Below are 57,671 nucleotides of genomic sequence, written 5' to 3'. Positions count from 1 at the left end.
CTCGATTCCTGCGGGGCAATCGATCAGCACGTAATCAAAATCCTTTTTCAATTCGTCGACGATGTCTTTGGCCTGATTTTCAGTCAACGCGGTCTTATCCGTGTTTTGTGCGGCTGGCAATAGGTACAGCAGGTCATCAAACCGCTTATCTTTAACTAAGGCTTGCGCAAGTTTAGCCCGACCTTCCACCACATCAACAATGTCAAAGATGATCCGGTTATCAAGCCCTAACACAACGTCCAGGTTTCTCAGGCCAATATCCAGATCTACTAAACAGACGCGCTTCCCCATCAATGCGAGGGCGGTCCCAATATTGGCACTGGAAGTTGTCTTGCCGACACCTCCTTTACCAGAGGTGATTACAATTGATTTTCCCATCTTCAGTTAGCCTCCCATTTGGTGATAAATCCTTGGATTAATCGTTTTTAGATCACTTAATTGACCATATTCCAATACGTGTAAGTCGTTAACGTATGCAACGGTCTGACTGCCTTGTGCCGGCTGGTCAGTCTCCACAATGCTGATTTGCTCACCAATGCGGACTTGCTGTGCGTGCTGCAGATCACCGATCACGACTTTGCCTTCACTGCTGGGATAACCGGCCTGCAAGATGCCTAGACAGGTTCCCATGATGTAGATATTGCCCGTCGTCAACAGACGGCCACCCTCATTGATCACACCCAGATATAAGACGTCGCCCTTTAATTCAAGGGTCTGACCATTACGGATCGTCTGGGTCGCCAAATGAACGTTGTCCTGTTCTTTGATGTGAATGGCATCGTCAATCGTAATCACATCCGGAATCACCTTATGAATCTGGAAATGATCATAATCACTAAAAATCTTTTCCAACGCTTGATTCTGTTCAGCCGTCAATAAACGATGGTTGCTGATCACATCAAAACTGATTGATTTAGTGGCATTGGCATCCGCAGCTAAGTTATCAAGGAGTTCCCTAAGTGTCTCCTCGATGGCTTTAAAACTAGCGGCTTGATCCAACACAAGTTGATAACCATTCTGATTACCACGTAACACTACAGCTTGCATACTCCCGACCCCTTTTTAATTCCGCAAACGATTGAATAACCATTGAACTGGAAAATATAGTATGACGTAAGCCGCTAAATTATAGGCCAGCGTCGGTGCTAATGAATCGACCAGCATATCCGCAAATGACGCGCTCGTCATATGAACGACCAAATTACCGAAGTAACTGAGCGTGCAGATGACGGTGATGTCGATAAAATAAACCAGCAAACCACTCAAAAAGTTAATTGGAAAGGCTTTATAACACGCCCTGGTCAAGGCAACCACGATTGGAAAAACAAACACGAAGATGCCCCAGATGCCCGTGTAATAAACATCGAAGAAGCCACCCGCAATGGCTGCCCAAACGGTTAATGGAATCTGAAGCTCATCTTCAAAGAAGACTGATAGCACTAACCACAGCACCACTAGGTAGCTGCTCATAGCATATGGCGCGCTAAATAGCTGCCGCGGAAAGGCTGCGCCTAAAATTCCGTCTAAGTAAAAAAACAATAACAACCCAATTGGAAAGCCGTAACGTAATTTAGTTACTCGTAACATATTTGCCTCCTTAATTGGTTGTTTGAGCCTGTCTAACTGCGACAGTGACGACACTCAGCTCAGAAATATTGGTTGCCGGTTTGATTGAGATCTTGGAAGCTAGACCGTAATTATCAGTCCCGGTGCTGGCAACTTTACCAACAAACAATCCAGCAGGCATCACGCCACCTAAACCGCTAGTGGCCACTTTATCGCCCTTTTGAATCTTAGTCTTGGAAGTCACGTTACCCATTTCAATCAAGTTCTTGTCATGGTTGTAACCGGAAAGGATCCCGTTAACCGTCTTACCGCTCTTAGTAGTGATCGTCACCGCAAACCGGTTGGCGGATTCACTGCTGTTTGAGAGCAGTTCGACTTTACTGTTCGTCCGGTTGACTTCAGAAACTCGGCCAACGATTCCAGAACCTGACAGTACTGGCATATTCTTCTTAACGCCAGCTGCTTCCCCCTTGTCAATGATCACCTGGTTCTGCCATGCAGAAGGTGTCCGGGCGATAACGTTGGCGGTGACCGGTGAATAATCGGTCAGGGAATGATTTAACTTCAGTTCTTTTTTCAATTTTTGGTTTTCTTGATTAACTGCTTGATCATGAACTTTAGTCTGTGCCAGTTCTTGGACCTGACCCTTTAAACGCTGGTTTTCCTGATAAGTGTTCATTAAATCAGAAAAGCCCGTCACTGATCCTTTAAGGCCACTAACAGGCCAAGCAACGACACGGTTAACTAAGCCCACCACATCGTTACCAAATTGTTGAACCAAAGGCGGTGTTGAGCGCTTGTTGCGGATCGCAACGGAAACACTCATTAACCCAAAACTGACAATTAGACAAACAATCACAATCACTAATCGTCGGTTTGAAAAGAATTTATTCATGATCGTCCTCCAGTGATTGGAGAGTGAGCCAACTCACTTGACCCGTTCTCTGTTAACATTAACACATTAAAAAGTGCGGCATTTTCCGAATACCCATAATTAAATAATTCCGTATGTTCTGAAGTTGAACATACGGAATTATTTGCTTACACGGCTGGAGGTGTCCCTAATTGATCAATGCCAAACGTGGTATTGATCAATTATCAAGAACCAATGCCTCACTCCCGAATGCTATTTCTTTTTCATAACGTCGATGCTCTTAAGTGATTCACCAGTCCCAATTGCAACACAGTCCAGTGGATCGTTAGCAATGAATACAGGTACCTTAGTCGCATCAGCAATAACGTCTGGTAAGTTATGCAGTAATGCACCGCCACCAGTTAACACGATCCCATGGTCGATCACATCAGCCGCAATTTCGGGAGATGTTTCTTCCAGGGTCTCTTTAACAGCAGTAATGATTTCTTCAACTGATTCGTGAATGGCTGCCGCAATATCAACTGCCGAGACGTCAATCGTCTTAGGCAGGCCCGTAATTAAATCACGGCCACGGATCGAAGAAACATCATCCGCGCTAACGGCAGTCTTGGAAGCAGAACCAATATCCCACTTCAGCTGTTCAGCAGTTCGTTCACCGATCAGCAGGTTAAAGTGTTGACGAACGTAAGCTACGATAGCTTCATCAAGCTTGTCACCGGCCATTCGAATCGAACGGGATGAAACGATACCGCCCAGTGAAATCGTGGCAACATCAGTGGTCCCACCACCAATATCGACGACCATGCTACCGGTTGGATCCATTACGGGAAGGCCAGCACCAATGGCAGCGGCAAATGGTTCTTCAAGTACGTAGGCGTCACGAGCACCAGCGACACGGGTGGCGTCAATGACGGCCCGCTTTTCAACTTCTGTCGCACCGCTAGGCACACAAACCATGACGTAAGGCTTGCCGTTTGAGCTGCCCAACGTCTTTTGAATATAGTATTTCATCATTGCAACGGTTGTATCATAATCGGCGATGACGCCGTCTTTCATTGGCCGAATGGCAACAATACTTGCCGGTGTCCGCCCGATCATCGCTCTTGCATCTTCACCGACAGAGACGATCTCGCCGGTTTTCGAATTCTTGGCGACAACTGATGGTTCACGCAATACGATACCCTTACCGTCTACGTAAACGATCGTGTTGGCCGTCCCAAGATCGATACCAATGTTTTTAGTTCCTAATCCGAACAATCTGTTTCATCCCTTCATTTAGCCACAATCATTCGTTTGATTGTTTGTTAATTTGCTAGGTGTTATTATACCATATCTCAAAAATTTAATAACTACTCGCCGACTAAAAGCATACCCAATTATAGACCGGTCTGGCAAGTATTAATTTATTATTTAATGGAAAATAAATATTACATCTTTTACGACGCTTTAAAGAAGGCCCGCACGTCGGAAATAAAGTACAGCGAACCGGTAATCAAAAACAGGTCGTCAGCAGACATCCGCTGCGAGATCGCCCCAATTGCCAGCTGCCAGTTGTCGATGACTTCGATCCGGTCATCGTCTTGATACTGGGCAGCTAATTTTTCTGGATCAGTGACCGCCCGCGTACCTGGCCCCTGAAAAGTGGTCAGTATAACGTGCAGATTAGGCACCGTCCGCAGCGTTGCCAGCATCTTATCATGCTGCTTATCCGCCAGTATACCCATGAGTACGTAGATCTCAGTTTGGCTGAAGCGCTGCTTTAATAGCGCGGTCAGCTCTTCAAACGCCGGTTCATTATGAGCACCGTCGATGACGATCAGCGGCTCTTGGTTGATGGGCTCAAAGCGGCCGGCCCAGACGGTCTTCGCTAATGACTGCGCGATGTCTGACTGGTTGATCAGCTGATGGGTCTGTTCCTGGTACAAAATAAAGGCGGTCAGCGCGCAGCTGGCGTTATCAACTTGATAGTCGCCCAGCATGCTGATCTTTAAGCCCTTAAAATGATTGTCTTTAAAGCGGTAATCAAACTTTTCCTGCCAGCCGGCTGCCGGCTTGATCGTCGTTACGGCTTCATGGCCTAACCGGTACAGCTGACTGTGATTGACCTTAGCCGTTTGAATCATGACCTGCATGGCTGAATCCGGTAGCCGGCCAGCCACGACTGGAACATTGGGCTTAATGATGCCGGCCTTTTGTGCCGCAATCTCAGGCAAGGTATTACCGAGCAGTTTCATATGGTCAAACCCAATGGTGGTGATCACCGAAACGGCTGGGGTGAATACGTTAGTCGAATCTAATAGACCGCCAATCCCGACTTCGACCACCGCCACGTCAACTTGGGTCTTAAAGTATAAGAACATCATGGCCGTGATAATTTCAAATTCAGTCGGGCCACCCTCTGGATAGTGGGCGTCCAGATCCGCCACGACTGGCTGAACCCGGTTCACTAAGTCCACCAGATCATCATCCGAAATGGGCTTACCATCCACCGAAATGCGTTCGTTAAAGCGGACTAAAAACGGCGACGTAAAGGTCCCCACCGTGTAGCCTTGCGACATCAAGAGGTCGCGCAAATAGGCAACCGTTGAGCCCTTGCCATTGGTACCAGCCACGTGAATGGCTGATAAATCTTTTTGGGGATCCCCCAGCAGCGCCATAAATTTGCGCATCCGGTTCAAATGGTCACTTTTTTCGCTCTTCTTAAACTTGGTTCGTCCATGGATAAAACTTAACGCTTCATCATAATTCTCCACCATGACTATTTCTCCACTCTTCTCAATTTAAAAAGGACGGAATCAACGTTGATCCCGCCCTTCTTGATTCTAAATTGTATTATAACATGCGCAACAATTACTGTTCAGCTTTCAAGGCAGCCAAACGATCCTGAGTTGCTTTGAGCTTGGATTCATTGTCAGCTTGTTTTTGACGTTCGCCTTCGACCACATCATCAGGTGCGTTAGCCACGAAGCGTTCGTTGCTTAATTTCTTCTTAGCACGGTCAACTTCGGCTTGGAACTTCTTGATTTCTTTATCCAAACGAGCGGCTTCATCGTTTAGGTCAACCAGTTCAGCCAGTGGAACATAGACTTCGGCATCGGTAATAATCCCAGTCATGGCTAATTTTGGTGCCGCAACGTCCGCACCGATGGTCAATTCCTTAGGGTGCACGAAGCGGTCAATGTAGTCACGGTTGGTTTCAAACACGTGGGTCAGTTCCTTGTTGTCCGTCTTGATCAGCACGTCAATTTCAGAAGACATTGGTGCGTTGGCTTGAGCCCGGATGTTCCGAACGGCCTTGATCAGTTCAATCAAGTTACCCATTTGTGATTCAGCCTGCTGATTATCAAAATCAGCGTGAACCACTGGGTACTTAGCTGTAACTAATGACTTGCCATCATGCGGCATGGTGAGCCAAATTTTTTCGGTTACAAATGGCATGATTGGGTGCAATAGACGCAGCGTCTGATCCAAAACGTAAGCCAAAATGTTGCGAGTATTGGCCTTAGCCTTTTCGTCATCACCGGTCAAGATTTCCTTACTCATTTCGATGTACCAGTCACAGAAATCATCCCAGATGAATTCGTAAAGCGCCCGGCCAGCTTCACCAAAGTTGAACTTATCGAACTGTTCAGTGACTTGGGCCACCGTCTTGTTCAACCGGCTTAAGATCCAGCGGTCAGCCAGATCCCATTCGGATTCATCAGGCAGTTTAGGCTTGGTCATGTCGCCCAGATTCATGATGACGTAACGGCTAGCGTTCCAGATCTTGTTGATAAAGTTCCAGGCAGCGTCCATCTTGGTGTAAGTAAATCGCATGTCTTGACCCGGCGTTGAACCATTAGATAGGAACCAACGTAAAGCATCGGCACCGTACTTATCAATGACATCCATTGGATCGATTCCGTTACCTAATGACTTACTCATCTTGCGGCCCTGTTCATCACGGATCAAGCCATGCAGCAACACGTGTTTGAAGGGCCGGCGACCGGTAAATTCAAGGGACTGGAAGATCATCCGTGAAACCCAGAAGAAGATAATGTCGTAACCCGTTACCAGCGTGTTGGTTGGGAAGTAACGCTTGTAATCAGGGGCATCCGTATCCGGCCAGCCCATGGTTGAAAACGGCCATAAGGCACTTGAAAACCAGGTATCCAGAACATCTTTATCCTGTTCCCAGTTTTCAATGTCCTTTGGTGGCTGTTCAGCAACGTAGGTTTCACCGGTCTTCTTGTTGTACCAAGCAGGAATTTGATGGCCCCACCAGAGCTGACGTGAGATGACCCAATCGTGAATGTTATCCATCCACTGTGAGAAGGTGTGCTCAAAGCGTCCTGGCACGAAGTCAACCCGGTCATCGGTTTCTTGGTTCTTCAAAGCCTGTTCTGCCAGTGGCTTCATCTTAACGAACCACTGCGTTGAGAGCCGGGCTTCAACTTGAACCCCAGTCCGTTCTGAGTGACCAACGGAGTGGACGATGGGTTCGATGGACAGCATCAGATCTTGATCTTGCAGATCCTTAACCATGGCCTTACGAGCTGCAAACCGGTCCAAGCCTTCATACTTGCCAGCCTTTTCGTTCATGGTGGCATCTTCGTTCATGGTGTTGATCCGTTCCAGATTATGACGGTTACCGACTAAGAAGTCATTCGGGTCATGAGCTGGGGTGATCTTAACGGCACCAGTCCCAAAGTTAGGGTCAGCATGCTGATCGGTAATGATTGGAATTTCACGGTTAGCCAGTGGCAAAATAACTTTCTTGCCAACGACGTCCTTGTAACGTTCATCACTGGCGTTAACGGCAATCGCAGTATCACCCATCATGGTTTCTGGACGCGTGGTGGCAATTTCGATGTAGTCTTTGCCGTTTAACTTGGTCTTACCATCCGCAAACTTGTACTTAACGTGGTAAAAGGCACCCTTATCATCCTTATGGATAACTTCAATATCAGACAAGGCAGTCCGTGCTTGCGGATCCCAGTTGATGATGTATTCACCACGGTAGATGAGGCCCTTGTTATAGAGTGAAACGAAGACCTTTTTAACCGCGTCAGAAAGGCCCTTGTCCAGAGTAAATCGTTCACGGGAATAGTCCAGTGACAAGCCCATCTTGGCCCATTGTGCCTTGATGGTGTTGGCGTATTCGTCCTTCCATTCCCAGACTTTATCCACGAACTTCTTACGGCCGAGGTCGTAGCGGCTGATGCCCTGTTCACGCAGCTTAGCTTCAACTTTAGCTTGCGTGGCGATTCCAGCGTGGTCCATGCCGGGTAACCAGAGTGTATCGTAGCCCTGCATCCGTTTTTGGCGAATGATCATGTCTTGCAAGGTTGTATCCCAGGCATGCCCTAAATGCAATTTACCGGTAACATTTGGCGGCGGAATAACGATTGAATACGGTTTAGCTTTCTTATCTCCACTGGGTTTAAATAACCCTTCTGACAGCCACTCGTCGTACCGGCCGGCTTCAACGGCTTGCGGATCGTACTTGGGTGGCATTTCTGTCGACTTATCTGTCATGTGATCTCTTCCTTTCGTGATTGACTGTTATGTAAGAAAAAAGCACTTCATCCTATAAAAATAGGACGAAGTGCTTTTCGCGGTACCACCTAAATTGGGCTTTTAAACCCCTCTTAATAACAATCGTTAACGGATGTCACTCCGGTCAGGCCTACTGTGCGTTCAGTCTGACAGCTCGCAAGCTACGTTCGAACATTGAATCGAAAGACCTTTCAGCCAAGGGTCTTCTCTCTGCGCGATACCAAGTGTTCTACTCTCTTGCTCATTGCTTATACTCGATATGATAGCCATTTTTAGGCTAATCGTCAACTCTAGATGTTAATTTTTCTAGGGCATTTAGCGCTGTCACATAATCTGGCTCATTTGCCACGTCGGCCACAATTTCCTCGTAGGTGATCTTACCCGTTGCGTCAGTGATGATCACTGAACGGGTCAAAACGCCCATGTTAGGCAGATACAGATTAGTTGCGTAGCCAAATGACAATTCTTCATCGGACAAAACTTGCAGGTTAATGACCCCTTCGGCACCGCACCAGTTCTTCTGCTGCTGGATGGTGTTGTTGGAAATGGTCACAAAGGTTGCATCGGGATAGTGGTCAGCTTGCTGATTAAACTTGTGGGTCTGGGTGCTGCAGACGGGTGTTTGCAGATCAGGCACGATAGAAAGCACGAGTGGCTTGCCAATTAATTGCGCCATCTTAACCTTTTCACCATTTTGATTGAACAACTTAAACTTAGGTAACTGGTCCCCAACTTGAGGTGGGTTACCTTCTAATTCAACTTCTTCACCGTTAAATTTAACCTTCATCAATTTATAAACACTCCTTTTGGGTGCAACTATAGGTTAAATTTACTGCGGAAGGGGAAAAGAGTCAAGGCAAAACCAAGGTGCGAAAGCAGGCGGTTAGAGACTGGAGCCTAGTGGGGAAGTCGCAGAAATCCCGGGCCTGGATTTGTGTGGCTTTCCCGCTAGGTGCAAGTCTCTGCCTGCTGGAGCCCGATTAAGCTAGATAAAATGAATGCTCAGCATTTTTACTACCTCCTGTTACATCCCGCGTTCTGCCTGCTTAAATCCATAAAACGATATAATCGAAAACTCAAAAAGAGCCATGCACCCAACCGGCACACAGCTCCATCAATCAACTTCTAAATTTCTCTTTAATTTATTCTCTTAAAGTAATTCCGCAAACACGTCTTCTTGCTGGTTCATAAAGTTCTCACCAGGCCGGATCACGGTTACTTTGATGCCATCAAGTGCTTCTTGCATCAAGCCGTCCACATCAATCAGTTTTTCAAAGTTACGGGTTTTTTCAAGGTCAGGCCGCGTCTTTGGTGCTGGCGGTGTGAAGATCGTGCAGCAGTCTTCAAATGGCATGATTGATAAATCATACGTATCGATCTGCTCAGCGATCTTAATGATCTCGGTCTTGTCCATTGAAACTAATGGCCGCAGCACTGGTAAGGTGGTCACGTCATTAATGGCCATCATGGATTCAAGGGTCTGCGAGGCCACTTGACCCAGTGATTCGCCAGTGAAGACGCCCTTGTCGCCACGGGAAACGGTAATGGCTGCAGCAATTCGCAGCATCATCCGTCGCTGAATGGTCATTAAATAACCCTCTGGTACCTTTTCTTTGATGGTTTCTTGAACCTTAGTAAACGGTACCTGAATAAAGTTGATGCTGCCAGCGTAACCGGCAATCTTGGAGGTCAGCTGTTTAGCTTTACCCAGCGCTTGTTCACTGGTATATGGCGGACTAAAGAAGTGCACCATGTCCAGTTTAACGCCCCGCTTCATGCCCATGTAAGCTGCTACTGGTGAATCGATCCCACCAGAAAGCATCATCGTGGCCTTACCACCAGTGCCAACGGGCAAGCCGCCAGCACCAGGGATGGTTTCGCTACTAAGAAAAATACCGTTCATCCGAACTTCCACTCGCAGCGTAATATCGGGCTGTTTCATTTTAACTTTAATACCCGGAACATTGCGCAAGATGTGGCCACCCAGCTTGTCGTTGATCTGGTTGGTGTCGTATTCGAATTGATGGTCCTGGCGACGGGTGTTGATCTTAAACGTCATGCCAGGCTTGAATTGGGCCTGAATCATTTCCAGAGCGGTATCTTTAACGGCTTCGAAATCCTTTTCCACCTTAATTACCGGTGAAAAGTTTTCGATACCAAAGACGCCCTTTAACCGTTCGATGACGGCATCTGAATCATTCCCGTTCAAGGCAACGTGCAACCGGTCATACTGCGCACGGACATCTAAGCCTTCAAAGTCATGCAGGCTGTGACGAACGTTTCGACCTAATTGGCGAATAAAATCTTTTTTATTCTTCCCCTTGGTCGAAAGTTCCCCGTAACGCACCATAATTTCTGAATATTGCATATGGGTCTCCTTTTCGATTAAATCTTAAGCTGATAATAGTTTGAACTTGTCATAAAGCTTATCAAACACTTTGTTGAATTCGTCTGCTTCGGCCAACGTGTTGTGGTCGTCCAAAGAGATTCGAATGGCGCTGGTAGAAATGTCTTCTGGAACGTGCATTGCACTCAAAGTGCTGGAAGGAACGTGCTTTTTAGAACTGCAGGCACTCGTCGTTGAGATGTAGATGCCCTGTTCTTCAAAAGCGTGAACAATGGTCTCGCCACGAACCCCTTGAATCGCAAAGCAGAGAATGTGCGGTGCGAAACCAGCATTATCCTCAGAAAAAGTAGTGACTAACGGAAATTTTTTGACGTGATCAAAGATCCGCTGCTTAATGGCAGCTTCATTAGCCACTTTTTGTTTTTCATCCGTTAGCAGTAACCGCAAAGCTTTCGCCATGGCAGCAATTGCTGGCAAGTTCTCAGTACCGCCACGTAAAGCGCGTTCTTGGCCGCCACCATCAATCAATGGGGCAATCTTGCGGCCACGACGAGCATAGATAAAGCCAATCCCTCGTGGTGCGTGGAATTTGTGGCCAGAGAAGGTCACGAAGTCCACCCGGTCATTCATGATCAGATCTTGAATACCCTTGCCAATCCCTTGGACGGCATCAATGTGAAAATGAATTTTGGGATAGTCTTTCAGTACTTCGGCCGCTTCTTTGAGGGGCTGAATCGTGCCAATCTCGTTGTTTACGGCCATGATCGACACTAAGATCGTGGTTGGCCGAATGGCAGCTTTCAGATCATCAATGGAGATCCGGCCGTGCTTATCAACAGGTAAGTAGGTCACTTCAAAGCCTAATTTTTTAAGCTGTTCCATTGAGTTATGAATGGCGGGATGTTCAACTGCGGTAGTGATCAAATGGTTCCCAAACTGCCGCTTTTCAATGGCGGTTCCCTTCAGGACCCAGTTGTCGCCTTCGCTGCCGCCGCTGGTGAACAGTACTTCGCTTTGAGATGCACCGATTAAATCGGCGATCTGTTTGCGGGATTGTTCCAGTAAGTTGAAAGCTTCTTCACCGAACTGATGTAAACTAGAAGGATTGCCCCAAACTTTGTCGCTGACTTTATCGTAAGTCGAAACAACTTCGGGATCCGCTTTGGTTGTTGCACTGTTATCAAAATAAATCATGTATACTCTGCCTCTTTGCGTTTTAGATTGGTTCGACTCCAATCATTGGATAGACTGGGGTTGATTATATAGGATATGAGGAGGTGACGCAAGTCAAAGGTGCGAAAGCGGGCGTTAAGGGAGCGGAGTGTAAGCTGACTATGGCAAAAATCCCGAACTTGGATTTATGCCATAGTTGGCTTACATGCAGCTCTCTGCCCGCTGGAGCCCGATTAGGCTATATAAACGAAACGGAAAAGGACCCGCAAAATAAAAAAGCACCGCCATTCCAAAATGGCAGCACCCTATCTCATTCAATTAACAACCCTATTTTTCTTCCGGTTCCTCATCAGCGTGCTGTTCATCCGCTGATTTTTTACTCTTATAGTACCGGTCTTCTAACCGCTTATACGATCCCGGTTCGACCTGATCTAACACGGTCGCAATCGTCTCCAGGCTCTTCGGATAGTCGTAGTCCTCGTCAAACAGGCGCTGGGCCTCCTGACTGGCTTTAGCGACTTCGTCATGGGTCATGCGGTAACGGTTGGCATACTGGATCAGCTGTTCAGCCAGTTGCGCGCTGTCGATCAGATCATTGGTCTTTTCAGTTAGACTGTCAAGATCAGACTGGATCATGATCAGCTGTTTAGTAATGTCTTCCATGTTGATCTGCACCTGATCCATGTCATCAGCCAATTTATCAATTTCATCACTGACAACTTGATAATAGTCTAAATAGGCCTTTGACGCCCCAGGCAAGTTTAAGTTTTCAACTTCGCGACGCGTGCTGTGAAGCTGAAATTCAAATTGCTGTAAGTTTTGATTCGCCTGTTCTTCTTCTTTCGCCAATCCAGCAACGGAATCATTGATCTCCTGCTGCTGTTTTTCAATCTGTGTCAAATCGTGCGTCTGCCGCGTTTGGTGAGCGTCTACTTCCGTGTAGACCGCCTCATTACTGTGGATGTTTTCCACGTCTTTTTGATAGGTGGTCTCAATGTTGCGCAGCTGTTCGGCAAATTCACGGGTAGTCTCTAGTTCATGGTGATCTAACGTGTAGTTAGTATTTAAGCGTTCCAGCTCACGCATCAGTAACGTATTTTGGTTTTTAGCATGGTTAATGAATTTGGACAGATAATCCAAGTTCTTCGTGACCTTGGTCTTGGCGACCATTTCCTTTTGCATCAGATCATAGAAGTGGTCGATCTTAGTGGACAACGACGTATCCGCCTGTTTGACTGCGGTCACGTCCAACTTAGCCAATAGCGTCTTGCTCCGGTTGATCTCAGCCGGTAGCGCGGCAATCTGGTCTTTCAGATCAGTCACGGGGAAGCGGTAGCCCTCCGCTGACAATTCGTTTTCACCCTGGGTCAATTCCTTGACCTGGGTTGGAAATTCGGTCTCCAAGTTAGCCACTAACGGTGGGATGGCCTTCAGCATTTCGTCTAAATGATCCGTATCCGACTGCAGCTGTTCCAATAACTTAGCCGCTTCTTCGTGGTCGCCCTTGCTGGTCACTTCGCGGAAATGATCGTTATCGTCTTCCAGTTGACCTAACTGGGTCTCTAATCCATCGATGGCATCGCCGTACATAAAGTTTTTCGCCAATAAGGTTTTGCGTAACGACTGGTACTTAGCTTCCAGCGTCTTGACCGCCTGCTTATGCTGGGCGTCGATCTTCTTTAGTTCCGCGATCCGGTCTTCGATTTTCTGAATGGCCTGTTCGGCAACCTCCAGTGACGCCGTGGCCTTTTTAGCTTCACTTTGAGCATTTAATACCCGGTACTGTTTAGCATTATTGATTGCTTCATTAACTTGTTGTTCAAGTCGTGGTAACCGATTTTCCTTCAGATCGCCAAAGTCCGCGGCCAGCTGTGTCACTTCTTCCAGCGTCTTACCCGTCAAGCTCATGGCGCGAACTTGGTCAACTGAAGTCCCCAATTCATCAATTGTCAGTGCTTCTCGTTTTTGATTGATCCCTTTTAATCGTCTGATCAGATATTGCTGGTAGATTAAGATACCCGCATATATGACAATTGCCAGGATAATAACACCTATTAGTATCCTAAACATCTAATCCCCATCCTTCGTCACCAAAATACATCTTTATGTATATTAGATAGATTATGATTGCATTTTCATCAATTAGCCCTTAAAATCTATACCAGCTTAAATTATAGCATACCTTGTGAAAAGGCTTCACTCGAATTTAAACATTCGTAAACTAAAACGTGAGAGGTAATCAAAATGTCAGAAACCAATACCACCGTTTCAATGATGAATCAGCAGTTGGACGCACTTCTATATAATGAAACTAATTTAATCGCCAACCTATCCAATGCATCGGCTTTATTGAACCAAAGTATGACTGACTTAAACTGGGCGGGCTTTTATCTCTACCAGCCCAAAGATGATGAACTGTTACTGGGACCCTTCCAGGGCAACGTGGCCTGCGTGCACATTCAAAATGGCGCCGGGGTCACCGGGACCGCTTTGAAGACGCAGCAATCTCAACTAGTCGAAGACGTCCACCAATTTCCTGGTCACATCGCCTGTGATTCCGCCAGCAACAGTGAAGTTGTGGTGCCACTTACTAAAAACGGCGTGAAGATTGGTGTCATGGATCTGGACTCCCCTAAAGTTGGCCGCTTTACCAAAAAAGATCAGGCTGAACTGGAACAATTCGCCGCGATTCTGCTGAAACATATTGACATTCAGTAAGTATCCGCGATATACTGGCTATTGTGTAAAATAATGCAGCGGTGAGCGGTAAGCTCGTCAACAGATCACTGCCAAAAGGTGGTTCAGTTAGTAACCTGCGGCTGCACAGGGCGAAAGCTGCAAAGGGATCTGCACGAATATCAAACTCACGTCAAATTATTTTACTCCAACTAAAATTTTTGGAGGAACTATCTATGTCACGTTATACTGGCCCAAGCTGGCGTATCTCACGTCGTCTTGGCGTATCACTTTCAGGTACTGGTAAAGAATTAGCACGTCGTCCATTCGCACCCGGCGAACACGGTCAAGGCCGTCGTTCAAAGTTGTCCGAATATGGGACTCAATTACGTGAAAAGCAAAAGCTGCGTTTCACTTACGGCATGACTGAACGTCAATTCCACAACTTATTCGTTCGCGCAGGTAAGATTCGCGAAGGTAAAGTCGGTGTTAACTTCATGATCTTGCTCGAACGTCGTTTAGACAACGTGGTTTACCGTTTAGGTTTGGCTACTACTCGTCGCCAAGCTCGTCAATTGGTTAACCATGGTCACATCACTGTTGATGGCAAGCGTTTGGACATCCCTTCATACGAAGTTAAGCCTGGTCAAGTGATCAGCGTTCGTGAGAAGTCAAAGGATATGCAAATCATCAAGGATGCCGTTGAAGCCGTTGTTGGTCGTCCTCAATACGTTGAGTTCGATGCTGACAAGCTTGAAGGTAAACTTGTTCGCTTACCAGAACGTGAAGAACTCGATGCAGATCTTGACGAATCTCTTATCGTTGAATACTACAACCGTTAATAAGCGTTGTTTAGCTAAAGAAAAGCAATTTGCACGTTATGTGCAGATTGCTTTTTTTGTGAGAGCGGAACAAAAGGCGTTTTGCCCCAGAGTATAAGTTAGAAATAGTGTGATTTTCAGTTGTCTTTTGACTGAAAATTGCGCTATTTTTAGCTTATACGGCCGGGGCTTGCCGTTTTGTTGCGCGTTTATGCTCGATAAAAGTGGTGCTAAAAATTTGTCATGGTTCTCACTGAATTAATTGTTCAAAGAACGGCCTTAACTCAGCCACCGTGGCTAACAGTGTTTGCTGCTGGTCAAGCGCCGTAAAAAGTGCGTCCCCTCGCAGCCACTGCCGACCCACTAAAAAGTCGGCCTGCTTCACTTGCTGGTAGTGCGTTAACTGATCAGCCAGACTGGTTGCCGAAATCGCACTGGAGACCTTCGCCATGTGGTTGGGACTGATCTCATAATCAGCACTGAGGTGAGCCAGTTCCGGCAGCATCCCCGTTAACCGCTGAATCATTTCCGGTCGCTCCCGGTTCTCAGCTAAACTCGCCAGCCAGATAAACAGCCGATCGTCCCAAAAACCGATCATGATATGCGGTGCCATTTTATAGCCCCGCCTATTTGCGCTAAAGGCCACCCAGGTATTCATCGGCGGGTTCTTATGCCGGCGTAAATGCTTGGCCACGTGCGCGTAGATTGGTGTTTGAAAACCTAGCGTCTCAATTACTAAGGGTGCCAGGCCCTCAAACTTCGGATCGATCTCCGTGCGAATACCGACCATCCGCCCCGCTAACGTGTCATCGTCAAAGACTTGAAAATCAGCATCATTAAACACGATTTTTCCCCCGTTCTTCCTGCTTACTGTCCATACAGTCATGTTACAATAGTCTTACTCTTAAAGAAAGTGGGTGTTACGCAATGCCAGACAAGGACCAAATGACGTCTCACTTGGATAACGCCATGTATGGGCCACCCAAATTACACCCAGATGAACAGCGCACTTATCTGGGCACGTTTCGTGAACGGGTTGACTTACTGATGTCCATCAAACAGCTACAGCATGCCGAGTACCAAACCGAATTTCAGACTGAACTCAAGGCGCATCCAGACTACCAGGTGATCTTTAACGGTCACACGGGAATGGAAGCCTTAAAGCCATACATTCAAATTGCCGGTCAATTGCAGCGGGCGTTCACCATCGTCCAAGACGATTTCTACGGTGGTAAGCCCACCGATTCGGGACTGGTGGTGATCTCCAAGACCGCCATCAACCAGTATCCCATCAAGGTGGAAGACCGGGCTGACAAGCAGCCTGCACCAACGCAGCCAACAGCCAAAGAACAGCCCACGTTCTGGACGAAGATGAAACACCACCTTGGCCTTTAAATTATTGAAAGAAGTCAAACTATGCCACAACCTTTAGCTTATCGCATGCGACCACAGCGACTTGAAGACGTGGTCGGACAGCAACATCTGGTTGGCCCGGGGAAGATTATTTCTCGGATGGTCAAAGCTAAGATGCTGTCGTCAATGATTCTCTACGGTCCCCCGGGCACCGGTAAAACCAGTATCGCCAGTGCGATTGCCGGCTCCACTAAGTACGCATTTCGCAAACTCAACGCCGCTACGGATACTAAAAAGGATCTGCAGATCGTCGCTGAGGAAGCCAAGATGAGCGGTACCGTGATCCTATTACTAGACGAAATCCACCGGCTGGATAAGGTCAAACAGGATTTTCTGCTCCCCCACTTGGAAAACGGCCGGATCGTGCTTATCGGCGCCACTACCGAAAATCCCTATATTAGCGTGACCCCGGCGATTCGCAGCCGGACCCAGATTTTCGAAGTCAAACCGCTGATGCCAGACGATATCCGCACGGCAATTGACCGGGCACTAGCCGATAAGGAAAACGGCCTGGGTAACCAGCAGATCGAGTTAGGCCCAACAGCGAAGAATTTGTTAGCTACCGCCACTAACGGTGACCTCAGAAGTGCCCTGAACGGCCTAGAACTCGCGGCTAAGTCCACGGACGCAACCGATGGGACCATTCACCTCACCTTGCCGATCATCGAAGAGTGCCTGCAAAAAAAGGCCTTTAGCCATGATAAGGACGGTGATGCCCACTACGACGTCATCTCCGCCTTTCAAAAGTCGATTCGTGGCAGTGACACGGACGCGGCCCTGCACTATCTCGCTCGGCTGGTAACGGCTGGGGACTTGCCCACCATTGCCCGGCGGTTAACGGTAATTGCCTACGAAGATATCGGGCTAGCTAATCCGCCGGCAGCGGCCCGGGTGGTTGAAGCCGTCACCGCGGCACAGCGGCTGGGCTTCCCAGAAGCTCGGATCCCGCTGGCGGATGCGGTCATCGAACTGTGCCTGTCACCGAAGTCCAACTCCGGTATCATGGCCATTGATGCCGCCATGGCCGATATCAAATCGGGCAACTACGGCGACGTGCCGGCAAACTTAAAGGACGCTCACTATAAGGGCGCTGCGGATCTCGGTCACGGGATCGATTACAAGTACCCCCACAGCTTTAAAAACGACTGGGTCAAACAGCAATACCTGCCGGATAAAATTAAAAACGTGCAGTACTATGAGCCAAAAACTAACGGCAAGTTTGAAACCGCTCTGGCACAGCAATACGACCGCCTGCGAGCAGCCCAGCACGCAAAATAATCAGTTACGCAGGAGTCAAAATAGCAAAATCGTCAAAAATATGCTAATATATAAGTGAGTTCTAGGGTGTGCGCGTTGTCCACATACGTGTTTGCCGAACAACTAATGTTACATTGGGACATGGGTTAACTCTGCCGGATTTGCAGGCCTTTTACACTTGGTAGCTTGAACGCAGATATACCCGTCCCACCTGCTTATCAGCGGGCCAAAACCTATCGGACAAATTAACGGCACTATTAGATCTTCAAAGTGGCAACACTTTGGGGCTGGCTTGCACTATGTGAGTCAGCTTTTTTATTTCTCGCAAACAACTAACATCCATGGAGGATTTCTCTTGCTAATCAATATTTTAATGATCGTCTACATCTTGCTCACCTTCTTCATTGGCGGGTTCTTTCTCAAACATACTCACCGGGCATTTTTAGTCTTTCATCCGGAACAAAATCCTAATTTGTCAGGCATTGTCAAGTTTGGCGGCTGGTCGTTGATTGTGGTCGGCGTACTGGCAGCCATCGCCACCATCATGCAAAACGACGTGTTTATTTCCATGACATTATTGATCGGTGTCCTGGACATTTTAGCCATCCAATTGATGCTGGTCAGCTTCTTGCCGAAGTTTAAATGAAAACGGTTTACATTTTACTGTTTATTTACCTCAAAATAACGTAAAATAGAGTTAATCAGTAAAGAGAGGTGAGTCATCATGTTACAACAATATAAGCATATTTTAGTTCCAGTTGATGGTTCTTACGAAGCCGAATTAGCTTTTGAAAAAGCGGTCGCGGTTGCCAAGCGGAATGGTTCTGACCTGCACCTAGTTCACGTTGTGGACACCCGTGCATTCCAAAACATCTCCAGCTTCGACACCACCATGGTTGAAGAAGTTACCGATACTGCCAAGAAGACCTTGGACAAGTATATTCAACAAGCAAAAGATGCTGGCGTAAGCAGCGTTGACTACTCGATTGAATATGGTGCCCCGAAGACCATCATCGCCCGTGACATGCCTAAGAAATTAGACATTGACCTGATCATGATCGGTGCCACTGGTTTAAACGCCGTGGAACGTCTCTTGATCGGTTCAGTCACCGAATACGTTACCCGAACTGCCGTCAGCGATGTCTTAGTTGTTCGGACCGACCTTGAAAATAAGCCAGCTAAACAACCTTCAAAGCGTGTTAAACCTTAATTAATAACCATTAACTAAACCGGGTCCACTCAATAATGAGCGGACCCGGTTTTTGTGTCTATAAGTTACAAAACGAGGTCACCTATTACTAGATGACCTCGTTTTGTAACACTTGTCGTATAACTCGTTTAACGGTTATTGATCGTCAGACTTGCGACGTTTCTTACCTAAACCAAATACACTGAGCAGGCTGAGCAATCCTAATCCGATTGTCGCCATTACGCTTGATTGTGATTCATTGGTTTGTGGCAATTGTCCTTTATTAGCACTTTGGTTTTGACCTTGGTTATTACCATTAACCTGAGTCTGACCTTGGCTTTGAGCAGCGGCTTGTTGCTGACTTTGAGCAACAGTTTGCTGAGCAGCAGCTTGTTGACCCTGAACAGCGGCTTGACTGCTACCGTTGGCAGTGGTTACTGCATAAGCATCAGCTGTACCTTGCCCTGCAGCGGACTTGCCTGAAACTGCTTCACCAGCATTCAAGGCTGTTGTCTCGCCATTGTTTGACGGATTACTCTTACCCTGCGTTGATACTGGACTAGAATCGACATTCTTTTTCTTAGGTTTGACCGCTACACCTGGTTGCGAACCAGTTGACTCGCCTTTAGTTGTCTTACCAGGTTGCGCGATAACAGCTGCGCCAGGTTGGGTACCGTTTGATTTAATGTCGCTGCCAGGTCCAGCTGTTGGTTGCGTTGTATTTGTTGGATTAGCTGGCCCAACTGGCTGACCGGTATCGTGTTGCGTATCAGTACTTGTTGGCGACTTAACATTGACAACAATTGGGTTCTTAGAATCTTGATTAGCTGCAATCGTGCCCTTATCGTCGTTAGCCGTAACTGGTACAAACCCATTTGGAACCTTGTTGGTAACATCGAAATTGCTACCAGGATTACCGACAACTGTCGTAGTACCAACCACTCGACCATCTGGTGTTGTGAAGTTAATCGTGTATTGATTTGCACTAGGTTCATCAGGATTGGTCTTGGCTCGTGATTGCTGTGGAGCACCAACCTGACCAGCTGGCCAAGTAACATTGAACGTTAATGGCTTGGTTGGATCTTGCCCCTTAGGAATTGTAACTTCAATAGTCTTTTGACCTGGAGTTAAGACAAATCCATTAGGAACTTTCTTGGTCAAATCGAAACTACTGCCAGGATTACCATCTACTGTAGTACTACCAGCAACTGTACCAATTGGGGTCATATAGTTGACCGTGTATTCATTAGCGGTTGGAACGTCTGTATTAACTTGTTCCTTGCTAACTGGTTGAGGTGTTGTTAATTGAACAGTGTATGTTGGCACTTCACCATAGTCAGTAAATGTCTTGGTAGCCGTATCTAATCCATGTTTACCTTTGTTACTGTCTTTAGTTACAGTATAACCTTGGTTTAATAGAGCTTGCTGTTCTTTAAAGACCGGTGTGTAATCTACGGCTCCATCGGAAACACCGCTTAATGTTACTGTTCCATTTTCACCGCCTATAGCCTTCCCATCTTGATCAACGAAGTTAACCTGGATGCTTTGTGGATTAGCTGTATATGTGACATAACCTTTATCACCAGTTTTTGCACTTGGTCCATCAAGCGTGATTGTGCCGTTAGCATTAACGGTAGCAGGAACCGTTGTCTTATCAGGTGTGTAGCCAGTTACTGTTGGCACATTGACGTTAATATGATCACCCGTTTTACCGGTCACAGTCCCCGGAGCTGGCGTCTGGTTGCCTTTATTGGAAGGAATCGTAAGTGTGTCCGGAGCAGTAACAGATTTACCAGTATACGTTATGGTAATTGGAGCAGCATCTTTCGGCTTATCACCTGAAACCATTGGCCAGTCTTCAGGAATGGTGCCAGTTTGTGAAGCGGTATAGCCTTGGAGAGTTGGAATGTCAACCTTAGCGTAGCCACCATAAGGCGTGTAAACATTTTCACCTGTTACTTCGCTACGTTCAACCATGTACGTAATAGTTTGTACATCAGAAGTTGGCATTGTTAGCCCCGGAGCAAGCGTGGTGCCCGATGCTAACTGATACTTAATCGTCCGTGTAGTCTTTGTTGCGCCCACGATGTCATAATGATCCTGAATATGAATTGTAATTGGTGTATTGCCACTAGCTTCAAAGAAATAACTGCCAGTCGGTTCCTGATTAGGTGATAAATCGTAATTAGCTGGTACCGTTAAAGTATACGGTGTGCTGTTGTCAGTCGTACCACTAATCGTAGTAGTGCCGATCACTTTTCCAGTTCCATCTACATAATTAATAGTGGTAGTTTGCACATTCGGAGTGTAATTCAAGTCAATGGTTTGATCCGTTGGCTTTGTGCCAGTTGTTGGGGTTGGCACCGTAACCGTGTTGGTCGCTGGTGTATAGCCGTCGACTTTCGGACTGTTAACCGTCAAATCACTGGCTGGCGTGTACGTTGTCTTACCCGTAACCTGATCTGTATCGGTGTTCCAAGTAACTGTTACCGGCTTAGTTGCCGCCGTTGGTAGCCCTGTTTGATTGATGGTTGCCGTCGTTGTCATAGTTCCTTTATCGTGATGATCAGAAACTGTCACTGTAATTGGCGTATTATCTTTAGCCTTAAAGGTATAGTTACCAGTCGTGGCCTGCCCCGTTGGCAGATCGTACTTATTTGGTGCCGTTAAAGTATACGGTGTGCTGCTGCCAGTCTTACCAGTGATTGTCGCTGTCCCAACCACTTTACCGGAACCATCAACGTAGTTAATGGTATTGGTTTGCGTAGCTGGAGTGTATGCCAAGTTAATGGTTTGATCCGTTGGCTTCGTGCCATCTGTTGGCGTTGACACCGTAACCGTGTTGGTTGCTGGCGTATAGCCCTCAACTGTTGGACTATCTACAGTCAAATCACTGGCTGGCGTGTACGTTGTCTTACCCGTAACCTGATCTGTATCGGTGTTCCAAGTAACTGTTACCGGCGTAGTTGCCGCCGTTGGCAACCCAGTTTGATTGATAGTTGCCGTCGTCGTCATAGTTCCCATATCGTGATGATCAGAAACCGTCACTGTAATTGGCGTATTACCATTTGCTTTAAAGGTATAATTACCAGTTGTTGCCTGACCCGTTAGTAGGTCGTACTTATTAGGTGCCGTTAAAGTATACGGTGTGGTGCTGCCAGTCGTACCACTGATTGTCGCGGTACCAACCGCGTTTCCAGTTTCATCTACATAGTTAATGGTTACTGACTGTGGATTAGCAGTATACGTAATCGTAACTGCAGTTGGATCTGTTGGCTTAGTTTGAGTTGACGTGTTGGTTATTGATGTAGCATTACCATTAACAGTAACAGTATAACCTGCCACTGGCATAGGATCGATTTCATCATAGTTACCACTTGGTGTATACGTAGTCGCTTTAGTTACTTGATCGTAAACTGATGTCCAAGTAACTTTTTGAGTTTGACCACTTGGTAAAGCTGGTGCTGTGGGATCCCCTGCATTTTGAACAACGTTAATTGTACGAGTCGTAGTTACAGGTGCAGCATTCACTTTTTTGTGCTTCAACTTAACTGTATAATTCGTTGCCTGACCAATACCAAAAGTAGTTGGCAGATTTGGATTACCGTCTAGTTCATAACCATTTGGAATACTGTACGTAACTGATTGACCATTAGTACCACTAAGAGGTCCATCCGTTCCAACTGTTGCACCATCATTGTCAGTATCAGTATACGTAATTGTAATCTTGCTTGGCTCAGCCGTATAAGTTACGGTAGCGTCATTCAAAGTTTCTTTTGTAGGATCAAAGTTAGCAGGTACAGCACCTTCATTGGTAACAGCACCCGTGAATCCGTCAAATTTAGTTGGTGTAATTGATGCAATTGGTGTTTCTGGAACATAACTTACAGTATATTTACTTGGATCAGTTTCACCAGCTTTATCAGGAGTAGCCGTTACAGTAAACGTAATTGTCCGCGTGCTATCTGCTGGCAATGTCTTTCCTGCTGGCAATGTTGACCCAGTAGCTAACTGGTTCTTAATATTTTGAACAACTGGAATTGTGATGTTCATAGCATCTTTAATTTCTTGAGTAGTACCCTTATCAGCAGCCGCTTTCGTAACCGCTGTTTGCAACGCTTGCTCAGCAGTTGTTGTCGATGCTGGTAATGTAACAGTAGCAGCACCAAGCGCATTCAAAATTGCCTGTGCCTGAGCATTAGTCGCTGTTCGATCATTACCGACTTTATCATTGGCCGCAGTAAGAGCCGCAGTTAAGTTAGTCATCGCCGTATTCAAAGCAGCCAAATCGTCAGGTGTCTTCGTCTTAGCAATTTGTGCATCAAGATCCGCTTTCAACGGAGCGACAGTTGGTTCCAAAGAATAGGGATACGTCGCAGCGTTGACGGCTTGCGCTAAGTCCTTCATATAGAAAACCACTGCCGCGTTGTTGTCGTCCCCGTCGGCATTAGGATCATATGAGTTACTTCCCTGAGCATCTGTTAAAACAGTATTAACGGTCTTTAAAGCATCAGTAACCGCCTTTTTATTGGCAGTTTGGGCGGCATCTTCCGGTGTTGGTAACGTGGCATCGATCCCACTTACCGCACCAACCGCTGCTGCTGCCGTATCCCGTCCATTAGCCGCGTTATTTAACGACGTGATCAAAGCACTGACTTGGGCGGCCTGATCAGAAGTTAAAGTGGTTCCCAGGGCCCCGCCACCAATTGCGTTCATCGCATCATATAAAGTCGGATTAGCGCCTAAACCATCATTTTGCGGACCGACATAGGGTTCGGAAACGTAGGGGTCAGTCTGAGTCATTCCGGATGCTAAATCAGCTAAGGTCCGGCTGATCGGGGCAAGCGCATTTTGCAGCTCAGCAGTGCCCTGGGAAGCAGCACCCGTCGCATTAGCCTTTTGACTATCGGCTGTATACGAGTTTAAAAAGGTCTTAACGGCCTGTAATTGAGTTTCATAAAGGGTCATTTCTTGTTTAAAACTATTGCCGGTACTGGTATTCTGACCTTGATAACTTTCCGGATTGGCACCAATCGGTTCATCTTGGGATTTAACTAAGTCGGCATTGACCTGACCATCTTTAAAACTGGCCAGCGAGTTCATATAGGCCTGCGCGGTAGCCATTGCCGTTTTACGGCTATTAAGCGTAGCATTTGCAGATTGCTTGACACGGTTCAGAGCACTATTAAAAGCGGTCATATCAATTTTACCAGCGGGGGCGTTATTAACCGTATTAACTAAACTGCTGGGTTGAGTAATCAGCCATCCTTTTGTCAATGGGATAATGTTTTTATCCAGAAATTGAACTTGGCCCTGGTCATCGTGATAACCAAAGTGCGCGCCTGAGTAATACACAACTTTAATATCGCCTGCCGCTAATTTTGGATTAGCCGCAATGGCAGCTGTCAATGAGTTGTATAACTGCGGGTCAGTCCCGACTTGAACGGTATAGACGCCCTTAGGATCACTTGGGTCAGCGAAAGCGGCCTTCAGGTCCGCATCCGTCGTCCCCAGCTTACTGGTATCAATGGTGTCACCCACATTGCCGCTGTAAAACGGTTTGTCAGTACCCTTTTGAGCTGCGTTTTGAGCGGGAGTATCACCGTAATAATACGTCGAGGTATTCACGTTCACACTGATTTGGTCAGCAGCTACCGTAATTTCAACTGGACCTTTGATCCCACTGGCAGCAATTGCTGCTTGAGCAGCCTTTAAGTCGGCGTTAACTGGCAAAGCATAGACTGTGGTGCCAGCCGCATCAACTGAGATCTTAGTGCCAGCTGGTAATTTGACTTGCTGTGCCTGGTCAGGTGCTGAGACTACTTGACTAGTTTTTTGATTATTAGGTGTTGAAGCCTTTTGAGTTGTATCTGTTGTATCTGTTGTTTTTGAATTTACTTGAGTTGCAGTCGTAGTAGCCACAACCTTTGGATCAGTTGCTGTTACAGCAGTCTTTGGTGCTGACTTTTGGGTACTGTCAGCAGTCGTAACCGGCTGATTGCCAGTTGCTGGCGCTGTCTTTACCGGTGCCTTTTGACTGTCAGTCCTAGTTGGTTGCTGAGTCGCACTTGGCTTAACAGCAGTCGTTACTTTGTCCCCTGTAGTGGCTGCTGGTGTCTGCTGTGCGTTGTTTTGCTTCGTAGCAGCATTCTTCGTGTCAGTCTGAGTCTGATTATTTTCCTTCTCACCCGCATTAGCCTTGACTGTATCAGTCGTTGGCACCGTCTTTGTAGTAGGTGCCGTCTTCAACGTAGCCGCGCTACTAGTCGCTGCGGTGTTCGCCGTCGTGACTTGTGTCGTCGTTGGTGTATCGGTTGCCGTTGCATCCGCCGTATCAGCTTTAGCAGTGCCAACCAGTAAGAATTGACTCATTGCCAGAACGGAAGCGCTTGCAAATAACCATTTGCGTCCCACCTTATACATCTTGTAATGCTCGTTTTTGGCGTTACACCGTGCTAGTTTTTGCTTAAAAATATTCATCCTAAGTTCCCCCATCTCTACGTGCCCTGTAATTGGTTTATAAAAAACCTTTAAAATTAAAACTTTAGAGATTTTTAACTAATCATTGAAATATATTTACACCATGAATGGTAGTGTTTATTAAGTAAATAATCAAGGGGGTAGCCTAAATTTTTTACGAAAAGTTTTCCCCAAAGATGCTAATTAATAGCGATTATCGTTAATGTCATGCATCATATAATCACTAAAGAAATCACCGTTAAACATAGCGTTTTGTTATGACAATCATTATTAGATACTAAAAAAGTGCCTCATGGGCACTTTTTTTAACGCTTATTTAGCTGTCGTACTAATTTCCGCATGCCGGTAACACGTGGTTAGATGATCATTCACCATCCCCGAAGCCTGCAGGAACGAATAGCACGTCTTTGGCCCAATTCGTTTGAATCCTAAATGGCGCAGCGTCTGAGTCAATTCGGACACAAACCACTCGGGCTCAACGGACTCCCGTTCATTTAATGCATGGTCCAGCGGCGTGCCGTTGACGTACTGCCAGCAGGCCGCCGTAAACGACCACCCCAGCTCGTGAAGACTAGTCAGCACCCGAGCATTTTCAATCACCGCATCGATCTTTTGACGGTTGCGAATGATGTGGTCATTGCGATACAGGGCCTGCACCTTAGCAGGTGGTAACGCAGCCAGTTCTTCTGGGTTAAAATCATACAACGCGTGTTTCAGCGCTGTGCGGTACTTTAAAATCAGCTGCCAAGCTAAACCGGCCTGGAAGATCTCCAGTGCTAAGTTTTCAAACAGCTGACGCTCGTCATAGACTGGGACACCCCACTCTAAATCGTGGTAGATCAATAATTGCGGGCTCTTTTCTGCCCACGGACACCTCGTCGTCATTCTTATCAGCTCCTCATACCCCTAACTACGAAGAACTAACAGAATTGGTTTACCACGTTTTCAACGATCGCCCAGTTAAAGTCTTTAGCTGGTTGCCGGTTGACCCGTTGCAGTCGCGTCAGCTGATTGGTGATCTGGCCGTCCGTGCCCAAAGCTCGCATCATTTGCATATCGCGCGTGCGGTCCGGGGTCCAGACAAAGACTGGTGCGCCGATGGAATGGGCCTGCCGAACCATGGTCGTGTTCAACCCAATGGCTTGCAGCGAATAAAAGTCCGCTGGTAAATTCTTAATTGACATCATGTTCAATGGTACGATGTAGCCCACGATGAGGTTGGGCTTTAAGTGCTTTAACTGCAGCACCGCTTGATAACTCATCGTGTGGACGAAGTTATGCTCGGCAATCAAGCGGTCACCATATTGCGCCGCAAACAGCTTGGCCACGTCCGGACTATCCTGCGGTGTGACCTTCAATTCCACGATCAGCCGCTGCCGCTTTTGCTTGGCAACGTTTAAATAGGAAGAAAGTTTAACGAGTTTAGTCGTTTTGCCGCCAGCATCAACGCGATGCCGGGCTAATTTTTTAAAGTCCATTTTTTGGATGTCCACTTTTTTAGTCCCATTACTTGTCTTTAATGCCACGTCTTGGCCGTGAGAGACGACAAAGTGGCGGTCCCTGGTTTCCTGGACGTCAATTTCCACGAAATTAGGCCGGTGCTTGGTGGTCTGTCTCAACGCCGCTACTGAATTAGGCACGCCATTATTGCCGATCACGCCACGATGGGCAATCGTCACACTGGGTGAGATAGCGGCACCAAAGTGAAAGGCTTGAAACCCAAATAAGATCACCAAGACAAACACTAGCCCGGTTGGAAACCAGGCCATGCTGTGCAATTGATCGTAATTTTCATCAAACTCCGGTCGAAAATCTGGCTGTTCTAACGACTCCCAGATCATGGCAATCAAAAACGCACTCAGAATCAGTAACGATAGACTCACGAGCACCACTAAGAAGACCAGGCTCACAAAGTTGCTCATGCCAGTAGAAAGCTGCGAACTAAACGCGTGCAGCACTCTCACAAGCAGATGATCGATAATCATTAACGGTAACCAAAATGTGACCAGTGGCCGGACAAACCAGACCAAGCGGTGCCAACCGTTGATCGGTACGAGCTCCGGCTTGACCGTTACCCGCAAGCGACCGAGAAGCCTTAAAAAGCCGTACAAGATCCCGCAGTAGATGATGGCAAGCACCACCACGACGATTCGCCGCTGCAGGACTGCCAGGTCGACCCACTGAATTGGCAACTGGATCAAATTCAGCACTGGTCCCGCAAACCCGGCGTCACCAAAGGGCAGCCAGAGTATAACTAACAATAACACCAGCCCAGTTAACGCCAGCCAATGCTTGGATAGCCGTCGCCAGGTCGTTAAGATTAAAAGATCAGATTGATTAAGAATTGATTTATTAGTGGTAAAGGCCGTTAAGATCAGGTTTAATTCGAACACCAGTCCTAGGATAAACCCCAGAATCAAGATGACCTTGATTAACACCAGCCCTGGATTGAGCATCATAATATGCAGCGTGATCAAATCTGCCATCAGCATGAGCCAACCCAGATTGACCGCTCTGACCTTTAATAATTGATAACTTGTTTGAAATAAACGTCGATAGTAATTAATTGGTTTCACCCTTTCAGTGTCAATCTAAGAAGTCGATGACGGCGTCCAGATACTGTTTGATCGTATCACTAAAATCGTTACGAATGATCATCGCTTCAATCAGCCGCCCCCGATTATAGATGCGATTCCAGTTGGACTGGCTTTCCTTAGACTGTACGACCACCAATTCTTGCCGCCAACGTTTCAGTTCTTTGAGCAGATAATCCGCGTAAAGCTGATTCTTATTAGTTAAGCGTGCCAGATAACCGGCCAGCCGCTGTGATTCCCCAAAGATCAGGGGCCCTTTGAGATTCTTATAACGACCGATCAAGATCGCCATCAAATAGAGCTTGTCCGCCCTCGTCAAACTGTCACGTTCCGACAATTCATCCAGTAGGTTACCAAGATGCGTGAAAGCGTGCGCCCAGCCATTGGTTTTAATAAACCCCCGGGTGTCCGTTTCAAGGACCATGTACAGGGCGGTCTGACTCACGATTTCGTTAACGAGATCCTGATTTAAGAAGTGGTAGCCGACCCGATCCGCGTAAAGCATCACTGACAGCAGCAAGACCGCAAACGCCCGCTGATAAACGGCGTCATTTTCCGGTTCCAAGATGTGGGCAAATAGTACCGTGTCGCTGATCAAATAGCGCACGATCATCACCATCTGCTCATCCGTCAAGAGGTGCTGCTGAATCAGATCATTAAAGAGAAAATAGATCCCCTTATCGCGAATATGAGGATCAGGTGAGCCAATATGCCGCACTAACTGCAGGACTTCCGTATCACTGAGACCAGTCAGCGATTCACTTCTTAATTGATCGTTTAAGTGGAGCAATATCGCACGGATCCCGTCATCGTCATCCGGCAGCCGCAACGTTGAGATCGTGGGCTCCCGCTTAACCGATGAAATGAGCGGTTCCAGCTTTTTGCCGAGTGATTGAAACAGCGCCCCCGCGTTAACCTGTTTACGAATGTCTTCTAACTGCGCACGTAATTCATCAAGCTGGTCATTAGCTGCCACTTTGCTCACTCCGTTCTTCGTATCGTATTGCTTACTATTTTAGCACGTTTAGACTGGTGGCGAAAATAACCGTTTAATAACCGTTTTACGAGTGGTTTAAATTTAGATTAAATCGGCTCAGTAATCGTAATATAGCTGGCAATTTCTGCTACATTGCCGAAACGCGTTCACCAAAACAGCGCCCGACCATGTAAGCAACTAAAAAGCATGACCCCGCACAGTTCCGCAAACTCCCCCTCTTTGAGGCTACATTGCCGAAACGCGTTCACCAAAACAGCGCCCGGCCATGTAAGCAACTAAAAAGGTATGACCCCGCACAGTTTCGCAAACTCCCCCTCTTTGAGGCTACATTGCCGAAACGCGTTCACCAAAACAGCACCCGGCCGTCTAAGCAATTAAAAAGGTATGACCCGCACAGTTCGCAGGTCATACCTTTTTAATTACTTACACTCTGGGCGCTCCCGTTTTGGTTTACGCTCTATCTTTATTTGTAACTCTTAGCCGGCAAAACGGCACCTTTATACTTGTTGTAGATCCACTTTTGGGTGCTCTTTGATTGCAAAGCCTTCATCAACTTCTTGATAGCTGGCTTGTTTTGGTCACCCTTCCGTACAGCAACAATGTTGACGTATGGTGATGATGACTTTTCAGTCGCAATGGCATCCTTACGAGGGTCAAGACCTGATTGAACAGCGTAGTTGGCGTTAATAAAGTCCACGTCACCTTCACCGTTCTTGTAGATACTTGGCATCAACTTTGGTTCATAACTGTGCTTGAACTTCAAGTGACGAGGGTTAGACGCAATATCGCCGAAGTTAGCAGTGGTAATATCGATCCCCTTCTTAACCTTGATCAAACCAGCATCCTGCAAGATCGTCAAGATACGACCGTAATCAGGGGTGTTGGAACTTGCTAAGATGGTTGAACCATCCTTAACATCCTTCAAGTTCTTAACTTTCTTTGAGTAAGCTGAGATAGGTTCCAAGTGAACCCCACCGGCGCTGACCAATGTCCCATGGTTAGACTTGTTCCATTGATTCAAGAATGGGGTGTGTTGGAAGTAGTTGGCATCCAATTCCTTGTTAGCCAAAGCTTTGTTAGGCATTACGTAGTCTTGGAATACCTTGATCTTTAAGTTAACGCCTTCCTTTTTCAGCTGTGGCTTAACGTGCTTTAAGATTTGTGCATGAGGTACAGCTGACGCACCAACCGTAATGGTGGTCGTCTTTGGTTTACTTGAACTATTACCACAGGCAGCTAACAGAATTGTCGTTGCGGCAATCCCTAAAATGCCTAGAATCCGTTTCGAAGTCTTCATGAATAATTCCTCCCAAAATAATGTAGAATAATAATTTTTTATAAGGTCCGCTTATCAATACGACGAACCAGGAAATCCCCAATAAATTGAAATGCGAATACGACGATCACGATGATGACCGTTGCCACCAGCACGATGGTGTTGTTACTTGCCTGGAACCCATCGATGTAGGCTAAGTTCCCTAAACCACCGGCACCGATTGCACCAGCCATTGCGGTATAGCCGATCAAAGAAATGGTCGTCACGGTCGCGCCTGATACCAGCGCTGGCATTGACTCTGGCAATAACACCTTGTAGACGATTTGCCAGCTAGAAGCCCCCATTGATTCAGCGGCTTCAATAACACCGCGGTCAATTTCGTGAAATGCCAGCTCAACCATCCGGGCGTAAAACGGCGCGGCGGAAACGATCAATGATGGCAACGCCGCGGTGGGTCCGATAATCGTCCCCACCAGGTTCTTGGTAATAGGCAGCAGCAACATGATCAAGATGATAAATGGCACTGACCGGAACACGTTAACCAGGAAGGAAACGACCCAGTTCAGCACTTTCACCCCGACATTTTGACTGCCAGTCGTTTCAAATAATAGCAAACCTAACAAAACCCCTAAGATGGCAACGGCAATCATTGAGACCACCGTCATCCAGATGGTCTCCCAAGTGGCGGCACCCATGTTGTTCCAATCGACCGTATGAAAGGCAAAGTATGAACCGTTAGTCATGGTGAATCACCTCCGTTTCCACGTGCATCTTCTTCAGCAGATCCAGCGCGCCATCGAGACTCTCTTTATCGCCATTGATCTGGAGATAAAGCGACCCGATCGACCCTTCCTGCGTCTGATGAATGCTGCCTTCAATGATGCTGACTTCCAATTTTGGAAACTTGTGAATCATCTCAGACACAATTGGCAGCTTAGCTTGATCACCGTGGAAAACAAGCTGAACGATTGTCCCATCTGGATACGATTTGATCAAATCTTCCACGATACTGTTGGTATCCGTCAAGGCTGGATCAACTTCTTCACTCACGAAGCGCTTCGTGATCTGCTTCTTGGGGTTACGGAAGACGTTGAAGACGGTTCCCTGTTCAACAACTTTTCCATCATCCATTACCGCCACGTGATCACAAATTTTGCGAATCGCGTGCATTTCATGGGTGATCAGCACAATACTTAAATTCATCTTTTTATTGATCTCTAGCAGCAGGTCCAAAACTTCATCCGTGGTTTGCGGATCCAAAGCACTGGTGGCCTCATCAGAAATCAGGATCTCGGGATCGTTGGCTAAGGCTCTCGCAACGCCGACCCGTTGTTTTTGACCACCCGATAATTCTGACGGATACGAATGTTCCCGGCCAGTCAGCCCAACTAGATCAACTAAATGCTGGGCCTTTTTCTTCCGGTCCGAACGTGAAACACCGGCAACTTCCAGTGGAAACATAATGTTTTGAATCACGGTCCGTGACCAAAGCAAATTAAAATGCTGGAAGATCATGCCGATCTTTTGTCGTTTCTTTCTGAGTTCCGGTCCGGACAGCGCCGTGATCGGATCACCGTTAATATCGATCTCACCGCTAGTTGGCGTTTCAAGCCCGTTTAACATCCGCGTTAAGGTACTCTTCCCAGCACCGGAATAACCGACAATGCCATAGATTTCACCATCGTCAATGTTTAAATTCACATCGGAGACGGCAGTTACATCACCGTCCTTCGTCGTGAAGGTTTTCGTTACGTTTTTAAATTCAATCACTGCGGCTAACCTCCTTTTGTTCAAATAAAAAAGCTCCGCCCAACCTAGATCAATCAATCTAAGTAAGGGCGAAGCTTATCGCGTACCACCTTATATTCGCTACTGTCTCACAACAGTAACCTTAACGAGTCTAAAGACTCAACGGGATAGTGGCCGTTAACCAGCTACGGCTTGTTTGGACTCACCGTAACCTCCATTATGCAAAACCATCTTCAACACGTTGTGACGATCCCTTTTCAGCAACCGGGACTCTCTAAGCGTTCACGTGATGTTTACTCATTTTGCCGTTTGTTTATTCAATTTGAATCAATGACAAAAGTATACCCATCAGAATTAGAACTGTCAAGGTAAACTGTCATGGTATTTTCAGAAAACTAATTAAACTGCAACTAGGCTTTTTTAATATCCACTAGCCAAGCATCCGCTTCTTCTTCGCTGTTTAAGCTGTCAAAATCGTTGTTTAACTGTGGGTTCACAGCAACGACTTCACCGCTGACCGGACTGTCAATGTCCGAAACAGCCTTTTCAGCTTCAACACTGATCAACGTTTTGCCAGCAGTGACTTGGTCGCCAACGCTTGGTAGGTGCGCAAACTTAATGGTGCCTAACTCATCTTGGCCAGCTTTCGTTAAACCAAGACGGGTCTTGCCAGCCATTACTTTTGTCCATAAATAAGTCGATTCATCACTCATATTTTCACCTCAAACCAATTATTTTGAAACTATTCAAAATTCTCGTTACGACTAAACATGTAACTCTTATTATGATACCGCATTGACATGATTAAGCCAATCCCTATCATATTCCCAATCAATGCGGAACCACCTTGACTAACGAATGGTAAAGGAATCCCAGTCAGTGGCAGTAAGCCAATACTCATCCCAATATTTTCAAAGGTATGGAACAGGATCATCATGATGACACCAGTGGAAATATAGGCGTAAAAGACGTTTTTAGTATCAAAGGTGACCCGGATCATTTGGTAGATCAACATGAAATAGAGCAAAATTAAGATCAAACTGCCAATGAAACCGAAGTTCTCACCGATCACTGAAAAGATCATATCGGATTCACGTACGGGGACATAGACTCTGGAAACGTCAAACCCAGTTCCAAAGACACCGCCAGAACCGATGGCTTTCATACTTTGCCACAATTGATAGCCTTGATCAGAAGTATTGCTGGCAGGATTCAGCCAGGTATCGATCCGTGAAAATTGATACGATGCAAAGCCTAAGTGACTTAATATTGTTCGTCCAGTACTGGTTGCGACCAGTGCCAAAGCACCGCCACCAACACCAGCTAAAGCAGCTGCAACGGGTACGATAATGCGCCAGGTGATTCCGGCAACCAGTGCCACCCCAGCGACAATGGCAATAAACACCAGCATGGTCCCAAAGTCATTTTGTAATTTTAGCAACACCATGATCGGTAATAACCAGGCAACCATTTTACCCAGCAATAACCAGTCTGAATGCGTGGTATGCTCATAATATTTATGATTATGGTCACTGGCAACCCGCGCTAACATTAGAATAAACGCTGGCTTCATCACTTCTGACGGCTGAAAAGTCAACGGCCCAATTGCGAACCACGATTTCGCACCGGTAGAAGCAGCGTACGAACGGCTATAAAACACCAGCACACCTGCCAAGAGTAAAATTCCTAGCCAATAGGCTAACGGTGCCACTTTCCATAATTGTTCCGAATCAAATTGCATGATGATCACAACGGCAACCGTCCCAATGACGTACCAGATAACTTGAGAAACTAAGGCAGAAGTCACACCGGTCGCACTAGAATCATGAGTCGCTGCGACATAGATCGAAGCTAGTCCGATCAATGCCAGCATCAGCACGCAAAAAATAACGCCATAGTCGATTCGTGAATCCGAATCTTCTTCTTCGCGACGCTCATTCATGCATCATATCCTCCTCTCACTCACGCGTTTATTATAGACGGTCTTGAACGCCATCTCGATAAAAATCTGTTATCCTTAACCGTTTTTTTAGGTCTTAGACATCGCGAGCAGAAATCAATGATGTAAATTATAGGTTTGAATCAAATATTCGATTGCTTCATCTTGCGTCTTCACTTTAATGGGCCGATCAGCGCCGATCTGAGCTTCAAAAGAGCCCTTTTCCAGTGGCATTACAGTGCCGATCACTTCATCATTAATGGATAGCTGCAGGCCATCAACACCCTTGATGGTCACATCGTCGATTGCCACACCGACTGGTTGTTTCTTTTTAGACATGAGTTACTCCTTTTACGATTTTATTTTAAGTTCATCTCTTTGAGATAGGCCATTTCAGCCTTCTTATTGCGTCTTAGGCTGAAATGATCCGGTACCGGATCGTAGCCGCCGTGAACAAACGGATTGCAGCGTAAAATGCGGGCTGCCCCCATCAGCGTCCCCTTGATCGCACCGTGTTTTTGCAGTGCTTTTAGGGTGTAGGCTGAACAGGTTGGTGAGTAACGGCAGGTGGGCGGAAATAACGGGGAAATAAAGCGCTGATAGCCGCGCACGAGCATCATCAATAACCGTTTCAAAGCGACTCCTATCTACGGCCGTGTTTCTTGGTCGTTGCACCCATGTGTTCAAGCAAAATACCGGCACCCTTAGCCACATTATCCAGTGGATTTTCAGAGATCACTACGGGTACTTTGAGCTGTTCGATCAAGAGCTTATCAACGCCGTGCAGCAAGGCACCACCACCGGTCAGCATGATCCCGCGGTCGATAATATCAGCAGCCAATTCTGGCGGTACGATCTCCAAAACTTCCTTAGCAGCGTGGACGATCTGCGTCATGACGCTGCTGATAGCTGGATAAATATCCTTTGACGTAATTTCGATTGAACGCGGCATCCCAGAAACAGCGTCACGGCCACGAACCTCTAAGGATTCATTGAAATCTTCATCCGGATAAGCGGAACCGATCTTGATCTTAATTGATTCAGCGGTTCGTTCACCCACTTGCAGATTGTGCTTTGTCTTTAAGAAGTTGATAATATTGACGTTTAACTCATCACCGGCAACGCGAATCGACTTGCTGGCCACAATGTCGCCCAATGAAAGGACCGCAATATCACTGGTCCCACCACCAATATCGATCACCATGTTACCCTGGGGCTTAAAGATGTCCATGCCGGCACCGACAGCGGCAACTTTAGGTTCTTCTTCCAAATAAACCTTGCCGCCGCCCGATTTTTCAGCAGCTTGAATGATTGCCCGGCGTTCGATTTCGGTAATGTTGGTAGGCGCACAGATCATAATGTTGGGCTTTGCCAAAAAGCCCTTCACGTTTAATTTACTAATAAAATACGACAGCATGGATTCAGTGACGTCAAAGTCAGAGATCACACCATCCTTTAATGGCCGGATCGCCCGAATGTTGCTGGGGGTACGTCCCACCATGCGGTAGGCTTCAGAGCCCACTGCTAAAACTTGATTTGACTTTGTGTCGACCGCCACAACTGAAGGTTCGTTTAAAACGATGCCCTTACCAACTGCGTAAATCAGAACGTTGGCGGTACCAAGGTCAATACCAATATCTTTTGCCATTCTGTATAATTCCTCCTGAACTTATTATCTCAACCGTTAATTATAGCATACCCATACTAAGATGGGGTGAGCAAAAAAAAGTTCAGACCGGCAAGACCGTTCCGAACTTTTGGTAACACATTAATCGTTAGTTTTCGTCTTTAAAACAATCTCTTCTTGATCTGGTACTTTGACCCGTTCGATCTCAGCGCCTAACGCTCTGAGCTTCAAGTGGAAGTCATAGTACCCGCGATCCAGATACTGCAAGTTCGTCACTTGTGTATAGCCATTAGCGACTAACCCGGCTAGTACTAAAGCAGCAGCGGCCCGCAGATCAGTTGCGGCAACTTCCGCCCCGTTAAAGTTAGTTGGCCCGTATAACGCAACGGTGCGGCCCTCAACCTTAAACTTAGCGTTCATCCGCCGCAGTTCTTCTAGGTGCATGAACCGGTTTTCAAACACTGTTTCAGTTAACGTACTGGTTCCTTGCGCACACAGCTGCAAAACGGTCATTTGCGGCTGCATATCCGTTGGAAATCCGGGATGCGGTAACGTCTTCACGTTAGTTGGCTTTAAGGTTTCAGGGCCAATCACGCGAACGCCGTCATCTTCAACTAAAACGGTAACACCCATTTCTTCTAGCTTGGAGATCAACGGCTTGTTGTGTTCAGCAATGGCGTTTTTCACTAGCACGTTGCCATGAGTTAACGCCGCAGCAACCATAAAGGTACCAGCTTCGATCCGGTCTTGGACAACGTAGTGTTCAGTCCCGTGCATGCTGGTAACCCCTTCGACCCGAATGGTTTCGGTACCGGCGCCCCGTACTTTGGCACCCATCTTGTTCAAGACGTTAGCCAGATCCACGATTTCGGGTTCGCGGGCAACGTTTTCAATCGTTGTCGTCCCCTCAGCCAAGGTAGCGGCCATCATAATGTTTTGGGTGGCACCAACACTTGGGAAATCAAGGTAGATATTCGCACCAACTAGTCGATCAGCAGTGGCTTCAATGTAGCCGTCGTGCTGGTCAATGCTGGCACCAAGTGCTTCAAACCCCTTGAGGTGCAAATCAACTGGTCGCGAACCAATTGCGCAGCCACCGGGCATGGCTACTTTGGCATGGCCATAACGGGCCAGTAGCGGCCCCATAACGACGATTGAGGCACGCATCTTTGACACGTATTCAAAGGGTGCCTGAGTTGATAATTTTTTAGCAGCGTTTAAACGCACCGTATTGGTTTGTTCATCAAAGTCTACATCTATATTTAAAAACTTTAAAACGTTATTCATGGTATAGACGTCGGATAAAATTGGGACATTGGTTAGAACCATATCATCATGTTCAGCCAAGATCGATGCTGCCAGGATTGGCAACACAGCGTTCTTTGCGCCTTCAATATGTACAGTTCCCGATAATTCACGGCCGCCATGTACAATAATCTTTTCCAAATAAATTCCCTCCACGATCTGCATTGATTATTTAACAAGAAAAATTAAATTTCTGACATTATCTATAAAGTTCAAGAAAAATTCGCTGCAGGTATAGCCTACTGTTACCGACAGCAAAACGATCAGTACCCGCGCTTGGTTCGGGTATAGCCGCATCACATTTTCAATGTGTAGTTTTTGAATACTCCAAAAGGCCACGAAAATAAAAACAAAATGACTGATCAACGTCATCAGAGCCTGAGCACCGATTGTCTGCATGGTTCACTTTCCTTTCTGCATTACCCCTAAAATATAGCATATTTCATGCACGCTGTCCCCTGTTCTATTGCATTTGTAATATTACGTTTTACAAAGCAATCACTTTCCGCTGATTCCAGTTTAGAGTGTCCATATTTTAATTATAGTGATTATAACTATTAACTTAATTGATATGTAATAAAAGTCCCAGATTTACCACTATTTTTAAAGTTCATTTTTTCACATTTAATTGTACACTATTAATTCATTTTTCTGATTTTAAAATATTCAATGTGGAATATGTTTTAACCTATTTTTAGATTAAATGAAATATTCCTTTTAAAACCGATACTAAAGCCCTTAAGTTGCTTCATATAAGTGTTTGTAAGCGCTAACTAGTAAGAATATTCGCTGAGTTTCACAATCTGATTGATTGATGTTAGTCTGAATTTGTTAAGTTAAATCATTCAATCACGGAGATGATTATTTTGATTAAAGAAGTTCATATGCCAAAGCTAAGTCCTAAATCCGATCAGTACTTTTTCGGCAAGTGGGACAAACAGCCCGGTGACTCAGTTAAAACGGGTGATGTTTTGTTTGAGGTCGAGACCGAAAAGGCGATCAGCCAGGTTGAAAGCCAAGAAGACGGCACCTTAAAAGCCCAAAAAGTAGCAACCGGCGATACCACTAAAGTCGGCGATCTAGTGGCTACTATTGAAGTCGCTTAGGAGGATATAAAAATGACAACAAATCATCAAACAAGTGCTCCAACCAAAGCACCAGCAAAAGCACCAGCAAAACCAAGCTGGTTAAAGGTTACTTACGATCAAAAAAAAGTTGATAAAATGACTGACCTACTTAAGGGGTTAAAGCTCAACACGGTCTGTGCTGAAGCCAACTGCCCTAACCTAGGTGAATGTTTCGGCAGCGGTTCAGCTTCCTTCATTATCTTAGGACCTAACTGTACCCGTGCTTGCCGCTTTTGTGACATTCCCCACGGTCATCCCAAGGACGTTGACCTGCTAGAACCGCTGCGGGTCGCCCAAGCAACTAAGAAGCTTGGTTTAACTCACGTGGTCGTCACCAGTGTTGACCGCGATGACCTGCCAGACTTAGGCGCTGACCAATTCGTGCGTACGATTCACGCCATTAAGAAGCTGAATCCTAAGACCACGATTGAAGTGCTCACACCTGATTTCCAAGGCCGTGAAGACTGCCTTGATAAGGTGATTGCAGCTGGTCCCGATGTGTTTAACCACAACATGGAAACCGTTCGTCGAGTCACCCCGCTGGTCCGTAACCGGGCTACCTATGATACGTCATTACACGTTTTGGATTACGTCAAGAAACACGCACCAAAGAACATGTACGTCAAGACCGGTATCATGCTTGGTCTGGGCGAAAAAGATGAAGAAGTCTACCAGTTAATGGATGATCTACGGGCCATTGACGTTGACTTCTTAACCATTGGCCAATACGTCCAGCCAGGTCCAAAGAACTACACCCTGCGCGAATGGGTCCCAATGTCACGCTATCAGGAATACTACAAGCAAGCAATGAAGCGTGGCTTTAAATTCGTTGCCAGCTCACCACTTGTCCGGAGCTCTTACAAAGCTAAGGAAGAACTTGAAGCGGTGGAAAACAAATGATCTATTTACCTGTAGACAGTCTTGATGTCCGTCACAACTTCGCTTTAGAATACTATTTAATGACCGAAAAGCGGCCTTCTGAACCGGTTTTAATGTTGTGGTCAACGACACCGACCGTCATGCTAGGTAAGTATCAAACTGCTGAAAACGAACTTAACCGCCCGTTTATAGCGGCACATCACATTGCAGCAGTCAGACGGCTGTCTGGCGGCGGTACGATCTACAGCGATCAGGGTGGCTGCCAGTTTACCCTGATCACACCAAACGACAATAACGCCATTGACTTCTCATCTGGCTTGAACCTGATCATGCAAGCCTTGAACCGCATCGGCATCAAAGCGCAGATGGACAGCCGCAATGATCTGGTCGTTGACGGCCGCAAGGTTTCTGGCAGCGCGCAATATCTCACAACCGGCTACCGGCTGCACCATGGCAGTCTGCTGTTTAATGCCAACCTGGACTGGATGGCACAGGCCCTGAAGATCGATCCAGTGAAACAAAGGGCTAAACACATCCAATCGGTGCATCAGCGCACGGTTAATCTGATCGAACAGCAGCCCACTTGGACTGCTGCGACGTTTAAAGAACAGTTAACGCAGGCCCTGATCACAATCACGCATGCCAAAACTAGTCAGCTAACGGCAGCTGAAGAAACTCACCTGCAGCAAATTGCGACTGACAAGTTTAATGAAAGCGCTGTCTGGACTGCTAATACCCGTCAATTTGACTACGTTCATAAAAGCTATTTAACGGGGATCGGTGTCGTCTGTGTCGCGTTCAACTTGGACAAACAACAGCGGTTCACAGCCCTTAAGCTCACCGGGGATTTCTTCAGTAACCTTGACCTGCAGCACTTTGAACACGCGTTGCTTGGCCAAGTTCATCAAGAAACAGTCGTTGCCCCGATCATCACACGTGAACTGCAGCAAGCACCGATTAAGGGATTACAGCCCCAGCAGCTCACCGCGTTATTATTTTAATATGATTGTGGAATATTTTTCAAAAAAGAGGCCCCATTCGGATTCCCCGTGTGAGGCACTGAAACTCAAACGATTATTGAAACTACTGGTTAAAATTATTCCTAAACGGTAAATATAAATCATTAGATAATAATTAAGTAAACCATTAGTTTTATAAAAGAGGTAGTCGGTTATCAATTTCCTGATAACCGGCTACCTCTTTTACTCATCATTTAGAACCCAAAAAAGACGCTATCCATAAAATGGAATAGCGTCCTCGCTTGCAATTTTACTTGCCAGCAACGTTAATTCGATTGATCGCCCGCCGAAGTGCAACTTCTGCACGTGCAAGTTCATCTTTATCATGTGCTTCGTGTGCCTTTTGAATCCGAGCTTCAGCCCGCTTCTTGGCATTTTGAGCACGATCAACATCGATGTCACCTTGTTTTTCCGCAGAGTCAGCGACAATGGTTGCAACATTGTCTGAGAATTCAACGAAACCGCCATTAATGGCAATTTCATCGGGATTCTCACTACTGTCTGATTGGATACGTGCTTCATCAAATGCTAACGAAGCAATCACAGGAACGTGGTTGGCCATGATACCAAGTTCACCAAGCTGCGTCTTAACGACTAACATCTTAGCTGCCTTGTTATCATAGACGTTACCATCGGGGGTTACGATACTAACGGTTAAAACTGATTGATCATCAGCCAATTAGAACCCCTCCTTACTTGCTTAAGTCAGCCTGCATCTTCTTGGCCTTTTCAACAACGTCTTCAATTGGTCCACAGTTACGGAAAGCATCTTCTGGAAGATCATCATACTTACCTTCCAAGATCTCCTTAAAGCCTTTAACGGTATCAGCAACCGAAACATAGGTCCCTGGTGTACCGGTAAATTGTTCCGCAACGGAGAAACTTTGTGACAAGAAAAATTGGATCCGACGTGCACGACCAACAATGGTCTGTTCTTCGTCAGACAATTCATCCATCCCAAGAATTGAGATAATGTCTTGAAGTTCACGGTAACGTTGCAAAACATGTTGAACTTCTGTGGCCACTTCGTAGTGTTCTTGACCAACAACTTGCGGGTCAAGGGCAGTTGAAGTTGAAGCCAGTGGGTCCACGGCTGGGTAGATCCCTTGTTGCGTCAATGAACGTTCCAGGTTGGTGGTAGCGTCCAAATGGGCGAAAGTCGTTGCTGGAGCAGGGTCGGTATAATCATCGGCAGGAACATAAACAGCTTGAATAGAGGTAATTGACCCCTTCTTCGTACTGGTGATACGTTCTTGCAACTGACCCATTTCAGTAGCCAACGTAGGTTGGTAACCAACGGCTGAAGGAATCCGGCCAAGTAAGGCTGAAACTTCCATCCCGGCTTGGGTAAACCGGAAGATGTTATCGATAAATAACAGCACATCTTGACCCTTAACATCACGGAAGTATTCCGCAATGGTTAAACCAGTCAATGCAACCCGCATACGGGCACCAGGTGGCTCGTTCATTTGACCATAGACCATGGCCGTCTTTTCAAGGACACCTGAACCTTTCATTTCGTAGTACATATCATTACCTTCACGGGTACGTTCACCGACACCTGTGAAGACTGAAATACCATTATGACCTTGTGCAATGTTGTGGATCAACTCTTGAATCAAAACGGTTTTACCAACACCGGCACCACCGAACAATCCAATCTTACCACCACGAACATAAGGTGCTAACAAGTCAATAACTTTGATCCCGGTTTCCAGAATCTCTGAAGTTGGGTTCAATTCATCGTACTTAGGTGCGTCACGGTGAATTGGCATTCTTTCAGCATCTGGGCCGAATTCGGGACCGCCATCAATTGGATCCCCGAGGACGTTAAATACTCGACCAAGTGTGTCATCGCCGACTGGAACGGTAATGGAAGATTCAGTGTTTTCAACTTCCATCCCACGACGAAGACCATCAGTACCATCCATGGCAATCGTTCTCATTACCCCGTCACCTAATTCAAGGGTAACTTCAGTAACAAGGAAACTGCCATCATCTTTTTTGATGTGAAGCGCGGTATTGATATCTGGGAGTTTGTCATCCAGCGGGAATTCAACGTCGACAACTGGTCCGATAACTTGAACAACTTTACCAGAACTCATTATTCGTTAATTCCTCCCGTCATTAATTATTCAATGCCTCTTGCCCACCAGTAATTTCAGTAATTTCAGTCGTAATTGCTGCTTGGCGAGCACGATTATATCGCAATTCAAGATCAGCAATGAGGTCGTCAGCATTATCTGAAGCCGACTTCATAGCATTAGAACTTGATGCGTGTTCAGACGTCTTAGCATCCAGGATCGCACCGAAAACGAGGCTTTCTGAATACTGTGGCAACACAACCTTCAATACTTCCTTCTCAGAAGGTTCCATATCGTAAGTTGCTGATAAAGTTTCAGTCTTTGTATCCTGAGCTTCATCACCACTCAGTGTTTCACTGTCGACTGGCAACATCTTTTCGCCACGGAACCGCGATACGATTCGGTTAACGAAATGGTTGTAGCAAACGTAAAGTTCACTGAAAACGCCACTATCATACATTGAGGTTACGGTTTTGACAATTTGTCTAACTTCATTAAAAGTCGGCACATCGCTGACACCACGATATTCGTAGGCCACGTTTTCACCGCGCTTCTTATAGAAATCAGCACCGGTTCCGCCAACTGCAAGGATCAAATGGTCCTTGTCACCGCTATGCTTAGCGATAAATTCGTTGGTTTCACGGATAACATTACTGTTATAACTGCCGACCATCCCTCGGTCAGAAGTAATGACTAAGTATGCTGTCTTACCTGACTGATCAGATTGCGAATCGCTCGAGGAATCATCTAATAGATGAGATTTTGCCAGATGCATCACAACAGCTTTGACTTTGCTGACGTAGTCTTGGTAACCGACAGCAGCTTTTTGAATCTGGTTCAACTTAGAAGTCTGAACCATTTGCATCGCTGAAGTAATCTGACGTGTACTCTTTGTTGAAGCAATGCGGTGTTGAACAGCGCTCATTGATTCAGCCATTAGCTCTCACTATCCTTCCTCAAGTTTATTTGTTCGCCACTGGTTCACTCTTGTCATCATCTGCTGGCTGGAACGTCTTGACAAAATCAGAAACGGCTGCTTCCATCTTATCGTTGTCTGGCAGATCACCGGTCTTAGCTATGGTTTCAAGCAGATCAGCGTGTGAGGCATCGAAGAAGTCGAAGAGGTCGCTTTCGAATTTGGCAATATCATCCAACTTGATGTCATCAAGATAACCGTGAGTCAATGCATACAAAATCAAGACTTGTTTTTCAACTGGAAGTGGAGAATGCAGTGGTTGCTTCAAGACTTCAACGGTCCGAGCACCACGGTTCAGCTTAGCTTGGGTAACTTCATCCAGATCAGAGCCAAATTGTGCAAATGATTCCAATTCATGGTATGAAGCCAAGTCCAAACGAAGTGTCCCAGCAACCTTCTTCATCGCCTTGATTTGGGCATCACCACCAACCCGAGAAACTGAAGTCCCGGCATCGATAGCTGGCCGAACACCTGAATAGAATGAATCGCTATCCAAGAAGATTTGACCATCGGTGATTGAAATAACGTTGGTTGGAATATAAGCTGAAATGTCCCCAGCTTTGGTTTCAACGATCGGCATCGCCGTCATTGAACCGCCACCTAAAGCATCACTCAACTTAGCAGCCCGTTCAAGCAGACGTGAGTGGGTATAGAAAATATCCCCTGGATAAGCTTCACGACCTGGTGGCCGACGAAGAATCAGAGAAAGTTCACGATAAGCATCCGCTTGCTTTGAAAGATCATCATAGATGATCAAAACATGCTTGCCGTTAAACATGAACTCTTCACCCATTGCAGCACCGGCATATGGCGCGATGTAAAGCAATGGTGCAGGTTCTGAAGGACCGGCAGTCACAACGATGGTGTAATCCATGGCACCATACTTAGTTAAGGTTTCAACTTGACTACGAACCGTTGATTCCTTTTGGCCGATCGCAACATAGATACAAATCATATCTTGGCCCTTTTGGTTAATGATCGTATCGATACCAACAGTCGTCTTACCTGTCTTACGGTCACCAATGATCAATTCACGTTGACCACGACCAATTGGAACTAAGGAGTCAATGGCTTTCATACCAGTTTGAAGTGGTTGGAAAACTGACTTCCGTTCCATAACACCGGGAGCTTTTCGTTCAATAGGACGGGTTTTATCTGTCTTGATTTCGCCCTTACCATCAACGGGTTGACCTAATGAGTTAACGACCCGTCCGATCATGGCATCCCCAACGGGAACTTCCATGATACGGCCAGTCCGCTTAACTGTGTCGCCTTCAGTGATCTTCGTGAAATCACCAAGGACAACGATACCAACATCGTTACTTTCAAGGTTTTGGACCATGCCATAAACCCCGCTATCGAATTCGAGCAACTCACCAGCTAACGCATTTTCAAGTCCGTGAGCTCTGGCGATACCATCACCAACGTAGGTAACGGTACCAGTTTCTTCAACAGAGATCTCGTCTTGGTAGTTTGCTAATTGTTGTTTGATTAGAGCACTGATTTCCTCAGCTTTAATGCTCATACAGGTTTCACCCCTTTTTAAAGATCTCTTATACTAATAATGTTTGACGCAAACGGCGAATTTTAGTCTTAATGGAACCATCAAAGATCGTTCCAGCAGACTTAATAATCACACCGCCAATAATAGATGTATCAACTTTGCTCGTCAAAACGACTTGCTTAGCGCCGACCCGTTTTGCATAACCTGACTTAATTTTGTCAAGTTGCTTATCATCCAGGGCGACCGCTGTAGTCACATCTGCATAAACGGTTTGGTTGTGTTCATCATACAGTTTCTGGAACTGATCAATGATTTCTACCATTGCGTCCATCCGACCGTAATCATAAACCATCCGAACCAAGTTATGAATCGTACCTTCAGTGCTGTCTAACAACGGCTTGACTAAGGCTTCCCGCTTAGCTAGCGCTAAACTATTATCTGTTAATGCACTTCCCAATTGTGGGTTGTCTTGGAAGACTTTACGAAGCTGTTTGAGGTCTTCATAATCAGCGTCCAACTGGCCGTTGCTCTGAAGCAACTCAAACAGTGCTTTGGAGTAGCGCTTGGCTACCGTTACCTTATCAAGACTCATGTTACTTCCCCAACCCTTCGATATAAGAATCAATCAATGCCTTTTGATCATCAGCGCTTAATTCTTTTTGAATGATCTTGGAAGCAATCTCAATAGATAAGTCAGCCACATCGTTACGCACACTAGCAAGTGCATCTTGACGCTCCTGCTCGATATCCTTCTTGGCGTTATCCTTCAACGATTGTGCATCGGTTTGGGCATCGGCCAAAATACCATCACGCTGTTGCTGACCTTGCTTCTTGGCAGAATCAACAATGCTGGTTGCTTCATGACGCGAGTTAGCCAGTGCGTCTTGGCGTTGCTTTGCAAGCTTGGCTGCATCATCACGCGACTTTTCAGCTGAATCAATATCGTCAGAGATCTTATCAGCACGGTCTTGCATCATTTTATTGATTGGCTTCCAAGCAACAATCTTGATCAACCACATCAATATGATGAAACAAATCGCGTAGAAAAGCATATCTCCAATTGCAAGACTACTAGCTACGGCTAAATGTGAAAACATCTATTGACACCTCCTTTTGTTAAAAATTTAATTTAACGTGTTGTCCGTCATTACTTGTTCATAACAAGCAAGGCAACAACGAAGGCAATGATAGGCATGGCTTCAACCAACCCAACACCAATGAACATGTTAGTCCGTAATTGACCAGATAATTCTGGTTGACGGGCCATACCTTCTAGCATCTTAGAAATAACAAGACCGTCACCAACACCACCACCAATAGCGGCACCGGCCATAGCAATACCTGCTGCAATAGCTCCCATAATCTGAGTTCCTCCTTAAAATGATGTAGAAATAGTAGATGAATATTGTAAGTCGTTTACTCCTCAACTTCAAGCTTCAGTTAGAGATAAATTTAATCTCCAATTTCGGTCTTCTTTGAAATGTAGACGGCTGACAGTGTTACAAACACATACGCTTGAATGGCACCAAGGAATGCTGAGAATCCTTGCCAAACCAGTTCCAATGGGATTGCGACGATCATCGTTGCAATTCCGTGTGAAAAGGCTAGGCCTCCGATAATCTTCAGCAACATTTCACCAGAGAAAATCACACCGAAAATACGTAGACCTAACGTCAGGAAGTTCGTGAATTCCTCGAAGATACTAATTGGTAACCAGAAAACGAACGGTTGCAAGTAACCTGAGAAGTGTTTCTTCCAACCATACTTCGTTACACCGGCAAACTGAGCAATCATTAAGGTTGCAAGTGAGAATGTCATGGTAACGATCGGATCAGAAGTTGGACTTCTAACAAAGTCCTTCCCACCAACAGCAATTTGCAAGAACAAACCAAGTTGGTTAGAAATGAACAGGAATAGGAACAAGGTGAACCCATAAAGGCCGAATGCGCCCGTTTCATTTCCAGGGATAGAACCCTTCAAAATGCCGTTTGTAAAATCAATTAGCCATTCAAGGATGTTTTGTCCCTTACCTGGTTTCATTGTAATATGCCGCGAAAGGGCAAATACAAACAAAAAAACGAGCACAAACGCAATTAATCCCGAATATATGTTAGCGGCATTAAACGTAAGTCCCCCAAATTGAAAGGTTGCAACTGAAGATGGATCTCCCACAGAGTATCACCTCTTTTCAAACTATGTTAACGTTGGAAGTTCGAAAGAACCTCGTCCATTAATCAACAAGTCAAATTTCAAATCTTCGAACGCAGTACTATAAATGAAAAATATCCATTACAAATACAAACAAAATAATACCACCGTTCATATGAAAACACAAAGCTATTCGGTAAAATAACCCGATAAAAAAAGCCAATTAATTTGACCTATCCGCTACTTATCAGACAGATTCATATTAATTGGCTATTATTGTGTTTATAAAAAATTACTTAGTGCCAAAGAGTCTGTCGCCAGCATCACCTAGTCCGGGAACAATGTAGCCGTTCTCGTTTAAATGATCATCTAAAGCAGCTGTGTAAATATCAACATCTGGATGTTTTGCACGTAAAGCCTTAACACCTTCTGGCGCTGCGACTAGACAAACAAACTTGATGTTGCTTGCACCACGTTTCTTTAAGGCATCAATTGCCATGATCGAAGAACCACCAGTAGCAAGCATTGGATCAACCACAAAGATCTGTCGCTGACTGATATCAGCCGGTAACTTCACAAAATATTCGTGAGGTTCCAGCGTCTTCTCATCACGATACATCCCAATGTGGCCGACCTTAGCTGCTGGAATCAACTTCATGATCCCGTCGACCATCCCAATTCCGGCACGCAGAATCGGTACGATAGCGACCTTTTTCCCAGCTAACGTCTTGGACGTTGTCTTAGCGATTGGCGTCTCGATTTTGACGTCCTTCAACGGCATATCACGTGCAACGTCATACGCCATTAACATGGTGATCTCATCAACAACTTCACGAAAGACCTTCGTTCCGCAATTCTTATCCCGAATAATTGTCAGTTTATGCTGAATCAGCGGATGATCCATAACCTGAAACTTGCCCATGTACTTGACACTCCTTTAGTATTTCTTTTAATTGTACCATGCTCACGGGCTTCTGTGATAAAAATCTAGAAAGAGTGTGAAAAAGATTGCCTGATTCTAAACTGTAAGACTATTTAAAGTTATTGCTGGTTTAACCAGAACAGCCCGCTAACCACGATTAATTGGTCAGCGAGCTGTCTGTATAACGATTTTAATTGATGCTGGGTTTAATCAAATTTGATGGGTGCAACGTAGGCATCGATCGGATGGGCATCCGTTAATGCGCGGACATCTTTTCGAACCTGTTCTAGAGCTGCCTCATCGTCGTGCTTTTCAATTGCCGTGACGATCAACTTAGCAACCTGCTTAGCGTCATCTTCCTTGAACCCCCTAGTTGTAATAGCAGGAGTGCCTAAACGGATGCCAGACGTCTTAAATGGGCTCAGTTTTTCGTTTGGAATCGATTCTTTATTAGTCGTGATCATGACACTGTCTAATAATTCTTGGGTTTGCTTACCATTGAGGTCAGTTTGGCTGACATCTAAGGTCATCAGATGGTTATCAGTACCGCCAGAAACTACCCGGACTTTATCGGCCGCGTTAAATACCGCAGCCATGGCCTGGGCATTTTTAATGATCTGAGCCGCGTAATCTTTAAATTCTGGCTGCAGGTCCTCTTTAAAGGTGATTGCCTTACCCGCAATCACGTGTTCCAGTGGTCCACCTTGAGTGCCAGGGAAAACGGCTGAATTGATCTGCTTGCCATACTTGGCTTGCGATAGGATCAGACCGCCACGAGGACCGCGCAAAGTCTTGTGCGTCGTGGTCGTCACAACGTCAGCAATGCCCACTGGTGATGGGTGCAGACCAGCTGCGACTAATCCCGCAATGTGTGCCATATCTACCATTAAGTAGGCACCCACTTCGTCCGCAATCTTACGGAAAGCTTGCCAGTCAATGATCCGGCTGTATGCTGAAGCCCCTGCTACGATCATCTTCGGCTTCACCTTTAATGCCAGATCACGAATCATGTCGTAATCTAACAGCTCAGTTTCTGGGTTTAAACCGTAGCTATAAGCGTTATAAAGCTTACCGCTGAAGTTGACCTTAGCGCCGTGAGACAAATGCCCGCCAGCATCAAGCCCCATGCCCAAAATAGTATCACCAGGCTTTAAAAAGGCTGCGTAGGTAGCTTGGTTTGCTTGGGAGCCGGAGTGCGGCTGAACGTTCGCATATTCGGCGTGAAAGAGTTTCTTAGCACGCTCGATGGCTAAACTTTCAACGACATCAATGAATTCATTACCGCCATAGTACCGCTTTGAAGGATACCCCTCCGAGTACTTGTTGGTCAAAACCGACCCTTGGGCCGCCCGAACCGCTGGCGAAACGATATTTTCCGACGCAATTAACTCAATATTATGCTGCTGACGATCCTGTTCTTGACTAATAGCTTGCCATAACTCTGGGTCTTGTTCTTGATAATTCACACGATCAGCTCCTTAGCATTTAATTACGTCTTAGTTTAACAAATCCAGCGCAGAAATGATAGGGTCTAGACCGCAAAAGACAAACAAAAATAAACGGTTAGCATCTTTTGTTCGTGAAACACGAAAAGACACTCACCGTTTAATTTAATCGTTCAGGTTTATTTTAAAAAATGCATCCCACCGGCTGATTTATCTAACCGGTTCATGTAGGCTGCCCCTAATCCGGTGTTGGCAAACCCTTCAGTGAAGATCACTTTAACTTCGGATTCCAGATCAAAGTGCCGTAGCCCGGCAAATAGTAAATGGGTCGCGCTTTGAATGTCCTGACCCAGAGAATAGGTCTCAACGTTTTGCGGTATTGCTAAGCGGGTCAGCACGTCATCCGTTGCCATGACCCCAATGGCTTCATCCTGCTGAGCAGCCCACTGCATCGCCGCGGCAAAGTCAGCGGTCTGATCAACAATTTCAACCTGAGCACTCGGCGCATAGTGTTTATACTTCATGCCAGGGGCCTTGGGAATTTCATTAGCGCCAACGTGGTGGTGATCAGCTTTAACGTCGCCGATAACCCGTTCCAGTTCAGCCACCGTAACGGCTCCCGGCCGCAAAATCGTCGGCACGTCAACTGACATGTCAATGATGGTTGACTCCACCCCAACTTTAGTGGGACCGTCATCCACGATACCGGCAATCTTGCCGTTTAGATCATGGTAGACGTGCTTGGCCAACGTTGGACTAGGCTTACCAGACGTATTGGCTGACGGCCCCACGATAGGAATTCCCGCTGTGGCGATCAGCTTAAGGGTGACTTGATTTTGCGGCATCCGAAAAGCCGCGGTATCCAACCCACCGGTGACCGTCTTGGATAACGTGCCCGGCTTCAGCGGTAAGACGATGGTCAACGAACCCGGCCAGAACTGGGCCATTAACTGTTTGACCTTATCAGACAGTGGCTGAGCGTACCGTTCTACCATTTCAATGGAAGAAACGGTAACAATCAGCGGATTATCACTGGGACGGCCCTTAGCAGCGTACACGTTGCTGGCAGCCTGTTCGTTAGTGGCATCCGCACCCAAGCCGTAAACCGTCTCAGTCGGAAAAGCCACGAGTTCACCCTGTCTTAACAGTTTAGCAGCTGCCTCGACTTCATCTGGTTTAAAAATTTTAGTTTCCATAAATTTTACTCCTATTCTCATTAAAGAAGACTGCGTTTAATTAAAGCTGATCCGCACCATCCGGTCATGACCGGCAATGTCCTGCCGTACGGTAACCGTTGCAGCCGGAAACCGGGTCTTGAAAATTTGGCTAACAGCCTTGCCTTGCTGAAAACCAATTTCCAAGAAGACCTGTTTGGCGCTGGCAACGCCTTGCTTCAACTGATCGGCCAGCCGTTCATAAATCGCTAAACCGTCATGGTCAGCAAACAGGGCCATGTTAGGTTCGCTCTTTAACACATCCGCATCCATTTCCGCCACTTCGCTGCGTGAAATGTAGGGCGGATTGCTGACGATCACGTCAAACTGAGTACCAGCCAGCGGTTTTAACAGGTCGCCTTGGACCGTCTTTACTGGGGTGTTTAAGCGCTCAGCATTTTCTTGAGCAACCTTTAACGCCCCCTCAGACAAATCAGAGAGGACGACCTGCCAGTCTGGCCGCTGTTTTTTCAGCGTGAGCCCAATTGCCCCGCTGCCCGTACCAACATCCAGTACCGATAAAGCGGACTGCGGATTAGCTGACAGGATCCATTCAACTAACTCTTCGGTCTCCTGTCGCGGAATCAGGACGTTTTCATTGACCACGAAGCGTTCACCGTAAAATGGTGCAGTACCAATAATGTACTGCGGTGGGACCCCGTTCACGTATTGGTTGATCGCGTTCACGTACTGTTCATCCAATTGAGCTGGCATGGGCTGGCGGTATTTGATCAGCAGATGGGTCTGATCCAGCTGGCTGAGTTCCTGCAGTAGATACGTTGCTGCCGATTCATCTAACTGGTTTTTCTGAACAAACAAAGAAGCCCATTTGAGGGCTTCATAGTAGGTGCGATTAGCCATGGTTCAGCTGCTCCATCTTTTGCGTTTGGTCGTACATGATCAACGCTGCGATGATGTCATCTAAATCGCCATTCATAATCTTATCCAGTTTGTTTAAGGTCAGCCCGATACGGTGATCAGTGACCCGGTTTTGCGGGTAATTGTAGGTTCGAATTCGTTCTGAACGGTCCCCAGTACCCACGGCCGACTTCCGCTTTTCATCGTAAGCATTTTCTTCTTGTTCGTGGTAGTAGTTGTAGACCCGCGCCCGCAAGATCTTCATGGCTTTCGCCCGGTTTTGCTGCTGTGAACGTTCATCTTGCATGGCAACCACGATCCCGGTTGGCAAGTGGGTCATCCGCACCGCCGAACTGGTCTTGTTAATATGTTGACCACCGGCACCTGATGACCGGTAAACATCGGTCCGAATATCCTTGGGATCGATATCAATATCAACGTCTTCGGCTTCTGGCATGACCCCTACAGTGGCCGTAGAGGTATGCAGCCGGCCAGCGGATTCAGTGACGGGCACCCGCTGAACACGGTGGGCACCAGACTCATACTTCAGCTTAGAATAAACCTTATCGCCGCTGATCAGTAAAACGATTTCCTTGAAACCGCCGACTTCGGTCGCATTCTTATCAACGACTTCCACCTTCCAGCCCTGCTTTTCAGCGTAGCGGGAATACATATCAAACAGGTCAGCTGCAAATAAGCTGGCTTCATCACCACCGGCAGCCCCATGGATTTCCATGACGATGTTCTTATCATCGTTAGGATCCTTAGGCAATAGCAGGATGCGAATCTGTTCCTCGAGCTTGGCTTTTTTGTCCTCTAATTCTTTGAGTTCGTCTTTGACCATGCTGCTCATGTCATCGTCCAGCTTTTCGTGAAGCATTTCATTGTCTTCATCGATCTGGCCGGTGACTTTTTGGTACTTACGGTAAGCTTCGACAGTATCTCTAAGCTCGCCTTCCTCTTTTGATAATTTCATGAAACGCTGCGTATCCGCAATAATTTCTGGATCACTGATCAGTTCGTTAAGTTCATCATAACGGTCGACCAGTGCTTGTAATCTATCGAACATTTCGTCCATTTTTATATAACTCTCCTATTCTTCGCCTAGCATATCCATTGGTGGATTATAGTAGTGTTTTCTGCAGACGGGATAATATGACTCGTTGCCGCCGATCTGAATCTGCTCGCCTTCGTAAACCGGTTTATTATCGTGAAAGCGTAAGTTCATCGTGGCCTTTTTAGCACAGAACCAGCAGATGGTCTTCATTTCTTCAAGCTTGTCAGCATACAACAAGAGGTATTTCGACCCTTCAAACAGCTCGTTTTTAAAGTCGTTTTTCAGGCCAAATGCCATCACGGGGATCTTCAGTTCATCCACGATCTTGGCTAATTCAAACACGTGTGCCTTAGTCAAAAATTGCGCTTCGTCGATCAGCACGCAATTGGCTTTGGCGTTGATCTTCTTGACCATGTCAAAAACGTTATCATCATGAAAGATTGGAACGGCTTTGCGTTTCAGCCCAATTCGGCTAGCGACCATGCCGACACCGTCACGACTATCTCTACCGCTAGTCATAATGATCACCGGCTTATTTTGCTCCTCATAATTATGAGCCACTTTCAAGATTTCAATGGTTTTACCGCTGTTCATTGCCCCGTACTTAAAAAATAATTGTGCCAAAGGTCTCATTCCCCACTCTTCGCAAATTTCTCATCTATTATAGCGGATTTGACGTTAAAATTCACCCTCCGGCAGCGATATTCACCAGTGAAATCGTTTTTTTGATTAAATCAGCGCTGGTTCACCGCTTATTTAGGCGAAACATGGTAAAATATATGCTTAGTTAAATCGAAATAAATCGTTTCGGCTGTTACTGAATTGGGTGCAGCAGGACAAGGAGAAAAAAACAATGACTTTACGAAGTACCGTAGCTACCTTCGCTGGCAGATCCTCATACTGGTTTCTGCACACGTTTATGAAGGGCGGCAGTTCACTGCCTGGCAAAATCACAACCAAAATCGACCCAGAGATCTTAAAACATCTGGGACAAAACTACGACGTCATCGTCATTACCGGTACCAACGGTAAAACCTTGACGACTGCGCTGACCGTGCGCGTTTTGAACCAAAAATACGATCATATTTTAACCAACCCCACCGGTTCCAACATGGAGCAAGGCATCGTGACCACCTTCCTGCGGGCACCCAAAGTTAAGGGTGCCCGGCCAATTGCCGTGCTGGAAGTCGATGAAGCTAACGTTATCAAAGTCACTAAGTATATCAAACCAAAGGCTTTCGTCTTCACCAATATCTTCCGGGATCAAATGGACCGTTACGGCGAGATCTACACCACCTATCAAAAAATCATTGACGGGGTGGCCCTAGCACCGGAAGCCACCATTATCGCTAACGGCGACGCGCCGATCTTTCATTCCAAGAACCTGCCGAACCCGATCATTTATTACGGGTTCAAGCAGCAAGATGAAAAAGATATCAAGGCTAAACCAAATACCGATGGCGTTTTGTGCCCTAACTGTCAGCATATTTTGCACTACCGCTACCTCACTTATAGCAATCTAGGAAAGTACTTCTGTCCCAACTGCGGGTTTGAACGTCCAGAACTGAAGTACGCAATTACCCAGATTTCTAACCTGACCCCTACCAGCTCAGAATTTGAAGTTGACGGTCACGCCATGAAGATTGAAATTGGCGGGCTGTATAACATCTACAACGCCCTGGCTGCCTACGCCGTTGGTCGTTTTCTAGGCGTCACACCAGAACAGATCGACACGGCCTTTAGCGAAGATAAGAAGGTCTTTGGCCGCCAGGAAGTGATCGATCTAGACGGTAAGCAGGTCACCTTGATCTTAGTCAAGAACCCGGTTGGTTTAAATCAAGTCCTCGATATGATTGCTACCGACAGCAAACCGTTTTCATTTGTCGGGCTGCTTAACGCCAACTACGCGGATGGAATCGACACCAGCTGGATCTGGGACGGTAACTTTGAAAAGCTGCCAGCGTTAAACATTCCGGCCTACATTACCGGTGGTGAACGTTATAAAGACATCACCTTCCGTTTGAAGGTCGCTGGTGTCCCAGATGATAAGCACGCGGTGGTGCCAGAACTCAAAGACGTGGTCGAAAAGATTAAGACTTTGCCAACCGAGCACGTTTATGTTTTGGCAACCTACACAGCTGTGTTACAATTACGGAAATTATTAGCCGATCAGGGCTATATCAAGGAGGGAATGGGCGCATGACCTACGAATTAAACGTGGCTCACCTTTATGGCGACCTGATGAATACTTACGGGGATGTCGGTAACATCCTCGCGTTGAACTACTACGCTAAACAGATGGACGTTAAGTTAAACGTCAAGGTGGTCAGCCTAGATCAAGACTTCAAGGCTGCCGATTATGACCTGGCTTTTTTTGGCGGTGGTCAAGACTTTGAACAAGTCATCGTCTCTAAAGATATTCAGACCAAGAAAAAAGAACTCACCGCCTTTATTGAAGATGGCGGTCCAGTACTGGCTATTTGCGGTGGCTTTCAACTATTAGGCCACTATTACGTGGATGCCAAGGGCGATAAGATCCCTGGTATCGGCGCACTTGACCACTACACCCTGTCACAGGATAATCACCGATTTATCGGTGACATCGTGATCAAGAACGCCGACAACGGTGAAACCTACCATGGGTTTGAAAACCACCAGGGCCGAACCTTCTTAGGTAAGGCTGAAAGTCCGCTGGGTAACGTGGTGCAAGGTAAGGGCAACAACGGCGAAGATGGCACTGAAGGCGCGATCTACAAGAACGTCTACTGCTCTTACTTCCACGGCCCAATTTTGACCCGCAACGGCAATTTAGCTAAACGGTTATTGGTCGCTGCGCTTAAACGGAGCTATCCCGATGCTGATTTCTCTGAGCAAGAAGCACTACCGGTCCCAGCAACTTTTTAATCAATACTAAAAAAACATCCTGTCCTATCAGTCATCATAGCTGATAAGACAGGATGTTTTTCATTACCATGGGTTAATCTGCTTTAACTTCAGCTGATACGTAACTCGCCTTCTCAGCCAAATAAACGTCAATGATCGCGTTTCTCCGTGCTAAGAACGCTTCGTTAGGTGCCGTGGGATGCACTCGGTTGGACAAAAAGACCATTCCTTGATGCGTTTGCAAATCCAGCACTAAACACGTCCCCGTGTAGCCGCTGTGCCAGATGCACAGGTGCGGCGTTGGCCCCTTCACCTGCAACAAGGCCCAGCCAAACGACCGCCCCTGATGATGCAGCGGTGTTTGATCAGCTAATAACGTGGCCTTTTGCTGCTGGGTCATGGGCAGATCACTGTCCGACAGCATTGCCTGCTCAAAGGTCACCAGATCATTTAATGTGCTAAATAACCCAGCTGACCCGCAACGGGACTTTAACACAAACGCTTTTGGATCGTGAACGGCACCGCGAATCAGGCCACGGGTCGCTGACCATTCGGTGGGCACGCACCGCGTTGGATCAGCTGGCTGGAAAGTACTCTCATTCATTCCTAACGGCTGCAAAACCATTTCGGTAATGAGCGTTTGAATCGGCTTTCCTAAAATGGCCTCCGCAATCCAGCCCAGAAAAATAAAGTTGATGTCGGAATACACCATTTTGCGTTCAAAATTCTCACCCACGTGCAACCCTAACAATGCCGCATGCAGCTCCACCGCCGTGAGTTTATTACGGTGTGGAATGTAGCCGGTGATCCCCGAAGTATGGGTGATCAAATGCCGAATGGTGACCCGGTTATCCTGCCACTGCGGCAGATAGTCGCAAACCCGATCAGTCAGTGCCAGCTTACCTGCAGTGATCAATTGCATAATCACATTAACGGTACCGACCACCTTCGTTAGAGAGGCCACATCGTAAAGCTGATTGGCTTTTAACGGCTCGTAGCTAGGCAGTAAGGCTTCCGCTCCATACAGGCCTCTACGGACCTGAGAACCATCAATAAAGGCATAGCTCACACCTGGCACCGTGCCATCGTTCACGAGATCTGTGATTGCTGCAACCGTTTTTTCATACATGACTTCAAAACTCCCTTACGTTCTTTTTCCCTAGAATAGCATAAGGCCAGCAGCTTCCCCAAGTCTCAGGGAGCTAACTGGCCTTATCTTTACCAATCCGTTAAATTTCTAAACTTAAACTTCGACTTTTTGAATCCAGCCTTCAGGTGCTTTAACGTCGCCAAATTGAATCCCAGTCAACGTGTCATACAGTTTTTGCGTCACGGGACCAACCTCAGTTTCACTGTAGAAAACGTGCAGCTGATCTTGATATTCGATTCCGCCAATCGGTGCAATCACCGCAGCGGTCCCCATGGCACCAGCTTCGGTAAAGCGGTCAAGGTCGTTAATAAAGACGTCACCCTCGATGGCTTTCATCCCCAGGTTGTGTTCTGCTAGGTACAGTAACGAATACTTGGTAATGCTTGGCAAAATCGAGTTGGACTTCGGTGTTACAAATTCATTATTCTTAGTGATACCAAAGAAGTTCGCTGACCCGGCCTCTTCAATCTTAGTATGGGTTGCTGGATCGAGGTAAATCACATCTGAATAGCCGGCCTTATGAGCTTCGCTACCGGGCAGTAAACTGCCGCCGTAGTTACCGCCGACCTTGCTCTGACCGGTACCGTGAGGGGCTGCCCGGTCATAATATGACGTCGTAAAGTTGGTGGGCTTCACGCCACCCTTATAGTAAGCACCCACGGGCATGGCAAAGACCGTAAATAGATATTCCGGTGCGGGATGGACCCCGATATTTTCACCGACCCCAATCATTAACGGCCGCAAATAAAGGGTGCCGCCAGTGCCATACGGTGGGACGTAGTCGGCGTTGGCTTTAACAACTGACTTAACAGCTGCCACGAACTTATCAGTGGGAAACGGCGGCATTAATAACCGTTCACAGCTCTTTTGCATCCGGGCAGCATTCCGGTCTGGGCGGAACAATTGAATGTCGCCGTTTTTAGTCCGGTAAGCTTTCAGACCTTCAAAATCAGCCTGGCCATAATGCAGTGCGGTTGACCCCTCACTGATATGTAACGTGGCATCTTCAGTTAGCTTGCCATCGTCCCATTGGCCATCTTTGTAGTGGGCTAAGAAACGGTAGGGTAAATCCATATAATTAAAGCCTAAGTTTTGCCAATCAATTTCAGAAGGTGCTGGTGCTTTTGTCAATTGAACCACTCCTTATCAGATATTTGCATTAGAAAATCATAGTAACTTTCATTGATTTTTAATAGATTGTATGCTGATTCTCCAGGGGTGTCAAGCGTCTCTCACCCCACGTCAACCGCCTAAGTCTTGCGACAAGTGAGCCTCATCTGCTACAATGTCAATACACGTTAATGCATAAAAAAGGAAAGAGGTTAATATTCCTTGGCAAGTAATTCTGATTCAATCTATAACGTCCTCACCTTTGTCCAGCGGCACCCAGACCGGGTGATTTTTAAGCCGCGTGAGTACGCTAATTCTGTCACGGTCGGTATTCCTGACAGTGTAAAAGTCTCTAATCCTGAAATTTATTTTCCTAGTGACCGTTTAAGCGTGAACTTACTGGCAGACTCATTCGTTGGTGAATATGGCGATCTGCTCAATCATTTCTATGAGTTGACCACTCAATCCAAGCCT

54 protein-coding genes and 1 other annotated feature (2 of these 55 running past the window's edge) are annotated in these 57,671 nt (G+C 46.4%); of the genes, 12 read left to right on the top strand and 42 right to left on the bottom strand.

Annotated features, from left to right (window positions below; genetic code table 11):
- From minD to ezrA, 11 genes are all read right to left on the bottom strand, one after another.
- Positions 1-378: the 5' end (the start) of a septum site-determining protein MinD gene (gene minD / locus CES79_RS05470; protein WP_089136551.1), read on the bottom strand. It extends 426 nt beyond the left edge of the window; only the first 378 of its 804 coding nucleotides appear in the window; it begins with the start codon at positions 376-378; the stop codon falls past the left edge of the window.
- Between the two features lie 6 nt (positions 379-384).
- Positions 385-1,047, bottom strand: a complete 663-nt coding sequence (locus tag CES79_RS05465; RefSeq protein WP_089136550.1) for a septum site-determining protein MinC — start codon at positions 1,045-1,047, stop codon at positions 385-387.
- 15 nt (positions 1,048-1,062) lie between these two features.
- A complete protein-coding gene (gene mreD / locus CES79_RS05460) occupies positions 1,063-1,587 on the bottom strand; it encodes a rod shape-determining protein MreD (RefSeq protein WP_054654060.1) in 525 nt (174 codons plus the stop codon).
- A gap of 10 nt (positions 1,588-1,597) precedes the next feature.
- The gene (gene mreC / locus CES79_RS05455; RefSeq protein ID WP_089136549.1) at positions 1,598-2,461 is read right to left on the bottom strand and encodes a rod shape-determining protein MreC; all 864 of its coding nucleotides are present in this window, start codon (positions 2,459-2,461) and stop codon (positions 1,598-1,600) included.
- 231 nt (positions 2,462-2,692) lie between these two features.
- Positions 2,693-3,697: a rod shape-determining protein gene (locus tag CES79_RS05450; protein ID WP_054654061.1), complete on the bottom strand. Its 1,005-nt coding sequence runs from the start codon at positions 3,695-3,697 to the stop codon at positions 2,693-2,695.
- 179 nt (positions 3,698-3,876) lie between these two features.
- A complete protein-coding gene (locus CES79_RS05445) occupies positions 3,877-5,196 on the bottom strand; it encodes a bifunctional folylpolyglutamate synthase/dihydrofolate synthase (RefSeq protein ID WP_089136548.1) in 1,320 nt (439 codons plus the stop codon).
- 94 nt (positions 5,197-5,290) lie between these two features.
- Positions 5,291-7,957 (bottom strand): valine--tRNA ligase, encoded by a 2,667-nt coding sequence (locus CES79_RS05440; protein WP_089136547.1) that lies wholly within the window; start codon positions 7,955-7,957, stop codon positions 5,291-5,293.
- A gap of 58 nt (positions 7,958-8,015) precedes the next feature.
- Positions 8,016-8,232, bottom strand: a binding site (T-box leader).
- A gap of 23 nt (positions 8,233-8,255) precedes the next feature.
- Positions 8,256-8,765 carry a thiol peroxidase gene (gene tpx / locus CES79_RS05435; RefSeq protein ID WP_054654062.1) on the bottom strand — a complete coding sequence of 170 codons (510 nt, stop codon included), beginning with the start codon at positions 8,763-8,765 and terminating at the stop codon, positions 8,256-8,258.
- A gap of 363 nt (positions 8,766-9,128) precedes the next feature.
- The gene (gene thiI / locus CES79_RS05430; protein WP_089136546.1) at positions 9,129-10,346 is read right to left on the bottom strand and encodes a tRNA uracil 4-sulfurtransferase ThiI; all 1,218 of its coding nucleotides are present in this window, start codon (positions 10,344-10,346) and stop codon (positions 9,129-9,131) included.
- 24 nt (positions 10,347-10,370) lie between these two features.
- A complete protein-coding gene (locus tag CES79_RS05425) occupies positions 10,371-11,519 on the bottom strand; it encodes a cysteine desulfurase family protein (protein ID WP_089136545.1) in 1,149 nt (382 codons plus the stop codon).
- Between the two features lie 306 nt (positions 11,520-11,825).
- On the bottom strand, positions 11,826-13,568 hold the full coding sequence (gene ezrA, locus CES79_RS05420; protein WP_089136544.1) for a septation ring formation regulator EzrA: 1,743 nt from the start codon (positions 13,566-13,568) through the stop codon (positions 11,826-11,828).
- Between the two features lie 174 nt (positions 13,569-13,742).
- Between ezrA and msrC the strand changes: the two genes are divergently transcribed.
- Entirely contained in the window at positions 13,743-14,216 is a 474-nt protein-coding gene (msrC, locus tag CES79_RS05415) for a free L-methionine (R)-S-oxide reductase MsrC (protein WP_089136543.1), read from the top strand.
- Positions 14,217-14,410: 194 nt separating this feature from the next.
- Entirely contained in the window at positions 14,411-15,016 is a 606-nt protein-coding gene (gene rpsD, locus CES79_RS05410; protein ID WP_054654064.1) for a 30S ribosomal protein S4, read from the top strand.
- A 229-nt stretch (positions 15,017-15,245) separates the two neighbouring features.
- On the opposite strand, the gene CES79_RS05405 is transcribed toward rpsD, so the two are convergent.
- Positions 15,246-15,839, bottom strand: coding sequence for a DUF1054 family protein (locus CES79_RS05405; protein ID WP_054654065.1), 594 nt, complete (start codon positions 15,837-15,839; stop codon positions 15,246-15,248).
- An 83-nt stretch (positions 15,840-15,922) separates the two neighbouring features.
- Between CES79_RS05405 and CES79_RS05400 the strand changes: the two genes are divergently transcribed.
- The 4 genes from CES79_RS05400 to CES79_RS05380 all read left to right on the top strand — a co-directional run bounded on the left by CES79_RS05400 (position 15,923) and on the right by CES79_RS05380 (position 18,875).
- Positions 15,923-16,390 carry a YueI family protein gene (locus CES79_RS05400; protein ID WP_089136541.1) on the top strand — a complete coding sequence of 156 codons (468 nt, stop codon included), beginning with the start codon at positions 15,923-15,925 and terminating at the stop codon, positions 16,388-16,390.
- A gap of 21 nt (positions 16,391-16,411) precedes the next feature.
- Complete coding sequence (locus CES79_RS05395; RefSeq protein WP_089136540.1) at positions 16,412-17,686, top strand: replication-associated recombination protein A; 1,275 nt, start codon at positions 16,412-16,414, stop codon at positions 17,684-17,686.
- A gap of 334 nt (positions 17,687-18,020) precedes the next feature.
- A complete protein-coding gene (locus tag CES79_RS05385) occupies positions 18,021-18,311 on the top strand; it encodes a hypothetical protein (RefSeq protein ID WP_054654067.1) in 291 nt (96 codons plus the stop codon).
- Between the two features lie 78 nt (positions 18,312-18,389).
- Positions 18,390-18,875 (top strand): universal stress protein, encoded by a 486-nt coding sequence (locus CES79_RS05380; RefSeq protein WP_054654068.1) that lies wholly within the window; start codon positions 18,390-18,392, stop codon positions 18,873-18,875.
- 135 nt (positions 18,876-19,010) lie between these two features.
- Here CES79_RS05380 and CES79_RS05375 read toward each other — a convergent pair whose 3' ends face one another.
- The 14 genes from CES79_RS05375 to CES79_RS05310 all read right to left on the bottom strand — a co-directional run bounded on the left by CES79_RS05375 (position 19,011) and on the right by CES79_RS05310 (position 37,220).
- The gene (locus CES79_RS05375; protein ID WP_159459463.1) at positions 19,011-25,334 is read right to left on the bottom strand and encodes a KxYKxGKxW signal peptide domain-containing protein; all 6,324 of its coding nucleotides are present in this window, start codon (positions 25,332-25,334) and stop codon (positions 19,011-19,013) included.
- Between the two features lie 312 nt (positions 25,335-25,646).
- Positions 25,647-26,219 carry a DNA-3-methyladenine glycosylase I gene (locus CES79_RS05370; protein ID WP_089136538.1) on the bottom strand — a complete coding sequence of 191 codons (573 nt, stop codon included), beginning with the start codon at positions 26,217-26,219 and terminating at the stop codon, positions 25,647-25,649.
- A 35-nt stretch (positions 26,220-26,254) separates the two neighbouring features.
- Entirely contained in the window at positions 26,255-27,820 is a 1,566-nt protein-coding gene (locus CES79_RS05365; RefSeq protein ID WP_159459462.1) for a glycerophosphodiester phosphodiesterase family protein, read from the bottom strand.
- Positions 27,821-27,920: 100 nt separating this feature from the next.
- Positions 27,921-28,904, bottom strand: a complete 984-nt coding sequence (locus CES79_RS05360) for a DUF2785 domain-containing protein (protein WP_054654077.1) — start codon at positions 28,902-28,904, stop codon at positions 27,921-27,923.
- 484 nt (positions 28,905-29,388) lie between these two features.
- Positions 29,389-30,222, bottom strand: a complete 834-nt coding sequence (locus tag CES79_RS05355) for a MetQ/NlpA family ABC transporter substrate-binding protein (protein WP_054654078.1) — start codon at positions 30,220-30,222, stop codon at positions 29,389-29,391.
- Between the two features lie 38 nt (positions 30,223-30,260).
- A complete protein-coding gene (locus CES79_RS05350; RefSeq protein WP_089136536.1) occupies positions 30,261-30,944 on the bottom strand; it encodes a methionine ABC transporter permease in 684 nt (227 codons plus the stop codon).
- Positions 30,937-31,971 (bottom strand): methionine ABC transporter ATP-binding protein, encoded by a 1,035-nt coding sequence (locus tag CES79_RS05345; RefSeq protein WP_089136535.1) that lies wholly within the window; start codon positions 31,969-31,971, stop codon positions 30,937-30,939. Before CES79_RS05345 ends, CES79_RS05350 begins: the two co-directional genes overlap by 8 nt.
- Positions 31,972-32,360: 389 nt before the next feature.
- A complete protein-coding gene (locus CES79_RS05340; RefSeq protein WP_089136534.1) occupies positions 32,361-32,663 on the bottom strand; it encodes a glycine cleavage system H family protein in 303 nt (100 codons plus the stop codon).
- Between the two features lie 29 nt (positions 32,664-32,692).
- Positions 32,693-33,892, bottom strand: a complete 1,200-nt coding sequence (locus tag CES79_RS05335; protein WP_089136533.1) for an FtsW/RodA/SpoVE family cell cycle protein — start codon at positions 33,890-33,892, stop codon at positions 32,693-32,695.
- A gap of 114 nt (positions 33,893-34,006) precedes the next feature.
- Positions 34,007-34,228 carry a DUF2969 family protein gene (locus tag CES79_RS05330; protein ID WP_054654080.1) on the bottom strand — a complete coding sequence of 74 codons (222 nt, stop codon included), beginning with the start codon at positions 34,226-34,228 and terminating at the stop codon, positions 34,007-34,009.
- A 20-nt stretch (positions 34,229-34,248) separates the two neighbouring features.
- Positions 34,249-34,509 carry a membrane protein insertion efficiency factor YidD gene (gene yidD, locus CES79_RS05325; protein ID WP_408005819.1) on the bottom strand — a complete coding sequence of 87 codons (261 nt, stop codon included), beginning with the start codon at positions 34,507-34,509 and terminating at the stop codon, positions 34,249-34,251.
- Between the two features lie 23 nt (positions 34,510-34,532).
- The gene (locus CES79_RS05320) at positions 34,533-35,537 is read right to left on the bottom strand and encodes a rod shape-determining protein (protein ID WP_089136532.1); all 1,005 of its coding nucleotides are present in this window, start codon (positions 35,535-35,537) and stop codon (positions 34,533-34,535) included.
- 120 nt (positions 35,538-35,657) lie between these two features.
- Positions 35,658-36,962, bottom strand: coding sequence for a UDP-N-acetylglucosamine 1-carboxyvinyltransferase (gene murA, locus CES79_RS05315; RefSeq protein WP_089136531.1), 1,305 nt, complete (start codon positions 36,960-36,962; stop codon positions 35,658-35,660).
- 27 nt (positions 36,963-36,989) lie between these two features.
- A complete protein-coding gene (locus CES79_RS05310; RefSeq protein WP_054654082.1) occupies positions 36,990-37,220 on the bottom strand; it encodes a DUF1146 family protein in 231 nt (76 codons plus the stop codon).
- Between the two features lie 458 nt (positions 37,221-37,678).
- On the opposite strand from CES79_RS05310, the gene CES79_RS05305 reads away from it, so the two are divergent.
- The 3 genes from CES79_RS05305 to CES79_RS05295 are packed head-to-tail and all read left to right on the top strand — an operon-like array spanning position 37,679 to position 39,828.
- A complete protein-coding gene (locus tag CES79_RS05305; RefSeq protein WP_225362319.1) occupies positions 37,679-37,927 on the top strand; it encodes a lipoyl domain-containing protein in 249 nt (82 codons plus the stop codon).
- Positions 37,928-37,939: 12 nt separating this feature from the next.
- The gene (gene lipA / locus CES79_RS05300) at positions 37,940-38,848 is read left to right on the top strand and encodes a lipoyl synthase (RefSeq protein ID WP_054654084.1); all 909 of its coding nucleotides are present in this window, start codon (positions 37,940-37,942) and stop codon (positions 38,846-38,848) included.
- Positions 38,845-39,828 (top strand): lipoate--protein ligase, encoded by a 984-nt coding sequence (locus tag CES79_RS05295; protein ID WP_089136530.1) that lies wholly within the window; start codon positions 38,845-38,847, stop codon positions 39,826-39,828. Before lipA ends, CES79_RS05295 begins: the two co-directional genes overlap by 4 nt.
- A 268-nt stretch (positions 39,829-40,096) precedes the next feature.
- Here the strand turns inward: CES79_RS05295 and CES79_RS05290 are convergent, their stop codons facing one another.
- The 14 genes from CES79_RS05290 to CES79_RS05225 all read right to left on the bottom strand — a co-directional run bounded on the left by CES79_RS05290 (position 40,097) and on the right by CES79_RS05225 (position 52,678).
- Complete coding sequence (locus CES79_RS05290) at positions 40,097-40,525, bottom strand: F0F1 ATP synthase subunit epsilon (protein WP_054654087.1); 429 nt, start codon at positions 40,523-40,525, stop codon at positions 40,097-40,099.
- A 13-nt stretch (positions 40,526-40,538) separates the two neighbouring features.
- A complete protein-coding gene (gene atpD / locus CES79_RS05285) occupies positions 40,539-41,951 on the bottom strand; it encodes a F0F1 ATP synthase subunit beta (RefSeq protein WP_089136529.1) in 1,413 nt (470 codons plus the stop codon).
- 22 nt (positions 41,952-41,973) lie between these two features.
- On the bottom strand, positions 41,974-42,867 hold the full coding sequence (locus tag CES79_RS05280; protein ID WP_054654088.1) for a F0F1 ATP synthase subunit gamma: 894 nt from the start codon (positions 42,865-42,867) through the stop codon (positions 41,974-41,976).
- A 25-nt stretch (positions 42,868-42,892) separates the two neighbouring features.
- Positions 42,893-44,431 (bottom strand): F0F1 ATP synthase subunit alpha, encoded by a 1,539-nt coding sequence (gene atpA, locus CES79_RS05275; protein WP_054654089.1) that lies wholly within the window; start codon positions 44,429-44,431, stop codon positions 42,893-42,895.
- 28 nt (positions 44,432-44,459) lie between these two features.
- Positions 44,460-45,002, bottom strand: a complete 543-nt coding sequence (atpH, locus tag CES79_RS05270; protein ID WP_054654090.1) for an ATP synthase F1 subunit delta — start codon at positions 45,000-45,002, stop codon at positions 44,460-44,462.
- A 1-nt stretch (position 45,003) separates the two neighbouring features.
- Complete coding sequence (gene atpF / locus CES79_RS05265; RefSeq protein WP_054654091.1) at positions 45,004-45,507, bottom strand: F0F1 ATP synthase subunit B; 504 nt, start codon at positions 45,505-45,507, stop codon at positions 45,004-45,006.
- A 50-nt stretch (positions 45,508-45,557) separates the two neighbouring features.
- Positions 45,558-45,770 carry a F0F1 ATP synthase subunit C gene (atpE, locus tag CES79_RS05260; RefSeq protein ID WP_054654092.1) on the bottom strand — a complete coding sequence of 71 codons (213 nt, stop codon included), beginning with the start codon at positions 45,768-45,770 and terminating at the stop codon, positions 45,558-45,560.
- A gap of 92 nt (positions 45,771-45,862) precedes the next feature.
- A complete protein-coding gene (gene atpB, locus CES79_RS05255) occupies positions 45,863-46,582 on the bottom strand; it encodes a F0F1 ATP synthase subunit A (protein WP_089136528.1) in 720 nt (239 codons plus the stop codon).
- Positions 46,583-46,850: 268 nt separating this feature from the next.
- Positions 46,851-47,480 (bottom strand): uracil phosphoribosyltransferase, encoded by a 630-nt coding sequence (gene upp / locus CES79_RS05250; RefSeq protein ID WP_089136527.1) that lies wholly within the window; start codon positions 47,478-47,480, stop codon positions 46,851-46,853.
- Positions 47,481-47,686: 206 nt separating this feature from the next.
- Positions 47,687-48,946: a serine hydroxymethyltransferase gene (gene glyA / locus CES79_RS05245; RefSeq protein WP_054654093.1), complete on the bottom strand. Its 1,260-nt coding sequence runs from the start codon at positions 48,944-48,946 to the stop codon at positions 47,687-47,689.
- 158 nt (positions 48,947-49,104) lie between these two features.
- Positions 49,105-50,121 (bottom strand): L-threonylcarbamoyladenylate synthase, encoded by a 1,017-nt coding sequence (locus CES79_RS05240; RefSeq protein WP_054654094.1) that lies wholly within the window; start codon positions 50,119-50,121, stop codon positions 49,105-49,107.
- 36 nt (positions 50,122-50,157) lie between these two features.
- On the bottom strand, positions 50,158-51,000 hold the full coding sequence (gene prmC, locus CES79_RS05235; RefSeq protein ID WP_089136526.1) for a peptide chain release factor N(5)-glutamine methyltransferase: 843 nt from the start codon (positions 50,998-51,000) through the stop codon (positions 50,158-50,160).
- The gene (prfA, locus tag CES79_RS05230) at positions 50,993-52,075 is read right to left on the bottom strand and encodes a peptide chain release factor 1 (RefSeq protein ID WP_089136525.1); all 1,083 of its coding nucleotides are present in this window, start codon (positions 52,073-52,075) and stop codon (positions 50,993-50,995) included. Before prfA ends, prmC begins: the two co-directional genes overlap by 8 nt.
- 15 nt (positions 52,076-52,090) lie before the next feature.
- Positions 52,091-52,678 (bottom strand): thymidine kinase, encoded by a 588-nt coding sequence (locus CES79_RS05225; RefSeq protein WP_089136524.1) that lies wholly within the window; start codon positions 52,676-52,678, stop codon positions 52,091-52,093.
- Between the two features lie 229 nt (positions 52,679-52,907).
- Here CES79_RS05225 and CES79_RS05220 point away from each other — a divergent pair, with 229 nt between their 5' ends.
- Together CES79_RS05220 and CES79_RS05215 are read left to right on the top strand one after the other, a co-directional pair.
- Positions 52,908-54,257, top strand: a complete 1,350-nt coding sequence (locus tag CES79_RS05220; RefSeq protein ID WP_089136523.1) for a Mur ligase family protein — start codon at positions 52,908-52,910, stop codon at positions 54,255-54,257.
- Positions 54,254-54,958, top strand: coding sequence for a type 1 glutamine amidotransferase (locus CES79_RS05215; protein ID WP_089136522.1), 705 nt, complete (start codon positions 54,254-54,256; stop codon positions 54,956-54,958). The genes CES79_RS05220 and CES79_RS05215 overlap by 4 nt, the downstream gene beginning before the upstream one ends.
- Positions 54,959-55,031: 73 nt before the next feature.
- Here the strand turns inward: CES79_RS05215 and CES79_RS05210 are convergent, their stop codons facing one another.
- Both CES79_RS05210 and CES79_RS05205 read right to left on the bottom strand, forming a co-directional pair.
- On the bottom strand, positions 55,032-56,066 hold the full coding sequence (locus tag CES79_RS05210; protein ID WP_089136521.1) for a serine hydrolase domain-containing protein: 1,035 nt from the start codon (positions 56,064-56,066) through the stop codon (positions 55,032-55,034).
- Between the two features lie 114 nt (positions 56,067-56,180).
- The gene (locus CES79_RS05205; RefSeq protein WP_089136520.1) at positions 56,181-57,218 is read right to left on the bottom strand and encodes a branched-chain amino acid aminotransferase; all 1,038 of its coding nucleotides are present in this window, start codon (positions 57,216-57,218) and stop codon (positions 56,181-56,183) included.
- A gap of 201 nt (positions 57,219-57,419) precedes the next feature.
- On the opposite strand from CES79_RS05205, the gene CES79_RS05200 reads away from it, so the two are divergent.
- On the top strand, positions 57,420-57,671 hold the 5' portion of the coding sequence (locus CES79_RS05200; protein WP_054654096.1) for a hypothetical protein. 78 nt of this gene lie beyond the right edge of the window; 252 of the gene's 330 nt are visible here — the first part of the coding sequence; its start codon is at positions 57,420-57,422; its stop codon lies beyond the right edge, outside the window.

Source organism: Secundilactobacillus silagei JCM 19001 (assembly GCF_002217945.1).
GTDB lineage: Bacteria > Bacillota > Bacilli > Lactobacillales > Lactobacillaceae > Secundilactobacillus > Secundilactobacillus silagei.
The sequence above is the reverse complement of the archived record's forward strand: the minus strand, read 5'-3'. Positions and strand labels throughout refer to the sequence as shown.

What these genes read in the sequence shown, in the direction of transcription:
- CES79_RS05465 (WP_089136550.1), bottom strand. Translation starts at nt 1,047, where the DNA reads ATGCAAGCTGTAGTGTTACGTGGTAATCAGAATGGTTATCAACTTGTG.
- mreD (WP_054654060.1), bottom strand. Translation starts at nt 1,587, where the DNA reads ATGTTACGAGTAACTAAATTACGTTACGGCTTTCCAATTGGGTTGTTA.
- mreC (WP_089136549.1), bottom strand. Translation starts at nt 2,461, where the DNA reads ATGAATAAATTCTTTTCAAACCGACGATTAGTGATTGTGATTGTTTGT.
- CES79_RS05445 (WP_089136548.1), bottom strand. Translation starts at nt 5,196, where the DNA reads ATGGTGGAGAATTATGATGAAGCGTTAAGTTTTATCCATGGACGAACC.
- CES79_RS05440 (WP_089136547.1), bottom strand. Translation starts at nt 7,957, where the DNA reads ATGACAGATAAGTCGACAGAAATGCCACCCAAGTACGATCCGCAAGCC.
- tpx (WP_054654062.1), bottom strand. Translation starts at nt 8,765, where the DNA reads ATGAAGGTTAAATTTAACGGTGAAGAAGTTGAATTAGAAGGTAACCCA.
- thiI (WP_089136546.1), bottom strand. Translation starts at nt 10,346, where the DNA reads ATGCAATATTCAGAAATTATGGTGCGTTACGGGGAACTTTCGACCAAG.
- CES79_RS05425 (WP_089136545.1), bottom strand. Translation starts at nt 11,519, where the DNA reads ATGATTTATTTTGATAACAGTGCAACAACCAAAGCGGATCCCGAAGTT.
- ezrA (WP_089136544.1), bottom strand. Translation starts at nt 13,568, where the DNA reads ATGTTTAGGATACTAATAGGTGTTATTATCCTGGCAATTGTCATATAT.
- msrC (WP_089136543.1), top strand. Translation starts at nt 13,743, where the DNA reads ATGTCAGAAACCAATACCACCGTTTCAATGATGAATCAGCAGTTGGAC.
- rpsD (WP_054654064.1), top strand. Translation starts at nt 14,411, where the DNA reads ATGTCACGTTATACTGGCCCAAGCTGGCGTATCTCACGTCGTCTTGGC.
- CES79_RS05400 (WP_089136541.1), top strand. Translation starts at nt 15,923, where the DNA reads ATGCCAGACAAGGACCAAATGACGTCTCACTTGGATAACGCCATGTAT.
- CES79_RS05395 (WP_089136540.1), top strand. Translation starts at nt 16,412, where the DNA reads ATGCCACAACCTTTAGCTTATCGCATGCGACCACAGCGACTTGAAGAC.
- CES79_RS05380 (WP_054654068.1), top strand. Translation starts at nt 18,390, where the DNA reads ATGTTACAACAATATAAGCATATTTTAGTTCCAGTTGATGGTTCTTAC.
- CES79_RS05375 (WP_159459463.1), bottom strand. Translation starts at nt 25,334, where the DNA reads ATGAATATTTTTAAGCAAAAACTAGCACGGTGTAACGCCAAAAACGAG.
- CES79_RS05370 (WP_089136538.1), bottom strand. Translation starts at nt 26,219, where the DNA reads ATGACGACGAGGTGTCCGTGGGCAGAAAAGAGCCCGCAATTATTGATC.
- CES79_RS05365 (WP_159459462.1), bottom strand. Translation starts at nt 27,820, where the DNA reads ATGGCAGATTTGATCACGCTGCATATTATGATGCTCAATCCAGGGCTG.
- CES79_RS05355 (WP_054654078.1), bottom strand. Translation starts at nt 30,222, where the DNA reads ATGAAGACTTCGAAACGGATTCTAGGCATTTTAGGGATTGCCGCAACG.
- CES79_RS05350 (WP_089136536.1), bottom strand. Translation starts at nt 30,944, where the DNA reads ATGACTAACGGTTCATACTTTGCCTTTCATACGGTCGATTGGAACAAC.
- CES79_RS05340 (WP_089136534.1), bottom strand. Translation starts at nt 32,663, where the DNA reads ATGAGTGATGAATCGACTTATTTATGGACAAAAGTAATGGCTGGCAAG.
- CES79_RS05335 (WP_089136533.1), bottom strand. Translation starts at nt 33,892, where the DNA reads ATGAATGAGCGTCGCGAAGAAGAAGATTCGGATTCACGAATCGACTAT.
- CES79_RS05330 (WP_054654080.1), bottom strand. Translation starts at nt 34,228, where the DNA reads ATGTCTAAAAAGAAACAACCAGTCGGTGTGGCAATCGACGATGTGACC.
- yidD (WP_408005819.1), bottom strand. Translation starts at nt 34,509, where the DNA reads ATGATGCTCGTGCGCGGCTATCAGCGCTTTATTTCCCCGTTATTTCCG.
- CES79_RS05320 (WP_089136532.1), bottom strand. Translation starts at nt 35,537, where the DNA reads ATGGCAAAAGATATTGGTATTGACCTTGGTACCGCCAACGTTCTGATT.
- CES79_RS05310 (WP_054654082.1), bottom strand. Translation starts at nt 37,220, where the DNA reads ATGCAGACAATCGGTGCTCAGGCTCTGATGACGTTGATCAGTCATTTT.
- CES79_RS05305 (WP_225362319.1), top strand. Translation starts at nt 37,679, where the DNA reads ATGATTATTTTGATTAAAGAAGTTCATATGCCAAAGCTAAGTCCTAAA.
- lipA (WP_054654084.1), top strand. Translation starts at nt 37,940, where the DNA reads ATGACAACAAATCATCAAACAAGTGCTCCAACCAAAGCACCAGCAAAA.
- CES79_RS05295 (WP_089136530.1), top strand. Translation starts at nt 38,845, where the DNA reads ATGATCTATTTACCTGTAGACAGTCTTGATGTCCGTCACAACTTCGCT.
- atpD (WP_089136529.1), bottom strand. Translation starts at nt 41,951, where the DNA reads ATGAGTTCTGGTAAAGTTGTTCAAGTTATCGGACCAGTTGTCGACGTT.
- CES79_RS05280 (WP_054654088.1), bottom strand. Translation starts at nt 42,867, where the DNA reads ATGGCTGAATCAATGAGCGCTGTTCAACACCGCATTGCTTCAACAAAG.
- atpA (WP_054654089.1), bottom strand. Translation starts at nt 44,431, where the DNA reads ATGAGCATTAAAGCTGAGGAAATCAGTGCTCTAATCAAACAACAATTA.
- atpH (WP_054654090.1), bottom strand. Translation starts at nt 45,002, where the DNA reads ATGAGTCTTGATAAGGTAACGGTAGCCAAGCGCTACTCCAAAGCACTG.
- atpF (WP_054654091.1), bottom strand. Translation starts at nt 45,507, where the DNA reads ATGTTTTCACATTTAGCCGTAGCTAGTAGTCTTGCAATTGGAGATATG.
- atpE (WP_054654092.1), bottom strand. Translation starts at nt 45,770, where the DNA reads ATGGGAGCTATTGCAGCAGGTATTGCTATGGCCGGTGCCGCTATTGGT.
- upp (WP_089136527.1), bottom strand. Translation starts at nt 47,480, where the DNA reads ATGGGCAAGTTTCAGGTTATGGATCATCCGCTGATTCAGCATAAACTG.
- CES79_RS05240 (WP_054654094.1), bottom strand. Translation starts at nt 50,121, where the DNA reads ATGGAAACTAAAATTTTTAAACCAGATGAAGTCGAGGCAGCTGCTAAA.
- prmC (WP_089136526.1), bottom strand. Translation starts at nt 51,000, where the DNA reads ATGGCTAATCGCACCTACTATGAAGCCCTCAAATGGGCTTCTTTGTTT.
- prfA (WP_089136525.1), bottom strand. Translation starts at nt 52,075, where the DNA reads ATGGACGAAATGTTCGATAGATTACAAGCACTGGTCGACCGTTATGAT.
- CES79_RS05220 (WP_089136523.1), top strand. Translation starts at nt 52,908, where the DNA reads ATGACTTTACGAAGTACCGTAGCTACCTTCGCTGGCAGATCCTCATAC.
- CES79_RS05215 (WP_089136522.1), top strand. Translation starts at nt 54,254, where the DNA reads ATGACCTACGAATTAAACGTGGCTCACCTTTATGGCGACCTGATGAAT.
- CES79_RS05210 (WP_089136521.1), bottom strand. Translation starts at nt 56,066, where the DNA reads ATGTATGAAAAAACGGTTGCAGCAATCACAGATCTCGTGAACGATGGC.